Source organism: Polynucleobacter sp. AP-Latsch-80-C2 (assembly GCF_018882185.1).
Taxonomy (GTDB): domain Bacteria; phylum Pseudomonadota; class Gammaproteobacteria; order Burkholderiales; family Burkholderiaceae; genus Polynucleobacter.
The window spans coordinates 168,220-210,768 of the sequence record NZ_JACVOY010000005.1 but is presented as its reverse complement, the minus strand read 5'-3'; the positions used below and the strand labels follow the sequence as shown (position 1 = coordinate 210,768).

The 42,549-nt window shown below is 46.1% G+C and carries 36 protein-coding genes and 1 tRNA gene (1 of these 37 only partly in view); 26 read left to right on the top strand and 11 right to left on the bottom strand.

Going from position 1 to position 42,549, the window contains the following annotated elements; translation table 11 throughout:
• Positions 1-678 precede the first annotated feature (678 nt).
• On the top strand, positions 679-1,365 hold the full coding sequence (locus ICN47_RS07720) for a MarC family protein (protein ID WP_216219354.1): 687 nt from the start codon (positions 679-681) through the stop codon (positions 1,363-1,365).
• 54 nt (positions 1,366-1,419) lie between these two features.
• Positions 1,420-2,436, top strand: a complete 1,017-nt coding sequence (locus ICN47_RS07715; RefSeq protein WP_216219353.1) for a linear amide C-N hydrolase — start codon at positions 1,420-1,422, stop codon at positions 2,434-2,436.
• Positions 2,437-3,207: 771 nt separating this feature from the next.
• Here the strand turns inward: ICN47_RS07715 and ICN47_RS07710 are convergent.
• Positions 3,208-3,284, bottom strand: a tRNA-Met gene (locus tag ICN47_RS07710).
• A 156-nt stretch (positions 3,285-3,440) separates the two neighbouring features.
• On the opposite strand from ICN47_RS07710, the gene ICN47_RS07705 reads away from it, so the two are divergent.
• From ICN47_RS07705 to radA, 3 genes are read left to right on the top strand one after another with little or no spacing between them, the layout of a single operon-like run.
• A complete protein-coding gene (locus ICN47_RS07705) occupies positions 3,441-5,387 on the top strand; it encodes a potassium transporter Kup (protein ID WP_216219352.1) in 1,947 nt (648 codons plus the stop codon).
• A complete protein-coding gene (locus tag ICN47_RS07700; RefSeq protein WP_216219351.1) occupies positions 5,384-5,893 on the top strand; it encodes a hypothetical protein in 510 nt (169 codons plus the stop codon). Before ICN47_RS07705 ends, ICN47_RS07700 begins: the two co-directional genes overlap by 4 nt.
• 32 nt (positions 5,894-5,925) lie before the next feature.
• On the top strand, positions 5,926-7,290 hold the full coding sequence (radA, locus tag ICN47_RS07695) for a DNA repair protein RadA (RefSeq protein WP_216219350.1): 1,365 nt from the start codon (positions 5,926-5,928) through the stop codon (positions 7,288-7,290).
• Between the two features lie 4 nt (positions 7,291-7,294).
• On the opposite strand, the gene prmB is transcribed toward radA, so the two are convergent.
• From prmB to dapD, 3 genes are read right to left on the bottom strand one after another with little or no spacing between them, the layout of a single operon-like run.
• Positions 7,295-8,191 carry a 50S ribosomal protein L3 N(5)-glutamine methyltransferase gene (gene prmB / locus ICN47_RS07690; protein WP_216219349.1) on the bottom strand — a complete coding sequence of 299 codons (897 nt, stop codon included), beginning with the start codon at positions 8,189-8,191 and terminating at the stop codon, positions 7,295-7,297.
• Positions 8,192-8,228: 37 nt separating this feature from the next.
• Positions 8,229-9,380 (bottom strand): succinyl-diaminopimelate desuccinylase, encoded by a 1,152-nt coding sequence (gene dapE / locus ICN47_RS07685; RefSeq protein ID WP_216219348.1) that lies wholly within the window; start codon positions 9,378-9,380, stop codon positions 8,229-8,231.
• 18 nt (positions 9,381-9,398) lie between these two features.
• On the bottom strand, positions 9,399-10,226 hold the full coding sequence (gene dapD / locus ICN47_RS07680) for a 2,3,4,5-tetrahydropyridine-2,6-dicarboxylate N-succinyltransferase (protein ID WP_216219347.1): 828 nt from the start codon (positions 10,224-10,226) through the stop codon (positions 9,399-9,401).
• A gap of 175 nt (positions 10,227-10,401) precedes the next feature.
• Here dapD and smc point away from each other — a divergent pair, with 175 nt between their 5' ends.
• The 4 genes from smc to ICN47_RS07660 are packed head-to-tail and all read left to right on the top strand — an operon-like array spanning position 10,402 to position 17,491.
• Positions 10,402-13,923 carry a chromosome segregation protein SMC gene (gene smc, locus ICN47_RS07675; RefSeq protein ID WP_216219346.1) on the top strand — a complete coding sequence of 1,174 codons (3,522 nt, stop codon included), beginning with the start codon at positions 10,402-10,404 and terminating at the stop codon, positions 13,921-13,923.
• Positions 13,924-15,000 (top strand): cell division protein ZipA C-terminal FtsZ-binding domain-containing protein, encoded by a 1,077-nt coding sequence (locus tag ICN47_RS07670; protein WP_370626286.1) that lies wholly within the window; start codon positions 13,924-13,926, stop codon positions 14,998-15,000. It abuts the gene before it with no gap.
• Between the two features lie 9 nt (positions 15,001-15,009).
• On the top strand, positions 15,010-17,025 hold the full coding sequence (ligA, locus tag ICN47_RS07665) for an NAD-dependent DNA ligase LigA (RefSeq protein ID WP_216219345.1): 2,016 nt from the start codon (positions 15,010-15,012) through the stop codon (positions 17,023-17,025).
• A gap of 55 nt (positions 17,026-17,080) precedes the next feature.
• On the top strand, positions 17,081-17,491 hold the full coding sequence (locus ICN47_RS07660; RefSeq protein WP_216219344.1) for a DoxX family protein: 411 nt from the start codon (positions 17,081-17,083) through the stop codon (positions 17,489-17,491).
• A 71-nt stretch (positions 17,492-17,562) separates the two neighbouring features.
• On the opposite strand, the gene ICN47_RS07655 is transcribed toward ICN47_RS07660, so the two are convergent.
• A complete protein-coding gene (locus tag ICN47_RS07655) occupies positions 17,563-20,160 on the bottom strand; it encodes a [protein-PII] uridylyltransferase (RefSeq protein WP_216219343.1) in 2,598 nt (865 codons plus the stop codon).
• Between the two features lie 4 nt (positions 20,161-20,164).
• A complete protein-coding gene (gene map, locus ICN47_RS07650) occupies positions 20,165-21,118 on the bottom strand; it encodes a type I methionyl aminopeptidase (RefSeq protein WP_216219368.1) in 954 nt (317 codons plus the stop codon).
• Positions 21,119-21,270: 152 nt separating this feature from the next.
• Between map and rpsB the strand changes: the two genes are divergently transcribed.
• The 16 genes from rpsB to ICN47_RS07570 all read left to right on the top strand — a co-directional run bounded on the left by rpsB (position 21,271) and on the right by ICN47_RS07570 (position 36,250).
• Positions 21,271-22,020: a 30S ribosomal protein S2 gene (gene rpsB / locus ICN47_RS07645; RefSeq protein WP_216219342.1), complete on the top strand. Its 750-nt coding sequence runs from the start codon at positions 21,271-21,273 to the stop codon at positions 22,018-22,020.
• Positions 22,020-22,904, top strand: a complete 885-nt coding sequence (tsf, locus tag ICN47_RS07640; protein WP_216219341.1) for a translation elongation factor Ts — start codon at positions 22,020-22,022, stop codon at positions 22,902-22,904. Before rpsB ends, tsf begins: the two co-directional genes overlap by 1 nt.
• A gap of 184 nt (positions 22,905-23,088) precedes the next feature.
• Positions 23,089-23,799, top strand: coding sequence for a UMP kinase (gene pyrH, locus ICN47_RS07635; protein WP_216219340.1), 711 nt, complete (start codon positions 23,089-23,091; stop codon positions 23,797-23,799).
• Positions 23,800-23,810: 11 nt separating this feature from the next.
• Positions 23,811-24,371: a ribosome recycling factor gene (gene frr / locus ICN47_RS07630; RefSeq protein ID WP_216219339.1), complete on the top strand. Its 561-nt coding sequence runs from the start codon at positions 23,811-23,813 to the stop codon at positions 24,369-24,371.
• A 24-nt stretch (positions 24,372-24,395) separates the two neighbouring features.
• Positions 24,396-25,169 carry an isoprenyl transferase gene (locus tag ICN47_RS07625; RefSeq protein WP_216219338.1) on the top strand — a complete coding sequence of 258 codons (774 nt, stop codon included), beginning with the start codon at positions 24,396-24,398 and terminating at the stop codon, positions 25,167-25,169.
• A gap of 19 nt (positions 25,170-25,188) precedes the next feature.
• Positions 25,189-26,016, top strand: coding sequence for a phosphatidate cytidylyltransferase (locus tag ICN47_RS07620; RefSeq protein ID WP_216219337.1), 828 nt, complete (start codon positions 25,189-25,191; stop codon positions 26,014-26,016).
• A 5-nt stretch (positions 26,017-26,021) separates the two neighbouring features.
• Positions 26,022-27,206 carry a 1-deoxy-D-xylulose-5-phosphate reductoisomerase gene (gene ispC, locus ICN47_RS07615; RefSeq protein WP_216219336.1) on the top strand — a complete coding sequence of 395 codons (1,185 nt, stop codon included), beginning with the start codon at positions 26,022-26,024 and terminating at the stop codon, positions 27,204-27,206.
• Between the two features lie 39 nt (positions 27,207-27,245).
• Positions 27,246-28,376, top strand: a complete 1,131-nt coding sequence (locus ICN47_RS07610) for an RIP metalloprotease (protein WP_216219335.1) — start codon at positions 27,246-27,248, stop codon at positions 28,374-28,376.
• A gap of 8 nt (positions 28,377-28,384) precedes the next feature.
• A complete protein-coding gene (gene bamA, locus ICN47_RS07605) occupies positions 28,385-30,721 on the top strand; it encodes an outer membrane protein assembly factor BamA (RefSeq protein ID WP_370626287.1) in 2,337 nt (778 codons plus the stop codon).
• A gap of 18 nt (positions 30,722-30,739) precedes the next feature.
• A complete protein-coding gene (locus ICN47_RS07600; RefSeq protein ID WP_216219333.1) occupies positions 30,740-31,267 on the top strand; it encodes an OmpH family outer membrane protein in 528 nt (175 codons plus the stop codon).
• Between the two features lie 5 nt (positions 31,268-31,272).
• Positions 31,273-32,340: a UDP-3-O-(3-hydroxymyristoyl)glucosamine N-acyltransferase gene (lpxD, locus tag ICN47_RS07595; protein WP_216219332.1), complete on the top strand. Its 1,068-nt coding sequence runs from the start codon at positions 31,273-31,275 to the stop codon at positions 32,338-32,340.
• Positions 32,341-32,379: 39 nt separating this feature from the next.
• Positions 32,380-32,829 (top strand): 3-hydroxyacyl-ACP dehydratase FabZ, encoded by a 450-nt coding sequence (gene fabZ / locus ICN47_RS07590; protein ID WP_216219331.1) that lies wholly within the window; start codon positions 32,380-32,382, stop codon positions 32,827-32,829.
• On the top strand, positions 32,829-33,626 hold the full coding sequence (gene lpxA, locus ICN47_RS07585; RefSeq protein WP_216219330.1) for an acyl-ACP--UDP-N-acetylglucosamine O-acyltransferase: 798 nt from the start codon (positions 32,829-32,831) through the stop codon (positions 33,624-33,626). The genes fabZ and lpxA overlap by 1 nt, the downstream gene beginning before the upstream one ends.
• Complete coding sequence (gene lpxB / locus ICN47_RS07580; protein WP_216219329.1) at positions 33,586-34,845, top strand: lipid-A-disaccharide synthase; 1,260 nt, start codon at positions 33,586-33,588, stop codon at positions 34,843-34,845. The genes lpxA and lpxB overlap by 41 nt, the downstream gene beginning before the upstream one ends.
• The gene (gene rnhB, locus ICN47_RS07575; protein WP_216219328.1) at positions 34,842-35,429 is read left to right on the top strand and encodes a ribonuclease HII; all 588 of its coding nucleotides are present in this window, start codon (positions 34,842-34,844) and stop codon (positions 35,427-35,429) included. The genes lpxB and rnhB overlap by 4 nt, the downstream gene beginning before the upstream one ends.
• Positions 35,426-36,250 carry an RNA methyltransferase gene (locus tag ICN47_RS07570; protein WP_216219327.1) on the top strand — a complete coding sequence of 275 codons (825 nt, stop codon included), beginning with the start codon at positions 35,426-35,428 and terminating at the stop codon, positions 36,248-36,250. The genes rnhB and ICN47_RS07570 overlap by 4 nt, the downstream gene beginning before the upstream one ends.
• Here the strand turns inward: ICN47_RS07570 and ICN47_RS07565 are convergent.
• Positions 36,247-37,074, bottom strand: coding sequence for a pyruvate, water dikinase regulatory protein (locus tag ICN47_RS07565; RefSeq protein ID WP_216219326.1), 828 nt, complete (start codon positions 37,072-37,074; stop codon positions 36,247-36,249). The genes ICN47_RS07570 and ICN47_RS07565 overlap by 4 nt on opposite strands.
• Before the next feature lie 106 nt (positions 37,075-37,180).
• Here ICN47_RS07565 and ppsA point away from each other — a divergent pair, with 106 nt between their 5' ends.
• Positions 37,181-39,577 (top strand): phosphoenolpyruvate synthase, encoded by a 2,397-nt coding sequence (gene ppsA, locus ICN47_RS07560; protein ID WP_216219325.1) that lies wholly within the window; start codon positions 37,181-37,183, stop codon positions 39,575-39,577.
• Positions 39,578-39,613: 36 nt separating this feature from the next.
• On the opposite strand, the gene ICN47_RS07555 is transcribed toward ppsA, so the two are convergent.
• The 4 genes in view from ICN47_RS07555 to ICN47_RS07540 are tightly spaced (at most 56 nt apart) and all read right to left on the bottom strand, a layout consistent with a single transcriptional unit that may run on beyond the window.
• On the bottom strand, positions 39,614-40,489 hold the full coding sequence (locus ICN47_RS07555) for a peptidase (protein WP_216219324.1): 876 nt from the start codon (positions 40,487-40,489) through the stop codon (positions 39,614-39,616).
• Between the two features lie 56 nt (positions 40,490-40,545).
• Positions 40,546-41,343: a transglutaminase family protein gene (locus tag ICN47_RS07550; protein ID WP_216219323.1), complete on the bottom strand. Its 798-nt coding sequence runs from the start codon at positions 41,341-41,343 to the stop codon at positions 40,546-40,548.
• Between the two features lie 18 nt (positions 41,344-41,361).
• Positions 41,362-42,339, bottom strand: coding sequence for an alpha-E domain-containing protein (locus ICN47_RS07545; RefSeq protein ID WP_216219322.1), 978 nt, complete (start codon positions 42,337-42,339; stop codon positions 41,362-41,364).
• A 13-nt stretch (positions 42,340-42,352) separates the two neighbouring features.
• On the bottom strand, positions 42,353-42,549 hold the 3' portion of the coding sequence (locus tag ICN47_RS07540) for a circularly permuted type 2 ATP-grasp protein (protein WP_216219321.1). It continues 1,216 nt past the right edge of the window; only the last 197 of its 1,413 coding nucleotides appear in the window; its start codon lies beyond the right edge, outside the window; it ends in the stop codon at positions 42,353-42,355.

Here is a 42,549-nt window from a genome sequence, read left to right as displayed (position 1 = left end):
ATCTTCTGGAGTCTTGAGGTCCTTGGCTAGTTCGTTGGCTAAGGCTTGTAATTTACTACGATCCATTGTGTTGTGTTCCATGTGGCTATCCTTCTATGAAGGTTAATTGACCGCAGGAACTTACACAGAAATATTTACAGGGTCAAATGAGTCTACATATCCTGGCTTACAACCTTAAACGAGTGATGAACATCATGGGTAGCAGCAATCTAATGAAGGCGATGGCGACGTAAGGCGAGAGCCTTACTCAATCTGTAATAAGCAGACCTGAGTAACGCCTCTACGAGGCGTTACTAAAAAATCACAAATTACCAAAACAGAATTGTTGGCTCAACCAGAAGCGTTTGATTTAAGGCCAAAACCCGTGTACACGCTTTAAATCTAAATCAATGGAAGTATTTTGGGTTTTTACACAGCCTCGGCCACAAGCAGCCATTCGCTGAAGGTCTAGAAAAGGAACCCTCAAGACCTATTCAAGATCTCTGTCGATTTATGAATAATATATGTGTATAGTAAAAACTGTTTTTTAAACTTTTTAATACAGAGAGTAATTTGGCCAGTAGCAAGCAGGTCTAGTCAATTCCGATTACAGTTGCCAGTCAAACTGGCGCTGTTGAATTGAACCAGTTTTATAGTTAAAGCAGTATTTATTAAGCCGCTGCTTCTTTAAGGATATTTATGTTGTCTACTGCGCTTGCCAGTTTTGTTGCTGTTTTTGCTGCCTTATTCCCAGTGATTAACCCACTGGGGGACGGCCCTATTTTTCTCAATATGGTTCAAGGGTGCTCTGAGACCGTTCGCAATAAATTAGCGAGAAGCGTGAGTATTAATTGTTTTTTCATGTTGTTAGCTTCAATGTTAATTGGCCCTCAACTGCTATTGTTTTTTGGAATATCTCTACCAGCACTCAAGCTAGCTGGGGGAGCAGTAGTTATTGCAATGGGCTGGAATCTTCTGAATCAGAAAAGTGGATCCGATAAGGGCGCCAGTGGATCGGCGGGTATTACAGATGACACATCTGCAGGGAGCGCCTTTTTCCCGCTAACAATGCCTCTAACAGTTGGCCCCGGCTCTATTGCAACCGCAATTGCCTTAGTAGCTGCGTATCAAGACGGTAAAAGCCTTAATCTTATCAATGAACTACCTGCTGTCGTAGGTACGGTAGCGGCACTTTTTGCACTGTCCCTTACTATTTATTTTATCTACCGTGAGTCTTCTGGCATTCAGCGAGTCTTTGGGGTCAATGGCACTAATGTATTAATGCGTCTTTTCGCCTTTATTTTGCTTGCGATTGGAGTACAGATTTTTTTAGGTGGGATTAGTGGTTTTTCAGTAGATTTAAATAAAGTGATTTCGGCACATTAATACTTTATCTTTTTATTCCATAATTTTTTTGTAATTAACTTTTCGGAGATAGCTATGTGTACAAGAGTCGTTTACCTAGGTGAAAACAATACTGTTTTAACTGGGCGCTCAATGGATTGGGGTCAAGACATGCAAAGTGATCTTTGGCTTTTTCCTAAAGGGATGTCTCGTAATGGGGCCGGTGGCGCAGGTACACCAGAGTGGATTTCTAAATATGGTAGCGTGATTGTTGCTGGATACAACATGGGAAGCGCAGATGGCATGAATGAAAAAGGATTAGTTGCAAACATGCTATACCTAGCGGAGTCGGATTACGGAACTACTGAAGGCAAGCCTCCGCTTTGTATTTCAACTTGGATCCAATACACATTAGATAACTATGCAACCGTAGCTGAAGCAGTGGCAGCCCTTCAATCTGAGCCTTTTAGAATTTTGGCTCCAATACTGCCCAATGGGCGCCCATGCAGTCAACATATGTCTATATCTGATGCGAGTGGTGACTCTGCTATTTGCGAATATATCGATGGTAAATTAGTAATTCATCACAGTAAAGCATTTCAGGTGATGACCAATTCCCCGACTTACGACCAACAGCTAGCTTTGAATGCTTACTGGGAGCAAATTGGTGGCGCCACCTTCTTACCTGGAACCATTAGCGCAGCAGACCGTTTTGTGAGGACATCCTATTTTATTGGAGCCATTCCTACGGCGGTTGATAAAAATTATATTACTTCAGTGCCTGAGGAGAAGTTTCAGTATCAGGCTGTAGCTTCTTTAATGGGAGTATTGAGATCAATAGGAGTTCCCTTGGGGATTACTACTCCCGATAAGCCTAATATTTCTTCTAGTATCTGGCGAACAATCTCAGATCAAAGCAACATGATTTATTACTTTGATTCTGCTACTACGCCAAATACTTTTTGGGTTGATTTTAAGGATGTTGATTTTTCAAATGGTGCCCCAGTTAAAAAATTAGCAGTGGCGGGCGGCAAGTACTATGCAGGTAATGCCGCTAGTCAATTTGTTGCTGCAGAGCCATTTACCTTCCTAGCAGATTCTGTAACACAATAACTTGGTGCCTTGATGGAAGTATGGTACACGCACTTCCATCAAGCTAAATCTTGGCGTGAAATTTGTAAAAGCGTCTTTCTCTTCTGTCCTAAGAGTCTGCTTTGGGTCGGACTCTGCCGATTGGGCTTAGGCAGTGTGATTGTCTGCTTTGAATTTAAAAGCCGCCTGATGTATTCCTTGCGTGTCTAACGCCGAGTGTGAGTCTGAAGGAAAGGGCTAATTCTTATTGCCAATTTAAATGCACTAAAGCAGAGGGAAGGCTTGCATAAAAAGTGCTCTAAATCTGCATAATAGAACAAGTAGCAAACCAATAGAAACAAGGGGTTACGAGCCCCTGAGCGCCAATTCTATTATGCAAATTACTACTTGTTAGTCATTGATTAATATAGATAAAGTGTCACTCAAGTACATTGGCTACGAACCAAGGGGTCGTAAGTTCAAATCCTGATAGCCGCGCCAAATATGAGAACCTCCTGTCCGCATACTTAATATCTTTTCCTTATTAACTATCGTGCTTATAGCGCCCGGTGGTTCAGTAAATCAAATGCCCCACAGCAAAGAAAAACCAGTCTTACGCCAAGTTATTACAACCTCGAACGGGGCCTTAAGGGTTAAGCTAAGTCCTGAGGGTCCGAATTTAGTAGTCTTTACCTTGGGGTTGATGTGACAGGAGAGGTTGGGACGGCTGGTTAATCTCTTACTTTCGGCTTACTTAAGCCCAGAAAAGTAAAAAGGCTTTCAAGCCGATTGACCTGAAAGCCTTATACATACTGGTTGCGGGGGCAGGATTTGAACCTACGACCTTCGGGTTATGAGCCCGACGAGCTGCCAGACTGCTCCACCCCGCGTCTGAAGCTGTGATTCTACCATTTTTTGGACCCTCTTGTCGAGGGAACCCTCTAAAAGAAGCATAAATAAGGGCATTTTTAAGGGTTTTGAGAGCTATAAAGAGCCTCTTTTAAGGAGTAACATATTGCCACGCAACAACACCCAAGGGCTTATTAATGTCAGTTAGCAATCCTGAGTTTTCAGAATCATCCTTATTGAGGCCTGTGGAAGTCTCGCGAGAGAATAATCCGCATAAAAAAGGCGCCTCTATATCTCTGATGTTTGCTGCCATTGGTATTGTTTTCGGTGACATCGGCACGAGCCCTTTGTATGCTCTTAAGGAATGTTTTAGTACTGAGCATGGCATTCCTTTTTCCCCGGATGCTGTTTATGGGGTGATCTCCATGGTGTTCTGGGCATTTGCAATTGTTGTGTCTCTTAAATATGTGATGTTTGTGATGCGTGCAAACAATCATGGGGAGGGCGGAATTTTGGCCCTCATGGCTTTGGCACTGAGAACTGCACCTTCAGGATCTAAGCGTGCCAGTATGATCATCATGGCTGGTGTATTTGGTGCCTGCATGTTCTATGGCGATGCCATTATTACTCCAGCAATTTCTGTCTTATCCGCCGTTGAAGGTCTAGAGGTGATATCGAGCGATCTCACCCGTTTTGTTTTGCCAATCACCATCTTTATTTTGGCCGCACTCTTTTTTATTCAAAAGACCGGTACCGATGTTGTTGGTAAGCTATTTGGTCCAATCATGATGATCTGGTTTATTACGATTGGATTGATGGGTGTTCATCAAGTTATTCAGAACCCCGCTATTTTCGCTGCAATTAATCCCCTCCACGCTGTCGGATTTCTGATTGAGCATTCCTTGCAGGGCTTTATTGTTCTTGGGGCAGTGTTCTTAGTGTTAACTGGAGCCGAAGCCTTATATGCGGATATGGGCCACTTTGGAGTGAAGCCAATACGCATGGGCTGGTTTTATATTGTGATGCCATGTTTGCTATTGAACTATTTTGGTCAAGGAGCAATGTTTCTAAACAATCCTGAGACTATCTCTAACCCATTTTTCTTGATGGTGCCTGAGGCTTTTGTATTTCCATTAGTCATTTTGGCAACCTTGGCAACAGTGATCGCATCTCAGGCGGTGATCTCAGGCGCCTTCTCGATGACCAGTCAGGCGATCTTGTTGGGATTTGTACCGCGCATGAAAGTACGTCATACCTCTGATCGCGAAATCGGTCAAATCTATATGCCTTTTGTCAATTGGTCGCTGTTGGTTTTGGTGATTATTGTTGTCTTAGCATTTAAAAAATCTGAAAACTTAGCAGCCGCATACGGTATTGCTGTTACCACCACCATGATTGTGACAACATTTTTAGCGGCCATTGTGATGCGTATTGTTTGGCGTTGGAATACATTCCTTGTCGCTTTGGTGATTGGTGCTTTCTTGATCGTCGATTTAGCGTTTTTAACAGCAAACCTTCTAAAAATATTAGAAGGCGGTTGGTTCCCACTTCTGTTGGGTGCCGTTTGTTTCTTGTTCTTAATGACTTGGTATCAAGGCCGTAAAATCCTGCGCCATAATGCTGTTAATAATGGCATTGAACTAAAAAGCTTTATTGATGGCTTAATGCAACATCCTCCTCATCGGGTGGAGGGTACGGCAGTTTTTCTTACAGCCCACGTAGATTATTTACCGGTTTCTTTCTTGCACAATCTCAAGCATAACCACGTTATGCATGAACGAGTCTTTTTCTTAAAGGTTAGCATTTGGGATGTGCCCTATGTCAAAGATGAGGAGCGTATTACCTTGCGTGATTTGGGTAATGGAATTTATGTGGTTCGTGCAGTCTATGGATTTAATGAAACCCCTGACATGGGCCACATCATTGAGTTGATCGAGACATCCTCTGGACTTAAATTTGATTTGATGAATACGTCCTTCTTCTTATCACGCGATACGATTATTGCCTCTCCAGAGATTCCTGGAATGGCTGTTTGGCGTGAGCGCCTGTTCTGCTGGATGTATCAAAATGCTGGTCGTCAATCTGACTTCTTTAAGATCCCTGCCAATCGCTTAGTTGAACTTGGCGCCAAGGTGGAAATTTGAGAAGAGATCTACCGGCGCGCTCAAAAATATTGCTTGGGGCTTTATTGGTTGTTTGCTCTATGAGCGGTGTTGTTCTAGCTACTCCTGCTGAAGAGGCAGAGTTGGAGCAGCTCAACAAGATTGAACAAGAGCTTGAGTTGCAACGTGAGTGGGCCAAGTATCGCTGGAGTAATGAATCGTCCGCTTGCTATCTCAACTTTTGGGTGAACTACTGTTTAGGTGATGCTAGGGCAGAGTACCGTAAGGAGTTAGACCCTATTAGGGCGCAGGAAGTAGCTGTTCATGAGGCTCAGCGCAAGTTGCGCGAGAACATTAAAAATCAAGATGATATTAAGCGAGCCGCTGATCGTGCTGCTCCTGAGAAGGCTGCCGAACGTGCTGCCAATCAACGTGAGTACGAAGAGAAGCAAAAAGATGCTGCTGCTAGAGCGGCTGATTTAGAGCAGCGTCGTAAAGATGCCCCTAAGCGCGCCCAAGAAAATAAAGCTGGCACTCAACTCGACTAATTTAGTCGTTCTAAATTTCATTAGGTAAGCACTTGGCAAAAGTTAAAACGGTCTATATCTGTCAGTCATGCGGTGGCACATCTGCTAAGTGGCAAGGACAGTGCCCTTCCTGTCAGGCATGGAACACTTTGGAGGAGGGTCTTCCTGAGGTCAGTTCAAATACGCGGTTTCAGGGGTTAGCGCAGTCACTGCCTAGACAAAAACTTTCGGCAATCAGTGCCGAAGACTTGCCCAGATTTAGCACGGGAGTAGAAGAGTTTGATCGTGTACTTGGTGGTGGTTTAGTTCCTGGAGGTGTAGTGCTTTTGGGTGGCGATCCAGGTATCGGTAAATCCACATTGCTTTTGCAAGCACTGGCAGAAATGAGTTCTGCTGGTATGAATGTCCTCTATAGTAGTGGCGAAGAATCTGCTGCGCAGATTGCCTTGCGCGCTAAAAGAATTGCTTTGGATGCACCTCAGTTAGAAGTTCTCGCAGAGATTCAGCTCGAGAAATTACTTTCCATTATGGATACCGTAAAACCTCAGGTATTGGTGGTGGATTCGATTCAGACCTTGTATTCAGACTTACTCAGCTCGGCTCCTGGATCAGTTGCTCAGGTTAGGGAATGCGCAGCGCAATTAACAAGGGCTGCTAAGTCAAGTGGCATCTGTGTGTTGATGGTGGGTCACGTAACCAAAGATGGTCATTTAGCTGGCCCGCGAGTCTTAGAGCATATTGTCGATACCGTACTGTATTTTGAAGGCGACACTCACTCCTCATTCCGTTTGGTGCGCTCGATCAAGAATCGTTTTGGCGCTGTAAATGAGTTGGGCGTGTTTGCTATGACTGAAAAGGGATTGCGCGGCGTTACTAATCCTTCAGCAATCTTTTTATCGCAGCATGAGCAAATGGTTCCTGGTGCTTGTGTCTTGGTGACTCAAGAGGGTAGTCGCCCACTGTTGGTAGAGATTCAGGCTCTGGTAGATACAGCGCACGTTCCTAATCCGCGCCGCCTTGCAGTTGGGCTAGAGCAGGCGCGCTTAGCGATGCTCTTGGCCGTATTGCACCGCCATGCTGGTGTGGCTTGCTTTGATCAAGATGTTTTTCTAAATGCAGTTGGTGGTGTCAAAATTTCTGAGCCAGCAGCTGACTTAGCGGTTCTTCTGGCAATTCAATCTTCGATTCGCAATCGCGCTTTACCAAAAGAGTTAATTGTTTTTGGTGAGGTGGGTTTAGCTGGAGAAATTCGTCCCTGTCCGCGTGGGCAGGAGCGTTTAAAAGAGGCCGCTAAATTGGGCTTCACAGTGGCCATCATTCCTAAGGCAAATATGCCGAAGACCAAAATACCGGGATTAAGAGTGATCCCAGTGGAGCGCATTGATCAGGCGATTGCTGCAGCTGCGGAATTGAATTAGGGTCTTAGCGCAGGTCTTCTGCTTGAATCAGCAATACCTGTTCTTCACCTGCAGAAACTTCCATCCAGATTGCGGGTACCTGTGGAAATGCCTTTTTAAAGTGTTCATATTCATTGCCAATCTCAATCAAGATTGCGCCGCGCTCTGAGAGGTAATCGGGAGCAGCGGCAATGATGCGCCTGATTAAATCCATGCCATCGTCACCCCCTGCTAAGGCAAGTGCAGGTTCAGCGTGATACTCCGCCGGTAAGGCATCCATCGAGTGAGCATTGACATAAGGTGGGTTGCAAATAATGAGATCAAAAAGATTGTCATCATTAGGCTCGGGTAGTGCATCCCATAGATCGCCATTCAGCAATTCAATTTGAGAGTCAAGATTGTGGCGATCCACATTTCGAGCTGCTAGAGAAAGCGCAGGCATGCTGATGTCGCAAGCACTGACGTGAATATCAGGACAGGATAGCGCCAGAAGGATGGCAAGCGAACCATTGCCAGTGCAAAGGTCAAGCACCTTACCGTCAGCAGGCAACCATGGCTCTAACATTCCTTCAACGATGAGTTCAGCAATCCAAGAGCGGGGTACGATGCTTTGCTCGCTACAGTAGAACGGTATACCCATTAACCAGGCTTCACCCAAGATGTAAGCCAAAGGTTTGCGCGTCAGAATTCTTTCATCGGCGATGAGTAATGCCTTTTGTAACTGCTCTGACGTCAGAATGTGACCTGGCTGATCGAGTGCCTCTACAGGACTTAGATCTAGTTGTTTGCTAGCAATCCACAAGGCTTCACTTTGCGCATCTAAAGCACCATGGCCGTAGTGCAAGTTAGCAGAATCTAATTTTTGTGCAATTTTCTCAATGCACTCTTTTAGAGAAAGATTTTGTGAAGGCTCAGGATCCATATTGGATAAATGTTGGGTGATAAAGCGCTAGTAGAAATTAAGCAACCAGTTGCTCAAGGGTTCTGCGATAGATATTTTTAAGAGGCTCTACGTTATCGACAATGACACACTCGTTAATCTTATGGCTGGTGGCATTGAGGGGGCCGAACTCCACCACTTCTTTGCAGACTTTGGAAATGAAGCGACCATCACTGGTGCCGCCAGTAGTCGATAGTTCGGTGGTGATCTGAGTTTCTGCTTTGATAGCTGTGCTCAAGGCATTAGCCAGAGCGCCGTTGCCGGTCAGGAAGGGGCTTGCACCCAGATGCCAGTCAATCTGAAAATCTAGGCCAGCCTCTTTGAGGATTTTCTCAACACGCTCCTGTAGTTGCTCGGGCTTGCTTTCGGTAGAGAAGCGGAAATTAAAGTCTATAGACAATTCACCAGGGATGATGTTGTTTGCACCAGTGCCAGAATGAATATTCGAAATCTGAAAACTGGTTGGTTGAAAATATTCATTCCCTTTATCCCACTCTGTTTCTGACAGAGTGGCAATAGCGGGGGCTGCCAAGTGAATTGGATTCTTACCTAGATGAGGGTAAGCAATATGCGCTTGAATACCATTCACAATCAGTTTTCCTGAGAGGGAGCCGCGACGACCGTTTTTAATCATGTCGCCAAGGCGATCTACTGATGTGGGTTCGCCAATGACGCAATAGTCTAGACGCTGACCTTGTTTCTGGAGGCGCTCACACATGATGACGGTGCCATCGTGAGCGGGACCTTCTTCATCGCTCGTGATCAAAAAGGCGATAGAGCCCTCATGATTAGGATGGGTGATGATAAATTCTTCTGTTGCAACTACAAAGCCAGCTAAAGAGGTTTTCATATCTGCAGCGCCGCGCCCATAGAGCATGCCATCTCGAATGGTTGGAGTAAACGGATCGCTCTCCCATTTCTCCAGAGGGCCAGTTGGCACCACATCGGTATGACCGGCAAATACGAATACTTTGCCTTGATCGCCCGCAGTACCTTTTTTAATAGCCCATAAATTGGTGACCTGAAAGTTTTCAGGACCACTAACGATGCTTTCTGTTTGAAAGCCAATAGCTTGCAGTCTTTTGGCGATGAGATCTTGGCAGCCACCATCAGCGGGAGTGACTGATCGACAAGCGATCAGCGCTTTAGTAAGCTCGAGTGCGGCGCTCATAAGATCTTTTTATTCCAATTAGTCGCGAAGTAATTCGTTAATGGCTGTTTTTGCTCTGGTCTGGGCATCTACTTTCTTCACGATCACAGCAGCATACAGACTGTACTTACCGCAAGCTGAGGGTAGGGATCCTGGAACCACAACCGATCCAGCAGGAACGCGACCATAGTGCACTTCGCCAGTTTCACGGTCATAAATCTTGGTGCTTTGACCAATATAGACACCCATGGAAAGAACAGCGTTTTCTTCGATAATGACGCCTTCAACAACCTCTGAACGCGCGCCAATGAAGCAGTTGTCCTCAATGATGACTGGACCAGCTTGAATTGGCTCCAAAACCCCACCAATACCAACGCCACCAGAAAGATGAACGTTTTTACCAATTTGCGCGCATGAACCAACGGTAGCCCAGGTGTCTACCATACTGCCTTCACCCACATAAGCGCCAATATTGACGTAGGAAGGCATTAAAACAGCATTTTTACCGATAAATGAGCCGCGGCGGGCCATTGCAGGGGGTACAACCCTAAAACCGCCTGCCGCAAAGTCTGCCGCAGTGTAGTTCTCAAATTTGCTAGGGACCTTGTCATAGAACTGGGTGTAACCACCGGCTGCCATGGGTTTGTTGTCTTCTAGGCGGAAAGAGAGCAAAACAGCCTTCTTAACCCATTGATTTACTTCCCACTGCCCTACGCTACGGCGCTCAGCAACGCGAATACTGCCGTCATTTAGACCCTCTAAGACAGCGTTAACAGCACTGCGGATGTCTGCTGGGGCGCTTTCAGGGGAGAGGTTAGCGCGGTTTTCCCAGGCTTGTTCGATGATGCTTTGTGGTGATTGGCTCATGCTTTTTAGTTAACTATCAGATTGTTAAGGGATTTTGGCCCGGAATGTAGATTTATCATTATATCGATGGGGAAAAAACGCGTGTAAGGAGCTCCAAGCTTGCTATCATCTTCCCACTTTAGCTTTAGTTTTTATCCCCTTTATTTGAACCTCTTTTTTCCCTGCAAAGTACGCCGTGCAACTGAAATCCATCAAACTTTCCGGCTTTAAGTCTTTCGTTGACCCAACCCATTTTGAATTGCCTGGCCAATTAATTGGCGTCGTTGGCCCCAATGGTTGCGGAAAGTCAAACATCATTGACGCCGTACGTTGGGTTTTAGGCGAATCTCGCGCTAGTGAGCTGCGCGGTGAATCTATGCAGGACGTTATTTTTAACGGCTCTGGATTGCGTAAACCGTCTGGCCGTGCCAGCGTGGAACTTATTTTTGATAATTCAGAAGGGCGTGCTCAAGGTCAGTGGAGTGCATTTACCGAGCTAGGGATTAAACGCGTTTTAACGCGTGACGGTAATTCTAGTTATTACGTCAATAACCAAGTAGTGCGTCGTAAAGATATTCAAGATATTTTCTTGGGTACTGGTATGGGGCCAAGAGGCTACGCCATTATTGGTCAAGGCACTATCAATCGTATTTTGGAAGCGAAGCCAGAAGAGTTGCGTGTTTTCTTGGAAGAAGCAGCTGGTGTTTCTAAATATAAGGAGCGTCGCAAAGAAACTGCATCACGCTTAGAAGACACTGTAGAGAATTTAACGCGTGTTGAAGATATTTTGCGCGAGTTGGATCAACAGCTCACCCGTTTAGAAAAACAAGCAACAGTAGCTGAGCGTCATGCTGAGTTATCTGCTCAGATGAAGTCACAGCAACAATTGTTGTGGTTTGTTCGCCAAACCGAAGCTGGCAAAGAACAAGAGCGTCATGCCAACGGTATTCGCGATACGCAAGTAGGGCTTGAAGAGCAGACCGCTAAGTTGCGTCATGCTGAAGCTGAGCTAGAAACAATGCGTACCCAGCAGTACGCATTGCAAGACAAGGTCTCTCAAGCACAAGGCGATCTGTACCAAACCAATTCTGATGTCAGTCAGGTTGAGTCGCAGATTCATTATGTGCAAGAAGCGCGTCAACGTTTACAGCAGCAAGTACAAGATTTACAAGCCCAGCTGCAACGCTGGACGGTGCAAGAAGCAGATGCAGCACAAGCGCAGCGTACAGCCGAACACGAATTAAGTTTGGCTTCAGAAAAAGAGCAAACGCTATTGGCGGATCTAGGTAGCTTGATGGATCAAATGCCAGGTCGTGACGATGAGTATCAACAATCCGCCAGCGCATTGAATGCGGCGCGTGATAGTTTGGCTAGTATTGAGCAGCGCTTAGCCAGTTTGGGCGAGCGGATGCGTGCAATGAGTTCACAGTCTGATGAGTTAAAAGGGCGCGAAGCGCGTTTAACGAGTGAGTTAGATGGAATGCGTAGGCCGGATGCAGAAGCATTGCAAATGGCGATAGATCGTCATGCAATGGCGCAGCGTAAAGTTGAAGAATCTAGACAGCGGGCACAAGAGACACAACAACGTGTGCCTGCAGCCGACGAAGCCAGAAATACTGCCCAACAAAATATTCAAAGCGCCAATCAAGATCTGGCTCAAACGGAGGCGAAGTTAACTGCCCTTACGGCCTTGCAGGCTAGCGTTCAGGCACAGGGAAAAATTGGGCCTTGGCTTGAGAGCAAGGGCCTCAAAGAGAGTAAGCGTCTTTGGCAAGAAATCAAAGTTGAAAGTGGCTGGGAGGCTGCTTTGGAATCTGTATTGCGCGAGCGTTTGGCAGCGGTTACTGCAAAGAGCGTGCAAGAGACTTTGGTCTTAGCGAACGATGCACCCCCAAGCCGTTTAGCGATTTTGTTAACTGAAGACATTACTCCGGCGCATACCACTGTACCTGCTGATTTTGTTCCATTGTTAACACGTGTGCAAAGTGCTGGCGCACCACGACTGACTTCAGTATTGCAAGAGTGGTTAGACAATATTTATATTGCCAATAGCCTTGAGGATGCATTGCATCGCCGTGAAAAATTACCAGCAGGTGGCGCGTTTGTAACTCAAGAAGGCCATCTGGTTAGCAGAGTTAGTGTGCAACTTTATGCTGCCGATTCTGAGCAAGCCGGTATGTTGGCTCGTGCGCAAGAGATGGAAAGTCTTGAAAAGCAATTGCGCGCCCAACAGCTCATGCAAAGCGAACTCAAAGGCGAATTAGACCAATGTGTTTCCAATTACCAGGCTGCTCATCAAGCGGCTGAGCAAGCGCGTATCAATGCAGAGCATGCTGTTCAAGAAGCGCATGGCTTTGAAGTTGAAAGAATGCAACTGACTCAAGCTGAAGAGCAGTACAGTACTCGTGCCGCACAAATTGAGAATGAAATGAGTGAACTGCGCCAACAAATGGAGCAGTTAAATATTACTCAGGAGCAATCTGCTGCTGAGCTATTGGAATCTGAAGGTTCCAAGCAGGGATTGCAAGAGGCATTAAGCGTTGCCCAAGAAAAGCTAGAGCTTTCTACTCAAGAGCGCGATCGTTTGCGCGAGTCATTGCGTGCTGCCGAGATGGCTGCGCAAGAAGCTGCATTTGCAACTCGCTCATTACAACAACGGATTGCTGATTTGCAACGTGACCAAAGTACCGCGCGTACTCAAATCATGGAAATTCAAGATAAACATGATGCAGCGACTCAAGAATTAGAAGTCTTGAGCGATGAAGAAGCGCAGGATAAGTTGCAGGGGTTGCTGTTGGCACGCAGTGCGCGTGAAGCAGCGCTAGCTAATGCTCGTACTGAGCAAGATGCCTTATTGCATCAATTGCGTGAGGCTGATGAAGCACGCATGCAAGTAGAGCGTAGTTTGCAACCAATGCGTGACAAGGTGGTGGACTTGCAGTTGCGCGAACAAGCCGCTCGTCTTAATTTTGAACAATTTGCGACCTTGTTATCAGATGCCGAAGCTGACTTAACAGCTTTGGAAGCTAATTTCAGTCCTGATCTGAAGGTCGGCGCTTTACAAACTGAGGTGAATCGCCTAAATACCGAGATTCAATCACTTGGCCCTGTAAACATGGCTGCCCTCGATGAGTTATCAAGCTCTCGTGAGCGTAAACAATTCTTGGATGCCCAATCTGCTGACTTGAATGAAGCAATGCAAACCCTAACAGATGCGATTGCCAAAATTGATGCAGAGACCCGTGATCTATTACAAGGTACATTCGATCAAGTAAATACCCACTTTGGCAAACTCTTCCCAGAACTCTTTGGTGGTGGTCATGCTGAGCTGGTGATGACTGGAGAAGAAATCTTGGATGCAGGTGTACAGGTAATGGCTCAGCCTCCTGGCAAGAAAAACAGCAGTATTTACTTGTTATCTGGCGGTGAAAAAGCCCTGACTGCTATTGCTTTAGTGTTCTCACTCTTCCTCTTGAATCCTGCGCCTTTCTGTTTACTCGATGAGGTGGATGCACCATTGGATGATGCAAATACCTTGCGCTATGCCAAGATGGTTGCCAAAATGTCAGATAAGACCCAGTTTGTCTTTATTTCACATAACAAGATCACTATGGAAATCGCCCATCAGTTAATTGGTGTCACCATGCAAGAGCAGGGTGTATCTCGCATTGTTGCGGTAGATATCTCCTCAGCAGTGTCGATGGTGGAGGCTGCTTAAGTGGATGTAGAACAAATCATGACGACGTTGGGTTTGTCTGATTTGCAGTTTGCTTTGGCTGTTATTGGCGTGCTGATATTGATATCAGTCGCCATCCTCAATATTAAACATGCCTACACTCGTAAAAAAGCACGTGAGCAGCGCGACTTTTCAGGTGAAGATCGATTTTCTCGAGAACCTAGTTTTGGACAGGGTTTTGCAGAGTCAGAATCTGCTCAGCGTTCTGAGCCAAACTTTGGCGAAGTACTTTCACAAGCTAATGCCACTCCAGAAAAATTTTCCATTGATCCTCGTATCGATTGTGTAATCACCTTGAGGTTTGATCAAGCAATTAGTGGCGCCGAAATATTAGAAGAGATCGATACGTGGACTGATTTAGGTGCTCAAGCGAGTGCGCGCTGGATGTGCGAAGGTCTCAATGCAGATGTAGATGCTGCTGAATCTTGGGAAGTCTTGGTTCCGGAAGCCGATTATTCAGAATTGCAGTTGGCTATTCAGTTGGCTAGCCGTCGAGGCGCAATTGGCGTATTGGAGCTGTCTGATTTTTGCTCCCGAGCCCAAGCATTGGCTGAGACGCTTGGTTCGCAAATTGACATGCCTAGCGTCAGCACTATGTTGGAAAGCGCCAAAGAGTTAGATGCCATGGCAGCAGAGAGTGATATTCAGTTGAGTATCAATGTGTTGTTAGATGAACCTTGCCCATGGGGAAATTTTGATGCGCTAATGCGTCAACGAGGATTTAAGTTAGCACGCAATGGTAGGCAATATGAGTACTACAGTAATGGATCACTCATTTTTAATAGCGCAGAACTTGATCCCAATAGATCGGTTACTCAATTAACTTTGTTACTTGAGGTGCCTTTGGTTGCTCAAGATGAGCGTGCCTTTGAAAGAATGCTTGGTGAAGGCGTAGAAATTGCTCAGGCAGTCCATGGTCGCTTGGTAGATGACAGCGGTATTAATTTGTCTGAAGCTGCCGTGATTAGCATTCGACAACATCTCGATGCGCTCTATGCCAATCTGGAGAAGAGTGGCATCAGCTCTGGCTCTTCTACTGCCAGTAGACTCTTTAGCTAGGAAATTCCCTTGTCGTCTAATAGTCCGTCAAATTTAGCGGAACGTTACGCATTCTTGCAAGCAGAACTTGCTCGTCTTGAACATGCCTATTACGTATTAGATGCTCCTTTATTGCCTGATATAGAGTACGACCGCCTCTATCGAGAATTGATAGAGATCGAGACTGCTCATCCAGACTGGATTACTACTGATTCGCTATCGCAACGGGTTGGCGGTGCTGCTTTAAAAGAATTTGACTCTGTCCAGCATGCGGTTCCCATGCTTTCCTTAAATAATGCATTTGAGGATGCCGAGCTCGTAGCCTTTGATCGCCGTTGCCGTGAAGCGCTGCATACCAATCAGGTTGACTATGCGGGGGAGCTAAAGTTCGATGGCTTAGCCATTTCTTTGCGCTATGAGAATGGTGCTTTGGTAACAGCAGCAACCCGAGGTGATGGAGCCACAGGCGAGGATGTCACTGCCAACATCAAGACCGTGCGCGCCATTCCTTTAAAACTTATCGGAAAAAATATTCCCCAAGTCTTGGAAGTTCGTGGTGAGGTATTTATGTACCTCAAAGATTTCGAGAAAATGAATCAACAAGCAGCAGCCTTGGGAGAAAAAGAATTTGCTAATCCCAGAAATGCAGCAGCAGGAAGTTTGCGTCAATTAGATTCAAAAGTTACCGCAAAAAGACCACTTTCATTTTTTGCTTATGGCTTAGGCGCGCTTGAGCCGCAGTCATGGCTGCCAAAAACTCACGAAGAGTTGCTTAATACTTATGCAAACTTAGGTCTCCCTGTCTGCGCAGAGCGTCGGGTCTTGCACTCAGTAGAAGAGATACTGGCTTTTTATAACGAAATTGGCGCGAAAAGGGATTCATTGCCCTATGACATTGATGGCGTTGTCTACAAAGTCAATTCGTTTGCTGAGCAGGCTAAGCTAGGTTTTGTATCCAGAGCTCCTAGATTCGCATTGGCACACAAATACCCAGCGCAAGAAGCATTGACGTCCGTTTTAGGGATTGATGTCCAAGTGGGTCGTACCGGCGCCATTACTCCGGTAGCTAGGTTAGCGCCCGTTGAAGTCGGTGGCGTGACCGTCACCAATGCAACTCTGCACAACGAAGATGAAGTGAAGCGTAAAGATGTACGCATTGGCGACACCGTATCAGTACGCAGAGCGGGTGATGTGATACCTGAAGTGGTGTCTGTTATTCAAGATCGTCGTCCTGTTGATGCAAAACAATTTGTCATGCCAATACGTTGCCCAGTTTGCGACTCGCATATCGAGCGTTTAGCGGATGAGGCTGTAGCTCGCTGTAGCGGTGGATTATTTTGTGGGGCGCAGCGTAAACAGGCGCTCATTCATTTTGCCCACAGAAGGGCCTTGGATATTGAAGGTCTAGGAGAGAAGATTGTTGATCAATTGGTGGATCACAATCTGGTGAGAACTCCTGCTGATCTCTACCGCCTGGGATTTTCTGCGCTTGCAAACCTTGAGCGCATGGGTGATAAGTCGGCAGATAACCTCATTCAGGCCATTAATCAATCTAGAAATACCACGTTAGCCAGATTTATCTTTGCCTTGGGTATTCGGCATGTAGGCGAAACCACGGCTAAAGATTTGGCTAATCATTACCAATCAATGCATGCCTTGATGGATGCTGGCCCTGAAGATCTACTGACGGTTAAAGACGTGGGCCCAGTAGTAGCGGATTCGATCGTTAGTTTTATGGAAGAAGCCCACAACCGTGAAGTGATTGAGCAGCTCCTTGCTTCCGGTATGCAGCTTGCCGTTGAGGAAAAAGTCATTAGCGCAGCCGTGGCCGGAAAGACCTTTGTTCTCACGGGAACTTTCCCGACGATGACGCGCTATGAGGCTAAAGATCTCCTGGAAAAAGCAGGGGCAAAAGTAGCGGGTTCTGTCTCCAAGAAAACAGACTATGTTGTTGCCGGTAGCGATGCTGGTAGCAAGCTTACTAAAGCTGAAGAGATAGGTGTGCCGGTCATTGATGAAGCGGCCATGCTTGATTTGTTGAAGTAAGATGTAGAAACGATATACAAAATATAAATATCTCCACAACCTTATAAGGAAAAAAATGACCAAGTATCAAAGCACACTAAATTTAATTGGCCGAATTGCGATAGCCGCTTTATTTTTGCCAGCAGGCATCCAAAAGTTAATGGAAATCGAGGGTACTACGGGATATTTTCGGTCACTAGGCCTTCCAGCATTCACGCTGTTGGTTTGGGTTGTAATCGCAATTGAAATTTTTGGTAGTGTTGCTTTAATTCTCGGCTATAAAACCCGTTTTGTTGCTGTTGGTTTGGCAATCTTTACCTTGGGTGCAAGCATAGTTGGTCACCCATTCTGGGCAGCTCCTCAAGATGCCGTATTTATTGCACAACTGCTATTCGTGAAGAATATTGCTATATTGGGCGGCTTGTTAGTATTGGCTTCATCTGGCTCCGGCGCATTCAGCTTGGATGCTCGTAATAGCAAATCGTAATCAGAACCCAACTTTAGCTGTATTAAAAAACCACCCTTGGGTGGTTTTTTATTTGGGTGATTTTAAAAGTCTCAAGCCCCCAAAACCTCAAGCAGTTCGGTCTCCAGCTGAATCTGTAACTTTGGATTCTTGCTCAAGTTCATAGCATCCAATAAAAGGACGTCTTCCACTCTTTCGCCTAAAGTATTGATTCTGGCTGTGTGAATAGAAACTTGATGCTTTGCTAGCACTCTGGAGATGGTGTAAAGCAAACCTGTGCGGTCACTGGCAGATAAGGCCAGTGTGTAATATCTGCCCCGATCATCTGGAACCATATGAACACGGGGCTGAATCGGGAATGTACGCGACTGTCTAGATAAGCGCCCCATGCTTGGATTGGGAAGGGGTTCGGTGTTAGTCAAGGCTGCTGTTAATTCAAACTCGACCAATTGAATAATATCGCGATAGCTTCCACCTTCATCTACGAGATTGCTTCCTGAGATTTGGAAGGTATCCAAAGCGTAGCCATGACGAGTGGTGTGAATACGCGCATCCCAAATTGAGAAGCCATGTCTTTCGAAGTAGGCGCAGATTCGGGCAAAGAGATCTTCTTGGTCTTTTACATATACGGCAACTTGTAGACCTTCGCCAATAGGCGATAGTCTTGCTCTAACGATGGGTTGATCGCTATCAACCTTGTTATAGAGGTGGCGTGTAAGCCAGGCAATGTCTGATGAATCCTGCCTTAAGAAGAAGGCTACATCGAGTTGTTTCCAGAGCTCCTCATAGGACTCATCGTTGATGCCGTAGAGACGTAATTTTGTACGAGATTCTTCTTGATGTTGAGCTAACTCTGAAGAGGCATCTGGTTTAGCGCCACCCAAGACTCTCAGGGTTGCACGGTATAAGTCCTCTAAAAGCTTTCCTTTCCAGGCATTCCACACTTTAGGGCTGGTGCCTCGAACATCGGCAACTGTTAATAAGTAGAGGGCAGTTAAGTGACGTTCATCACCCACTTTTTTGGCAAATGCTCTGACAACATCAGGGTCGGTGATATCTTGTTTTTGTGCTACCTGACTCATATAGAGATGCTCAGCCACTAACCAGACTAATAATTCGGTGTCTTTCTTATCGAGACCATGCTCTTTAGCAAACTTGCGCATGTCTGCTCTGCCCAGTTGCGAATGATCGCCGCCACGGCCTTTGGCAATGTCATGAAAGAGCGCCGCAATCACAAGTAACCAAGGTTTTTCAAAGTGGGCGATTAAGCGGCTACAGAAAGGGAACTCATGTGTATGTTCAACCACCATAAAGCGACGTACGTTTCTCAGGACCATCAAGATATGTTGATCAACCGTGTATACATGGAATAAGTCATGCTGCATTTGCCCAACAATTTTTCTGAAAGCAGGAAGGTAGCGACCTAGAACGCTGCTGCGGTTCATGAGCTGAAATGCGCGGCTGACGCCTTCGGGTTGTTTCAGTATCTCGATAAAGAGTGAGCGATTGATGGGGTTGGCGCGCCACTTGCTATCCATTTTTTGACGAGCGTTATATAGCGCTCTAAAAATAGTTGCAGAGAGGCTTTTAACGTTTGAAGTTTGAGCGAATACTAAAAAGGTTCGCAGAATTTTTTCAGGATGCTTTTGATAGAGTTGAGGATCCGTGATATCTAAAACGCCCTGTCTTTCGATAAAGCATTCATTACCTTCCCCAGGAATAGGGTGAGTTGTCTTAGATTCTTGTGGAAAGAGCAGGGCTTCAATATTTTGAAGTAGAACATCGTTTAGCTGGGTCACTGCTTTAGCAGCCCAGTAATAGCGACGCATGATGGCTTCGCTGGCTTCGCGGGAATTTTCTTCCTTAACGCCCATCGACGCTGCTAGTGCTGCCTGTAGATCGAATGCAAGAACATCCTGTCTGCGTCCAGCTAGTAAATGTAAATTAGCGCGCAGTGTTTCTAAAAAACGCTGGTTCCGATTGAGTTCAGTTAACTCACGCTGGGTTACTAAGCCAGCTTGGTTTAAATCTTTGAATGTTTTGCCAAGTAGAGCGGCCTTACTTACCCAAGAAATAACCTGTAAATCGCGTAGGCCACCTGGACTTTCTTTGCAGTTTGGCTCAAGTGAGTAGGGAGTGTCTTGATATTTGTAATGACGCTGGATTTGCTCAGCTTGCTTTGCTTGAAAAAAGCTTCTTGGATCCAGTGAGGATTCAAACGCTTTTGCAAAATCTTTAAAGAGTTGTTTCTTGCCGCAAATGAGGCGCGACTCCAAAAGGGAGGTGCGAACAGTAATGTCTTGATCGGCTTCAGAAATACATTCAGCCACTGTTCTTACTGAAGAGCCAATTTCTAAGCCAGTATCCCAACAACTAGCAACAAATTGTTCAACTTTTTTGGATAAGGACTCAATGAGTTTGTCATCTGCAGGTAGCAATATCAGGATATCGATATCAGAGTATGGAAATAAAGCGCCTCTGCCAAATCCACCGACAGCCACTAAGGTTGCTTCACTATTTAATCCGTAGTGATTACATAAATTACTGAGTAGCTCATCGCTTAATTTGCTCAGTTGCTTGGTGAGTTTGCCAACGCCTTGGGTTTTTCGAAACTCAGCGTAGGCAATCTCTCGGGCTGCACGCAGTCCCGCGGCATCAGTGATTTTATTTTCTGCCTGAGACTTGCTCATGAATTTAAGCGCTTGCTAGTGTTGGTCTGAAGGAGAGGCCTTTAACGCACTCGGGCGGAGGATTACTGCCCTCAGACCAAGTGAGTACTTCAACACCAGTAGCTGTAACTAGTAGGGTGTGTTCCCATTGCGCAGATAGGCTGCGGTCTTTTGTTTTAACAGTCCACTGATCTGGCATTGTGCGAATTTCACGGCGCCCAGCATTGATCATCGGTTCAATCGTGAATGTCATACCTGCTACTAATTTTTCTCCGGTGCCAGGGCGACCGTAATGCAGAATTTGGGGGTCTTGATGAAACACCTTGCCGATGCCATGTCCGCAATATTCACGAACAATGGAGTAGCCAGCATTTTCAGCATGGGTTTGGATGACATGACCAATATCACCAAGTGAGGCACCTGGCTTTACTTGGGCAATGCCAAGCCACAAGCATTCAAAAGTAATTTGAGTAAGACGTTTAGCCAACACAGATACATCACCCACCATAAACATCCGGCTGGTATCTCCGTAATAGCCATCTGGTGTGATGACGGTGATATCTAAATTCACCACATCACCAGTTTTTAAAATCTTTTGACCAGGAATGCCATGACAGATCACATCATTGACTGAGGTGCAGATTGAAGCAGGAAAGGGTGGATAGCCTGGAGGTTGATAGTTCAATGGGGCAGGGATGGTCTTTTGGACATCGCGCATGTATTCATGGCAGATGCGATCTAGCTCGCTAGTGCTCACTCCAGCTTTAACAAATGGAGTGACATGGTCTAAAACTTCACTGGCTAGGCGACCAGCTTCTCGCATCCCAAGGATGTCTTTTTCGGCAGTAAATACACTATTCATGCCTTGATTATCAACGACTTGGGGAGTTTTAGCTTGCCTAATCTGCTTAAAATTTAGGCAATAAGTGCATTTCTGATGCTTATAACGGTGATTTAGGGGTCCAGAGCTCCAGTCCAGATGGGGGTAGAGCTAGCTAGACCCTTGATATTTAAGCTATAATTTTGGTCTCGGGTCTATTTTGGACTTGAAATCGCGGGTTGAGCCTTCCAGGGTGGCGTTTTTTAGCGCAGCTAGGACTCAATCTTAGAACTAAACCCTTAGGAGAAGTTATGTCAGTAACGATGCGTCAAATGCTGGAAGCCGGTTGCCATTTTGGTCACCAAACGCGCTTCTGGTCGCCAAAGATGGCCCCATATATTTTCGGTCATCGCAATAAGATCCACATCATCAACTTGGAAAAAACATTGCCAATGTTTCAGGATTCTCTGAAATTTGCAAAGCAAGTTGCTGCTAATCGTGGCACGATTTTATTTGTAGGAACTAAGCGTCAATCACGCGAGATCATTGCTGAAGAAGCAGCCCGCGCTGGTATGCCTTATATCGACAGCCGTTGGTTGGGTGGCACACTCACCAACTTCAAAACTGTTAAAGGTTCCCTCAAGCGTTTGAAAGACATGGCAGTTGCTAAAGAAGCTGGCGACTGGGACAAGCTTTCTAAGAAAGAAGCTTTGACTAATGATCGTGATCTCGACAAGTTGCAAAAAGCACTTGGCGGCATTCAAGATTTGAATGGTGTTCCTGATGCGATTTTCGTAGTGGACGTTGGCTATCACAAGATTGCTATTACTGAAGCTAACAAGCTTGGTATTCCAGTAATCGCTGTTGTAGATACCAACCACTCACCAGAAGGTGTTGATTACATCATTCCTGGTAACGATGACTCAAGCAAAGCTGTATTGCTCTACGCCCGTGGAATTGCTGATGCAATCCTCGAAGGTAAAGCAAACTCTGTTCAAGAAATCCTGACAGCAGTTAAAGAAGGTGAAGAAGAGTTTGTTGAAGAAGGGAAAGCTGAATAATGGCCGCTATTACCGCTGCAATGGTTGGCGAGTTACGCGCCAAAACTGATGCTCCGATGATGGAGTGCAAAAAGGCTTTAACTGAAGCTGATGGTGATATGGCTCGTGCAGAAGAAATTCTGCGTGTAAAGCTTGGTAGCAAAGCTGGTAAAGCTGCTTCACGTGTGACTGCTGAAGGTATTGTTGTTTCATTTATCAATGGCGCTACTGGTGCTTTGTTGGAAGTGAACTGCGAGACTGACTTCGTTTCTAAAAATGATGATTTCTTGGCATTCACAAACGAATGCGTCAAGTTGGTTGCTGAAAAGAACCCAGCTGACGTAGCGGCTTTGTTGGCATTGCCGATGGGTGATTCCACGGTTGATGCTGTTCGTAGCGCATTGATCGGTAAGATCGGCGAAAACATCATGCCGCGTCGCTTCAAGCGTTTTGCTGATAGCAGCAAATTGGTTTCTTACCTACACGGTACTCGTATTGGCGTGATGGTTGAGTTTGAAGGTGATGAGACTGCAGCTAAAGACGTAGCAATGCACATTGCCGCTATGAAGCCAGTTGCTCTGTCGATGGCTGACGTTCCTGCTGAATCCATTGCGATTGAGCGAAGCGTTGCTGTTCAAAAAGCTGCTGAATCTGGAAAACCACCAGAAATCGTTGAAAAGATGGTTGAAGGTTCGATTCAGAAGTACCTCAAAGAAGTTTCTTTGTTGAACCAAACTTTCGTTAAAAACGACAAGCAAACCGTTGAGCAAATGCTCAAAGCTGCAAATACAACAATCAAGGGTTTCACCATGTTTGTTGTAGGTGAGGGCATTGAGAAGCGTCAAGACGACTTTGCGGCTGAAGTTGCTGCTCAAGTAGCTGCTGCCTCTAAGGCAACTGCCTAACTAGTCATTGGGGCTTGCCCCGGATGGTCAGTAATACCCAAAAGGGCATAGAAACTAAGGTTTCTATGCCCTTTTCTTTGATCTATCCCAAGCCCTTTATAATTTGGCGGAGATATTAAAAAGCGCTTAAAGATCAATAAGCTAAGTAAGTAAATTACTTGGCAAATTACGGAAAATAAAAAACATGCCAGCCTACAAACGAGTCCTCCTAAAACTATCTGGTGAAGCCCTTATGGGTGATGATGCATTCGGCATCAATCCAATCACTATTGACGCCATGGTTTCTGAAATAGCGCAGGTGGTCAATAGTGGAGTTGAACTTGCTATCGTGATCGGCGGCGGTAATATTTTCCGAGGTGTTGCAGGTGGAGCCGCAGGTATGGATCGCGCTACTGCCGATTACATGGGTATGTTGGCAACCATGATGAATTCTTTGGCATTGCAAGACGCACTTCGTCAAAAAGGTGTTGAGGCTCGAGTACAGTCCGCCATTCGTATGGATCAGGTGGTTGAGCCTTATATTCGTCCGCGTGCTATTCGGGCAATGAGCGAAGGCAAGGTGGTTATTTTTGCTGCGGGTACAGGTAATCCATTCTTCACTACCGATACTGCAGCCGCCTTACGCGGTGCAGAGATGGGTGTTGAAATCATGCTTAAAGCAACCAAGGTCGATGGGATCTATAGCGCGGATCCAGTAAAAGATCCCACAGCAACCTTATATAAGACCATTACATTTGATGAAGCACTAATCAAAAATTTACAGGTGATGGATGCGACTGCGTTTGCGTTGTGTCGTGACCGTAAGCTACCAATCAAAGTATTTTCAATCCTCAAGCCAGGCGCTCTCATGCGTGTGGTGCAGGGTGAACCCGAAGGTACTTTAGTACACGTTTAATAGGAGGCCTGATGTCTGCAGCAGAAATTAAAACCAATACTGATCAAAAGATGCAAAAGTCTCTTGAGGCTTTGAAAACCAATTTAGCAAAAATTCGTTCAGGCCGTGCTAACCCAGGAATTCTGGAGCACATTCAGGTGGATTACTACGGTAACCCAACCCCTTTGAGTCAGGTGGCTAGCTTAGGTTTAGCCGATGCGCGCACAATTAATGTTCAGCCATTTGAAAAGACGATGGTTGCGGTGGTGGAGAAGGCGATTCGTGATTCAGACTTAGGTTTAAATCCAGCTTCGCAAGGTACTGTGATTCGTGTGCCAATGCCTGCATTGACTGAAGAGCGCCGCCGCGAATTAACGAAAGTAGTCAAGAGCGAAGGTGAAGAAACCAAGATTGCGGTGCGTAACTTGCGTCGTGATGCCAACGAGCATCTCAAGCGTCTTACAAAAGACAAAGAAATTTCTGAGGACGAAGAGCGTCGCGCTACTGATGAAATTCAGAAGATGACTGATAAAGCAGTCGTTGAGGTCGATAAGATTATTGTGGAAAAAGAAAAAGAGATCATGACGGTTTAGTACCTGTCAGAATCTTTACCTTTTATGACCAAGCACTCCAGTTCAACTTTAGCCGTTCCAGAGTCGAGCGCCATACCGCGCCACGTTGCCATCATCATGGATGGTAATGGTCGCTGGGCAAGCAAGCGCTTAATGCCGCGTGTCGCTGGGCATTCAGAGGGTTTGGGTGCGGTCCGCAAAATTGTTCAAGAGTGTCGTCGGATGGGTGTTGAATACCTAACTGTCTTTGCCTTTAGCTCGGAGAATTGGCGTCGCCCACCCGAAGAGGTAGGCTTTTTAATGAAGCTCTTTTTAAAGTCTCTTAAGGGTGAGGTTTCACGTCTTGCTGAAAACGATATTGCTTTGCGTTTAATTGGTGACTTGAGTCGCTTTGATTCTGCTATTCAAGAGATGGTGCAGTTTTCTGAACAAAAGACAGCAGGTTGCAAAGGTTTAACTTTTACGATTGCTGCTAACTATGGCGGTCGTTGGGATGTTTTGCAAGCGATGCGTCAATGTATTGCAGCTAACCCCAATCTTCAGCCAGAGCAGGTCACGGAAGAGTTGCTGCAGCCTCATCTCTCCATGGCTTATGCCCCGGAACCAGATTTATTTATTCGTACTGGTGGTGAGCAGCGCATCAGCAACTTCTTGTTATGGCAATTAGCCTATACCGAGTTGTACTTCACAGATGTTCTATGGCCTGATTTTGACGAGGCAGAGTTGCATAAAGCCTTTGATTGGTACAGTCAACGAGAGCGTCGCTTTGGGCGCACGAGTGCCCAGCTTGCATCGCAAGCGATGAGTGACGCAGTTTGATTTTTCTTTTAGTTACCCCATGTTAAAAACGCGAATCATCACTGCCATTGTTCTGTTGGCGGTTTTATTGCCGATTCTGTTTTTATTGCCTCCTGTATACATTGGCGCTTTTTTCTTAGTGGCGCTATTAGCGGCCGCCTGGGAGTGGAGTCGCTTACTCAGTCCTGAAGCTGCTCGTGCTGCGTGGTTGTACGCCTTATTTTGTTTAGCAATTATTTTGTTTTTGCTGGGAATGCAAAACGTAGCCTGGCAATTTGCTTTGTTACTCATGGCAGTGATCTTTTGGTTTTTCTTGGCCCCTTTTATTTTGGCAAAGGGGATGAACATTACTTTGCAAAAATTACGACCTTTTTATGTCGTACTTGGTTTGATTTTGTTGCCAGCTACATGGTTTGCGCTGGTATTCCTACGAGAGCTTGGACTGATATTTCTTTTAAGTACCATGGCCTTGGTTTGGGTAGCTGATATTGGTGCCTATTTTGTTGGTAAAGCCTTCGGTAAACGGAAGCTCGCTGCGCAAATCAGTCCTGGTAAATCGATTGAGGGTGCTTTAGGTGGGTTACTGCTTTGCTATGGGTATGCGCTGCTTTGCATTTTCTATCTACCGTTTGAATCTACCTTATTTGGTGCCTGGGCGATTCGATTTGGCTGGGTACCTACACTATTGATGGTGACAGTTTTAACCGTATTCAGTATTTTTGGTGACCTGTTTGAATCCCAGTTAAAACGAATGGCTGGCGTGAAAGACAGTAGTTTTTTATTGCCGGGGCATGGCGGCGTCTTAGATCGTGTTGACGCACTGATTCCCACTATGCCGATTGCAGCATTGTTAGCAGGTCTGGTGTAAAGCCGATGCGACATATTGCGGTTTTAGGCTCTACCGGATCGATTGGCGTTAATACCTTAGATGTCATTCGTAAACATCCCGATCGATTTAAGTTAGTTGCCTTAACTGCTAATACCCAGGTTGAGCTTTTGGCAGCACAGTGCGAGGAGTTTGCTCCAGCAATTGCTGTGATTGCCGATGCTCAGGGCGCTGCGCGTTTAAGTGCATTGCTCCTAGAGAAAAATATTCGTACTCAAGTTTTGTATGGCCCTGAGGCACTCGTTTCTGCCGTGACGGAGTCTGGTTGCGATACGGTCATGGCTGCCATTGTTGGGGCGGCCGGCTTAGTGCCTACCCTTGCAGCTGCCAAGGCTGGTAAGAGGGTATTGCTAGCCAACAAAGAGGCGCTGGTGATGTCCGGTAATTTATTTATGCAGGCCATGAAATCCGGAGGAGGAGAGCTTCTTCCAATTGATAGTGAGCATAACGCCATATTTCAATGCCTTCCCACTAAATTTGCCCAAGATCCTCATTCAGGATTAGGTGTTGAGGAGTTGTGGTTAACGGCCTCCGGCGGGCCATTTAGAAATACCCCATTAGATCAATTGGCGGCAATTACTCCAGAGCAGGCATGCGCTCATCCTAATTGGGTGATGGGTAGAAAGATATCCGTTGATTCAGCAACGATGATGAATAAAGGGCTAGAGTTGATTGAGGCCTTTTGGTTGTTTGGTTTGCCTTTAGAAAAGATCAAGGTATTGATACATCCTCAGAGCGTGGTGCATTCGATGGTGCGCTATGTAGATGGATCGGTCATGGCGCAGTTGGGGCAGCCTGATATGCGGACTCCCATTGCCTATGGATTGGCGTGGCCTGAGCGCATCGAGGCTGGTGTTGCACCACTCAATTTAGCTCAGCTTGCAGCATTAAGTTTTAGCGAGCCAGACCTTAAACGTTTCCCCTGCTTAGCATTAGCCTTTGCGGCTGCTCAGTCAGGTGGCGTAGCGCCTACAGTTCTGAATGCAGCCAATGAAATTGCAGTGGGTGCCTTTTTGGATGACGGTCTGCCGTATTTGCAAATTCCCGTGATAGTAGAAAAAACCTTAAGCGCTATTCAGAATGGCCCGGTTGATTCTCTGGAGCTCATCTTGGATGTGGATGCCCGTGCAAGAAGAGTGGCAAAAGACTTTATTGGCACACTCCAACAGTAATTTTTCTCAGCGCCTTAAAAAATCAACTAAGGACTTTATTTGCAAGCGTTCATCACACTAGCTGCTTTTTTGCTTACCCTGGGTGTATTGGTGAGCTTTCATGAGTTTGGCCATTTCTTCGCTGCTCGTTGTTGTGGTGTTCGCGTACTGCGTTTTGCTATTGGTTTTGGTAAACCACTTTTTACTTATCGAGCAAAGAATCAGACTGAGTGGGTGTTGGCAGCTATTCCCTTAGGTGGCTATGTCAAACTTTTAGATGGGAGAGATCGGGAGCAGGTGATTACTCTGGAGGATCAAGCAAGTGCCTTTGATGGCAAAAAACTTTGGCAAAGATCTCTCATTGTTGCTGCAGGACCGTTTGCCAATTTTTTCTTAGCTATCATTTTGTTTGCCGTGATTTATATCTCTGGCGTTCCGCAGTTACCAGCCGTTTTAGATACTCCTCCAGAGCACTCCTTGGCTGCCAAGTTAGATCTCATGCAAGGTGATCGAGTAGTGGGGTGGCAAGACTTGAATGGTGATGATGCAAGCAGTGTTTTAGGTGAATTTGAAGTGGTTCGAAGCTGGAATGCTTTGCGCTGGGATTTGCTCGATGCGCTTACGGCGGAAAACGGTTTTGCTTTAGAGCTACAGAGTCCTTCTGGAGGTCGATTTATAAAGGCCTTTCCGGCACCAGAATTGCCTAAAATTTCACCAAATTCTGACCCTATGCAAGCGCTCGGGATTAAGCCAACTATCATCCCGACATCTAACTGGCAGGAGCTGCAGTTAGGGCCTTTGGATGCGCTTCTTTACGCCTCCCATAGGGTCTGGCTCGTGACCAAAGTTTCTGTAAGGCTAATGGCCGGAATGTTCACTGGCAAAACATCTATCAAGCAGCTTGGTGGACCCTTGAGTATTGCTGATATGGCTGGGAAGTTAGCCCAGGTTGGCTGGCAAGCATTTTTTGCCTTTTTAGCCCTGATTAGCATCAGCATAGGGCTGCTCAATTTGCTCCCTTTTCCCATGCTTGACGGGGGTCAGCTCCTGTATGATGCATGGGAGTTGGTTGCTGGTAAGCGGATTTCGATTTCCATGCAAGAGCGGTTCCAGAAGCTGGGCTTTCTTTTGCTGATTTCCCTCTCGCTCCTAGCCTTGTTTAATGATTTACAACGCTATTTTTCGCCTTGAATTTTTTGATCTCTACTCCTTCTGTTTTTGCCCGTTTTGTTGCTCAACTGCTATTGGTGGTTGTCGCTGCTTTCAGCTTGAATGTCCAAGCCGCAGATTCTTTCGTCATTAAAGATATTCGCATTGAAGGTTTGCAGCGCGTAGAGCCAGGAACCGTCTTTAGTTATTTGCCTGTTCAAGTGGGCGACACCTTTACCGATGAGAAGGGTGCCGAATCGATTAAAGCTTTGTATAGCACTGGCTTTTTTAGAGACGTACAGATTCAAGCTCAAGGCAATGTATTGATCGTGATTGTTGAAGAGCGTCCAACGATTTCTCGTATTGAATTTACGGGGATGAAAGAGTTTGATCAAGAGATGGTTCGTAAATCCTTGAGAGCGGTTGGTGTGGCTGAGGCCCGTTTCTATGACAAGGCTTTAATTGATAAAGCTGAGCAAGAATTAAAACGCCAATATATTGGCAAGGGAATGTACGCCGCAGAGGTGGTAGCAACAGTGACTCCAGTGGAGCGCAATCAAGTAGCAATCTACTTCAACGTTGATGAGGGTCCTGTAGCAAAAATTCAGGAAATCAACTTTATTGGAAATAATGTTTTTAGCGAAAGCACGCTCAGAAGCGAGATGCAGTTAAAAACAGGTGGTTGGCTTTCTTGGTACAGTAAAGACAATCTGTACTCTAAGCAAAAGTTAACGGCTGACTTAGAAAACATTCGCTCTTACTATTTGAATCGTGGTTATCTTGAGTTTGTGATTGACTCTACTCAGGTTTCAATTACTCCCGACAAGAAGGGCATCTACTTAACGATCAGTGTGCGTGAAGGCACCCAATTTACCGTTAAAAACGTCCGCCTTGCTGGCGAGTTGTTGGGCAAGGAAGATGAGTTGATGCAGTTGGTAACGTTAAAAGCTGGAGATATCTTCTCCTCAGCCAAACTTACAGAGAGTACTAAGGCAATTGCAGAGGTACTGGGCTCCTACGGTTATGCCTTTGCCACCATCAATCCGCAGCCCGATATTCGTCGTGACCAAAGCGAGGTAGACATTACGTTGGTGATTGATCCGGGTCGTCGTATTTATGTACGTCAGGTCAATGTCACAGGAAATTCTAAGACTCGCGATATGGTGATTCGTCGAGAGGTGCGTCAGTTTGAAAGCTCCTGGTTTGACGGCGAAAAGATTGACTTATCGAAAAAACGTTTAGGACGCCTTGGCTACTTTACTGAAACAGATATCACCACCGAGGATGTCCCGGGATCTCCTGACCAGGTGGATGTCAACGTCAAAGTTTCAGAAAAGCCCACTGGCTCTGTGACTGTCGGTGCAGGTTTTTCTTCAACAGAGAAGGTCATTCTTTCTGCTGGTATTAATCAAGACAATGCTTTCGGTACAGGTACGGCGATTGGCTTGAATGCCGCACTGGGTAAGATCAATCAAAACATTGCCCTATCGCAATACGATCCTTACTTCACCGAAGATGGCATTAGTCGCTATACCGATTTGTACTATCGCTCATCCAAGCCTTTGTATTACACGGGTGATCCAAGCTACCAAATCAAGTCCGTTGGCTCGAATATTAAGTTTGGCGTTCCTTACAGTGAAATAGATCGGGTATTTTTTGGTTCCGGCTTAGAGTTTTATCGCATCACTACATCCTCGAGCACGCCTCAGCCTTATCTGACTTATGCGGAAAGCTACGGCATTGCGCCTCCTGGATACCCCGCGACTTTAACTACCTACAACATTCCGGTTACTGTAGGTTGGTCACGCGATGGTCGAGATAGCTCTTTGATTCCATCTGCTGGTTCGCTTCAGCAATTGTCTGCTGAGGTAGGCACTCCAGCAGGAAACATGACCTTTTACCGGATGTATGGCCAGTATCAGAAATACCACTCATTCTCAAAGGGCAACATCCTGTCCTTCAACGGTGAGGTTGGTTACAGCCAAGCCTACGGAAATAACCCCTTCCCAATTGTCAAAAACTACTATGTTGGTGGTATCGGATCGGTTCGAGGCTATGCCCCTGGCTCCCTAGGACCAACCTTCTACAACACCAATACGGGTACAAATCAGCCTACCGGCGGGCAGTCCAAGATTGTGACAAACCTCGAATATACGGTGCCCGTGCCGGGTTCTGGTGCCGATAAGACCTTGCGGGTATTTACCTTCGTGGACGGCGGTAACGTTTATGGCCAAAATATCAATCTCGTTTTACGCTATTCTTATGGCTTAGGTTTATCATGGATATCACCGCTGGGGCCGCTTAAATTCAGCTACGGTATCCCGATTAAGTCCTTACCAACGGATAACGTCCAGCGATTGCAGTTCCAGGTAGGTACAGCGTTTTAATTGTTTAAGGAAAGTTTTATGAAGCTTCATCATTCTTCAAAATGGATTCAAGCCGGCTTGGTTGCTGTGATTGCCACATTTTCTGCATCGCATGTATATGCCCAAGATGCTGGAACCCGTGTGGCGGTTGTGAACTCTGAAAAAGTATTTAACGAGTCCAACTTAGCCAAATCAATGCAAACGCGTTTGCAGAACGAATTTACAAAGCGCCAGAATGATCTTCGTGATAGCGCGCAAAAAATTAAATCAGCTGCTGAAAAGCTTGACCGTGATGCTGCCGTCATGAATGAAGCCGAACGTATTCGTCGTCAACGTGAGTTGGCTGACCAAGATCGCGAGTTGCAACGTAAGCAACGTGAATTTACAGAAGACTTAAATCAACGTACCTTTGAAGAGCGTGCAAAGATTGCTGAAAAAGCAAATCAAGTGCTCAAGTCAATTGCAGAACAAAGAAAGTTGGATGTGATTGTTCAAGAAGCAGCCTATGTCAGCCCGAAGGCCGACATCACCGATGATGTGATCAAGGCTCTGAACAGTCTCAAGTAAGCTTTATGCCTACCGCCATCGAGCTGGCCAAACAGTTTCAAGCAAGCTTGGTGGGGGAGGCCTCCCTCGCATTGAATGGCCTCGCTCCTTTGGAGCGCGCGCAGTCGGATCAAATATCCTTCTTATCAAATCCCTTGTATCGACAGCAGGCTAGCGATAGTGCAGCAGGCGCCCTGATTGTCAGTCAAGCAGACCTCGATTTTTTACAAGCTAACCCTAGCGCGTATTCTGCAAGGCGGGTGTATTTCGTTTCAAAGAACCCCTACGCTACCTTTGCAAGAATGGCTCAGCATTTTGCGCAATCTACTATGCCGCAGTATCAGTCTGGAGTACATCCCAGTGCTTCGATAGATCCGAGCGCCAGTATTCCGGCCTCTTGTCATATCGGCGCCTTTGTGCAAATTGGCGCTGGTGTGAAATTAGGTGAACGCGTAGCGATTTTAGGTAACACCACTATCGCAAGCGATAGCATCATTGGCAATGATTCAGTTATTCATCCTTCGGCGTCGATTTATTACGGCACTCAGATTGGCGAGCGTTGCATTATTCATAGCGGCGCAGTGATTGGAGCTGATGGCTTCGGTTTTGCGCCTGACTTTTCAGCCAGTGGCGGTGAGTGGGTAAAAATTCCTCAAACCGGAAGAGTAGTGATTGGCAATGATGTAGAGGTAGGAGCCTCGACGACGATAGACCGTGGCGCGATGAGTGATACGGTCATTGGAGCAGGCAGCAAAATCGATAATCAAGTGCAAATAGCCCACAATGTTTCGGTTGGTAGTTGCTGCGTTATTGCTGGATGTGCGGCTATCTCCGGCAGTACCAAGATAGGAAACTTCTGCATCATCGGAGGCGCTGCCAACTTCGCTGGACACCTCACGATTGCTGATAGAACTACCGTGTCTGGTAATACTTCGATTATTCGCTCCATTACCGAGCCTGGACAGCATTTCACCGGGGTTTATCCCTCAATGCTCCATAGCGCTTGGGAGAAAAATGCCGCTATCTTGCGCGGTCTAGATAAAATACGTCAACGCTTGCGTTTATTGGATAAAAACCAAAATAGGGAGTCTTAGGACTTCCGTAACCAGATTTATTAATTAAGTAGGTAATTTATGAGCAAAGCTATTGCAATCGATATCAATCAGATTCTAAAGTTGTTGCCGCATCGCTATCCGTTTTTATTGGTAGATCGCGTGTTGGAAATTACTCCGCGCGAGAGTATTACTGCTTTAAAAAACGTCACCATGAATGAGCCTTTTTTTCAGGGTCATTTCCCAGATTTTCCAGTGATGCCTGGTGTATTGATTATTGAAGCCCTTGCTCAAACTGCTGCGCTGCTGACTTTTTCGGAAGAGCGAGCAGAGAATGCGGTGTATTACTTTGCTGGAATTGATGGCGCACGTTTTAAAAAGCCAGTGTTACCTGGCGACCAACTCATCATGACGGCTAAGTTGGAGCGTGAGCGTGCAGGCATCTACAAATTCCAAGTACAGGCTACTGTTGATGGTGAATTAGCTGCAGAGGCCAACATTACTTGTGCGGTTCGTACGAAAGGCGCGTAATGACTCGCATTCATACAACTGCTGTAGTTGATAGCAAGGCTGAGTTAGCCAGTGATGTCGAGGTTGGACCTTTTTCAGTGATTGGACCTAATGTCAAAATCGGGTCCGGCACCAAGATTGGCTCTCATAGTGTGATTGAGGGTTACACCACTATTGGTCAGCAAAATATCTTTGCCCACTTTGCAGCAATTGGTGGGCCTCCTCAGGATATGAAATATCGCGGCGAGCCAACGCAATTAATTATTGGTGATCGCAATACGATTCGGGAATTCACTACGATCCATACCGGCACATCTCAAGATGAGGGTATTACGCGTATCGGTAATGACAATTGGATCATGGCCTACGTGCATATCGCTCACGATTGCCAAATTGGAAACCACACCATTTTTTCTAGTAACGCACAAATTGCAGGCCACGTTCATGTCAATGATTGGGCCATCATGGGTGGTATGTCTGGCGTGCATCAATTTGTTCGCATTGGGCAGCATGCGATGTTGGGCGGCGCCTCTGCTTTGGTGCAAGATATTCCGCCTTTTGTGATTGCTGCTGGAGATAAGGCATCTCCTCACGGCATTAATGTGGAAGGCTTAAAACGCCGCGGATTCTCAAGCGAGACGATTTCAGCTCTACGCCAGGCTTATAAGGTGCTTTATAAAGATGGCCTGAGCTTTGAAGATGCCAAGGTTGAGCTTCAGAAGATGGTGATAGCTAGTGCTGGTGATGCTGCTACTGCAGAAAAGCTAGCGCAGTTCCATGACTTTATTGCCGCATCTACGCGCGGCATCATTCGGTAACGATAGGTTAACTTTGCCTAAGTTAGCTTGTGTAGCTGGCGAACCCTCTGGTGATTTACTTGCAGCTCCAGTATTGAGTGCGCTAAATCAAATACCAGATATGTCCGACTTGGAGATCTACGGCATCGGTGGTCCTCGTATGCAGGCCGAAGGTATGCGTTCAGATTGGTCGATGGAGACCTTGAGTGTTCGGGGTTATGTAGAAGCCATTAAGCAATTGCCTGCAATCTTGAAGTTACGCAAAGAGCTCATTGCCAACCTCCTTGGCGAGGGTCGTCCAGATGTCTACTTGGGTATCGATGCGCCGGATTTCAATTTGGGCGTTGAGTTGCAATTGCATAAGGCTGGCATTCCGACTTTGCATTTAGTCTCTCCCTCGATTTGGGCTTGGAGAGCGGGGCGTATCAAAAAAATTGCACACGCGGTTGAGCGCATGTTGTGTATCTTCCCTTTTGAAACAGAGATCTATGATCGCGCTGGCGTCGCATCTACTTATGTGGGACATCCTTTAGCGAGTGATATACCGCTTGAGCCAAATACCCAGGCCGCCAGAGAAAAAATTGCTAAGACTTTACATATTGCTAGTAACACATTCGATGGCATTGTGGTTGCCGTTCTGCCTGGCAGTCGTGGTTCTGAGATTGAACTCATCGCCCCGGTCTTTTTTGAAACAATGCACCTTTTAATGGAGCGATTAAAAGGGCAGAAGCTCCACTTTTTAATTCCGGTAGCAACGCCTCGATTGCGTGAGCCTCTTGAGCAGTTATTACTCAAGACAAAAAATACTCATCCTGATATTCAGATTCATTTGCTCGATGGTATGGCAGATGAAGTGCTAGAGGCATCGGACGTTGTCCTCATTGCTAGTGGTACGGCAACCCTTCAAGCAGCTTTATGGAAGAAACCGATGGTGATTTCTTATAAGGTGCCTTGGTTAACGGCTCAGATTATGAAGCGCCAAGGATATTTGCCGTATGTTGGTTTGCCCAATATCCTGTGTGGGGCATTTGTAGTGCCTGAACTATTGCAAGATGATGCAATACCTGAAAAATTAGCCAGCGCATTACAAGATTGGTTGGATCATCCAAATAAAGTTGCCAAGCTGAAAGAACGATTTGCCCAGATGCATGAAACACTTCGTCGTCCTACGGGGCTCTTGGTTGCGCAGGCAGTAGCTCAAACGATTGCAAGCTCACGTAAACAGCGAGTGACGCAATGAGCGTCATTTGGGTCTGCGGCGTGGATGAAGCAGGACGTGGTCCATTGGTGGGGGCGGTAGTGGCGGGAGCAGTAGTGCTCGATCCAGGAAACCCCATCGCAGGATTAAAAGACTCCAAAAAACTGAGCCCTGCACGCCGCGAATATTTGTATGAACAGATTATGCAAAAGTCGAAAGCTTGGGGAATCGGCGAAGCCTCACCTGCTGAAATCGATGAGATCAACATTTTGCAAGCTACCATGTTGGCTATGCGCCGTGCTATAGAGGATTTAACGACCCGTTTAGGTGCTTGGCCCGATAAGGCACTCATTGATGGTAATCGTTGCCCAGAGTTGCCTATTACAGCTGAGGCCATTGTGAAGGGCGACACTAAGGAGCCGGCGATTTCTGCCGCCTCCGTCCTGGCTAAAGTCACTCGTGATCGTCAAATGCAAGAATTACACGAACGTCATCCGCAGTATGGATTTGCCCAGCACATGGGATATCCCACGGAGGCGCATTTCGCAGCCCTTCAGAACTTTGGGGTTTGTGCAGAGCATCGCCGCAGTTTTGCGCCAGTGCGCAGAATATTGGAGGCCTTATGAGTTTTGATCTCATTACCTCTAAAGAGAATCCCTTGTTTAAAGAGATTCGCGTACTTCAAGCTACGGGTTCTAAAGGTCAAAAGGCCAGGATTTCAAGTGGTAAAGCACTTTTAGAGGGTATTCATCTCGTTCAGACCTGGGTTGGTGATCCGGCATTAAGTGTTTTGCTGACCTCCGAGCTGGGGCTTCAAAATAATGAGATTGCCCATGCGGTGTATTCCCATCTAGAGAGCTGTCCTGATACCCGAGTTTCCCAATGGGACAGCGCGCTATGGGATCTGCTCAGTGATTTAGTGAATGCACCCCATATAGCGGGACTGCTGGACTTACCGAAGTCTTCTCTGACACTACCCCAATCGATTGGAACGTTGGCAGGAGATGTGTTGATCCTAGATCGCATTCAAGATGCTGGCAATGTTGGCTCAATACTCCGTAGTGCTGCGGCAGCTGGCTTTACTCAGGTGATTGCGATTACTGGTTGCGCGCATCTTTGGTCAAGCAAAGTATTGCGGGCAGGTATGGGTGCGCACCATTTATTAGATCTTTATGAAGGTTGGTCCAATCAACAAGTATTAAGTGCGGTCACAGCGCCATTGTTAGCCGCTACCGCAGACGCAGATTGCGAGCTATTTTCTCTTCAGGATGATTTATTGCATCCCGTTGCTTGGGTCATGGGAAGCGAAGGCCAGGGCGTTTCAGAAGATCTGTTGGCGCAGTCAAAAGGAATTTCTATTCCGATTGATCCACGTGTGGAATCTTTGAATGTTTCTACTGCGGCAGCCGTCTGTTTATTTGAGACGATGCGCGTTAGACGCAGTTAACCTAAGATTGTTTTATCCGATTTAATTGCCTGCAAAACGGTGGTCGCAATTTCTTCGATTGATTTGCTGGTAGTAACTACCCAAGGAATCGATTCCTTTTTCATCATCGCAGTCGCCTCGTTAATTTCATAACGACAGTTCTCAAGTTTGGCGTAATTACTTCCAGGGCGACGTTCATTGCGGATCTCCGAAAGTCTTTCGGCATCGATCATGAGGCCAAAGATCTTGCTTCTAAATGGTACTAAATCCGTTGGAAGGCGGCCACGTTCAAAATCCTCCGGAATCAAAGGATAGTTAGCGGCTTTGAGCCCATATTGCATCGCCAAATAAAGACTTGTCGGTGTTTTGCCAACTCGAGAGATGCCAACCAAGATCACATCAGCATCAGCCAGGTTTTGATTGGATTGACCATCGTCGTGGGCAAGGGAGTAATTTATGGCTTCGATGCGGTTTTTATAAGCATCCGTATCCGCATTGTGGTGAAGGCGGTTCATTGCATGGGTGGATTTAATACCCAGCGCCTCCTCCAAGGGGGCCACAAAGGTCTGGAACATATCTAATATCAAGCCATTGGCTTTGGCAACAATGGCATTGAGTTCTGAATTCACCAAAGTGGTGAAAACGATAGGCTGAACTCCATATTTGCTGGCCGCTTGGTTGATGCTGCTGACCGCATCATGCGCTTTATCAACGCTGTCCACAAAAGGGACGCGAATATGCTTAAAAGTGGCCTCAAATTGCGCCAAAATGGACTGACTGAAGTTCTCGGCGGTAATGCCGGTGCCGTCAGAAACAATAAAAACAATACGGGTTTGAGTAGACATGGATTTGGCTTAAAAGTCAGGGTCAGCACTACAATAGAATCATATTAAAGCATGCCCCATTTAGGGTGGCCGCTATACCAGTTTCCTTATCTTTAGAGAGTATTTTATGTCCAACCAACAGCAACAAAATAGCAGTATGGCAGATGCCTATGTTTTGCCTTTTGAGCAACTCCGGATGACTGATGTTGAGTCCGTCGGCGGTAAAAATGCTTCCTTAGGCGAGATGATCTCTCAGTTGGCTTCCACCGGTGTTCGGGTGCCGACTGGTTTTGCGACCACCGCATTGGCATTTCGGGATTTTCTCAATCACAATAATTTGACTGAGCGCATTCAGAAGCGTTTAGAAAATCTCAATATTGACGATGTTCGTGCTTTAGCAGAAGCTGGTGCTGAAATTCGTCAATGGATTGAAACAGCGCCTTTTCAGCCAAAGCTGGATGAAGAAATTCGTAAAGCATTTGCTGTATTAGATGACTCTGGCAAAGGTTCTTTTGCTGTTCGTTCCTCTGCTACTGCAGAAGATTTACCGGACGCCTCTTTTGCTGGACAACAAGAAACTTTCTTGAACGTTGAGGGCATTGATGATGTTCTCAAAAAGATTCGTGAAGTATTTGCCTCTTTGTATAACGATCGTGCCATTTCCTATCGCGTTCACAAAGGCTTTGCTCATGCTGAAGTTGCCCTATCTGCTGGTATTCAGCGTATGGTGCGTTCAGATCTGGGCGCAGCTGGCGTGATGTTTACTTTGGATACAGAATCCGGCTTTGAAGATGTGGTCTTTATTACCTCAAGCTATGGCTTAGGTGAGACGGTGGTTCAGGGTGCAGTGAACCCGGATGAGTTTTATGTATTCAAGACCATGCTAGCCCAGGATAAAAAAGCGATTATTCGTCGTTCCTTGGGTTCTAAGTTAATTCAGATGCAATTTGTGCCAAAGGGCTCTGCTGAAAAAGTGCAGACAGTGGACGTCACTCCTGAGAAGCGTAATCGTTTCTCATTAGAAGATAGTGACATTACTGAATTGGCCAAATATGCTGTCATCATTGAAAAGCACTACGGTCGTCCAATGGACATCGAGTGGGGCAAAGATGGTCAAGATGGCCGTATCTATATTCTTCAAGCGCGTCCTGAGACAGTGAAGAGTCAGGCGGCTGGTCAAGTCGAAATGCGCTACAAGCTGAAGGGTAGTTCCAAAGTATTGGCTAAAGGTCGTGCGATTGGTCAGAAGATTGGTGCAGGCCCTGTGCGCATCATCCGTGATCCAAGTGAGATGGATCGTGTGCAGCCAGGCGATGTATTGGTGGCTGATATGACTGATCCGAATTGGGAGCCGGTAATGAAGCGCGCTTCCGCGATTGTCACCAATCGTGGTGGACGCACTTGCCATGCAGCGATTATTGCTCGTGAGTTAGGTGTTCCCGCGGTGGTGGGTTGTGGCGATGCCACTGATCTACTGCAAGATGGCATGATTGTGACAGTTTCTTGTGCTGAAGGCGATGAGGGTCATATTTACGATGGCTTGATTGAGACTGAAGTGACCGAAGTTTCTCGCGGTGTTTTGCCAGAAATTCCAGTGAAGATCACCATGAATATCGGTAATCCTCAGTTGGCTTTTGATTTCTGCCAAATTCCGAATGCAGGTGTTGGCTTGGCGCGTTTAGAGTTCATTATCAATAACTATATTGGTGTTCATCCACGCGCTGTTTTGGAATATCCGAATATTGATCCTGATTTGAAACGTGCAGTTGAAAGCGTTGCCCGTGGTTATGCGAGTCCACGTCAGTTCTATGAAGATAAATTGGTTGAAGGTGTTGCAACCATTGCCGCTGCTTTTTATCCAAAGCCAGTGATCGTGCGCCTATCAGACTTTAAGTCCAACGAGTACAAGAAGTTGATTGGCGGATCACGTTACGAGCCGGATGAAGAGAATCCAATGTTGGGATTCCGTGGCGCTTCACGTTATGTTTCGGCAGATTTTGGTGAAGCATTTGCATTAGAGTGCGCTGCAATGAAGCGTGTTCGTGAAGATATGGGTCTTGATAACGTAGAGATCATGGTGCCGTTTGTTCGCACCATTAATCAGGCTAAACGCGTGATCGAGATGATGGAAAAGCTCGGACTAAAGCGTGGTGTTAATGGCTTGCGACTCATCATGATGTGCGAGGTTCCATCGAATGCGATCCTTGCCGATCAATTTTTGGAGTATTTTGATGGCTTCTCCATTGGATCTAACGATATGACTCAGCTCACGCTGGGATTAGATCGTGACTCTGGCATGGAGTTGTTGGCAATTGATTTTGATGAACGTGATCCTGCAGTGGAGTTCATGATTGCGCGTTCAATTGATGCCTGCCGTAAGCAAAATAAATACGTTGGTATCTGTGGTCAAGGACCTTCAGATCATCCAGATTTTGCACGCTGGTTGGTAGAGAAGGGGATTACTTCTATCTCATTGAATCCGGATAGCGTTGTTGCTACCTGGGAGATGTTGGGTAAGAAATAAACCTTACCGCTTGCAATATTAAAAAGGCCTAGTTCTCTAGGCCTTTTTCTTGGCCACCACTTTTTTAGCAGGCTTGCTAGTTTTGACTGCCGCCTTAGTTTTAACTGCTTTTACTTTAGGCGGCTGATGATGAATCGGTACAGGACTCATGCGCTTCGCAGGTGCTGAGATAGCGCTCGATTTATGAACGCCACTCCAGCTAGGCTCAGCAATAGAATTAAAGGCAGAGCGAAGTTTCTCCCCCCAAAGCTGATGAATCATCTGAAAGTAAGGGTTGGTTTCATCAAGGGTAACGAGCTTGCTGGGTTTTAAGGAATTCTTTTCGTAAACCAGTAAATCCAAAGGTAGGCCGACCGAGATATTACTGTTAAGGGTTGAATCCATTGAGATCAAAGCGCATTTAGTCGCAAGATTGAGCGGGGTAGAGAAGCTCACCACTCTATCCAAAATAGGTTTGCCGTATTTGGATTCACCAATTTGGAAATAACAAGTCTCAGGGGTTGCTTCAATAAAATTGCCAGCAGAATAAATATTGAAAAGGCGAGGGCGCTCACCTTTAATTTGGCCGCCGAAAATGAGATTGCAGTTAAAGTCGATGCCGGCCTTTTCAAGCGCTAGATGATCTCGCTCATAAACTTGTTTGATAGCATCTCCCACCACCACCGCAGCATCATGGCTATTCTCGGCATTCCAGAGATTCACGCCATTGAGTAACTGACCTTGCAGTAGGATTTCTTTTACTGCTTGGGTAATTGCTAGGTTGCCGGCACTCATCAGGGTAAAGAAACGACTTTTATCCTGAAACAGGGTCATCTTTCTGAAAGTACCAATTTGATCCACGCCAGCATTCGTGCGGGTATCGGATAAAAATACCAAACCATCTTTTAAGCAAAGCCCAACGCAATACGTCATACCAATACCCTTTTAATCATGTCAGGGGATTATCTCTTAAATACTCAAGAGCATCCTTAGGGTATCTGAGAAATGGAGATATTGGCGCTCAATTCTTCGCCACCACCGCCAGAGCGGACCCCTTTAACCGGCGCTGCTGAGTAGTAGTCTCGACCAACTGCAAGTCTAATATGGCGCGCGTCAATCAAGCAGGCATGGGTAATGTCAACACTGGTCCAGATACCCTTATCAATATCACTACAAAAGTCTATCCACGCATGGCTTGCTAGGTTGGGGGATTCTTCCGCAAAGAAATAACCGCTAACGTAGCGTGCAGGTATGCCAGAGGCGCGGCAAAGTCCAAGCATGATGTGGGCGTGATCCTGACACACTCCAGATTTCATAGCAAATGATTGTGCTGCAGTGGTTGCAAAATTGGTTTGGCCTGGCGTGTACACAATCAGCCCTTGAACGGCTTCTGCCATTTTGAGTACTTGGTCAACTGAATTTTTCTTGGGAATACTGTAAGAAAAATAATCTAGCATCTCTTCGGTAGGCTCAGTCAGATGGGTTTGTTGCAGAAGGTAGTACGGAGAAACCGCCTTAGCATCATCCATAAATTCAAAAGCATCTTCGGTATGCACTTCACCTTCCGCCTCAATCATCATTGAGGTGTACGGACTTTCTTGTACAAAGACGCTACATAGATTGCAAAAGCTATCGATTGAGCTTGAGGCCTTAATAGGAGTGCTAATTTTCCATTTATCTACTTGTTGGCCGGCAGTACTGGGAGGCGTCAGGCGCAACTCCTGAATAGAATAGCGCACTGGTGTTTCATAGCGGTACTCAGTGCGGTGACGGATTTTCAGGTGCATAGGATTTCTGTATTTTTCTTAGGCAACAGCCAGTGGGATGAGGTAAGCATTACTAAACTCATCAGCAATATGGTTAATACGTTCTAAGAAGGCTTCAATAAATTCTTCAAGACCTTGTTCAAAGACTTCATCAATATCGGAATAATCTAGGCTAGCTTTTAACTTTCCAAGTAAGCGCTCAATTTCTTTTGATTGCTGGTTTTTCATTTCTGAAATCAGTGGAATGAGTTCATTAACACAGCACACTAATGAACGCGGCATTTGCTTATTGAAGATCAATAACTGAGCAACTTGTTTAGGGGTCACTTGGTCGGAATATATTTGGCGATATATTTCAAAGGCGGAAACAGAGCGCAATAAAGCAGCCCAGTGATAAAAATCAAAGAACTCTCCAGCGGTACCTTCCTCAGCTCCTTTTTTGGAGCTCAAAACCTTTAGCGCATCCTGAACTTCATATTTGGTTTCTAAAATTCGCGCAGTGTTATCGGCTCTCTCTAGCAGGGTGCCGACGTTAATAAAGTAGAAAGCTTCATTTTTCAGCATCGTGCCAAGCAACACCCCTCTAAAGAGATGGCAGCGATGCTTTACCCATTCGAGTAATCGACTGGGGTCGGTTTGATTACGGGCTTCAAGGATGCGTTGTAACTCAAGCCAGGTCGTATTTTGGGTTTCCCAAGCTTCAGAGGTAATCTTGCCGCGAATAACACGCGCATTTTCGCGGGCAGCAAATAAACAAGAAACGATGCTAGAGGGGTTGCTGGTTTCATAAATCATGAAGTCCAATACATTCTCACGGTTGACGACATCGTACTTACTTAAGAATGCCTCTTCCAATTTGGAGATGGTAAGTAATTTTTTCCAACTCTGCTCTAAGAACTCTGCGGGCTGGGGGAGTAGTGAAGTTTGGTGATTTACATCGAGCATGCGAGCAGTATTTTCTGCACGCTCGGTATAACGAGCCATCCAATAAAGACAATCAGCGGTGCGACTTAACATGTTTACTCTTCCCTTATTCTTCTAACACCCAGGTATCTTTAGTGCCACCACCTTGTGATGAGTTCACCACTAAAGATCCCTCTTTAAGGGCCACCCTCGTTAATCCGCCTGGCACCATCTTGATGGTTTTGCCAGAGAGGACAAAGGGCCTAAGGTCAATATGTCTTGGAGCAACGCCTGACTCCACAAATGTTGGGCAGGTGGAAAGAG

Coding starts and splice junctions, on each gene's coding strand:
- ICN47_RS07720 (WP_216219354.1), top strand. CDS start 679: ATGTTGTCTACTGCGCTTGCCAGTTTTGTTGCTGTTTTTGCTGCCTTA.
- ICN47_RS07715 (WP_216219353.1), top strand. CDS start 1,420: ATGTGTACAAGAGTCGTTTACCTAGGTGAAAACAATACTGTTTTAACT.
- ICN47_RS07705 (WP_216219352.1), top strand. CDS start 3,441: ATGTCAGTTAGCAATCCTGAGTTTTCAGAATCATCCTTATTGAGGCCT.
- prmB (WP_216219349.1), bottom strand. CDS start 8,191: ATGGATCCTGAGCCTTCACAAAATCTTTCTCTAAAAGAGTGCATTGAG.
- dapE (WP_216219348.1), bottom strand. CDS start 9,380: ATGAGCGCCGCACTCGAGCTTACTAAAGCGCTGATCGCTTGTCGATCA.
- dapD (WP_216219347.1), bottom strand. CDS start 10,226: ATGAGCCAATCACCACAAAGCATCATCGAACAAGCCTGGGAAAACCGC.
- ICN47_RS07660 (WP_216219344.1), top strand. CDS start 17,081: ATGACCAAGTATCAAAGCACACTAAATTTAATTGGCCGAATTGCGATA.
- ICN47_RS07655 (WP_216219343.1), bottom strand. CDS start 20,160: ATGAGCAAGTCTCAGGCAGAAAATAAAATCACTGATGCCGCGGGACTG.
- rpsB (WP_216219342.1), top strand. CDS start 21,271: ATGTCAGTAACGATGCGTCAAATGCTGGAAGCCGGTTGCCATTTTGGT.
- tsf (WP_216219341.1), top strand. CDS start 22,020: ATGGCCGCTATTACCGCTGCAATGGTTGGCGAGTTACGCGCCAAAACT.
- pyrH (WP_216219340.1), top strand. CDS start 23,089: ATGCCAGCCTACAAACGAGTCCTCCTAAAACTATCTGGTGAAGCCCTT.
- frr (WP_216219339.1), top strand. CDS start 23,811: ATGTCTGCAGCAGAAATTAAAACCAATACTGATCAAAAGATGCAAAAG.
- ICN47_RS07625 (WP_216219338.1), top strand. CDS start 24,396: ATGACCAAGCACTCCAGTTCAACTTTAGCCGTTCCAGAGTCGAGCGCC.
- ICN47_RS07620 (WP_216219337.1), top strand. CDS start 25,189: ATGTTAAAAACGCGAATCATCACTGCCATTGTTCTGTTGGCGGTTTTA.
- ispC (WP_216219336.1), top strand. CDS start 26,022: ATGCGACATATTGCGGTTTTAGGCTCTACCGGATCGATTGGCGTTAAT.
- ICN47_RS07600 (WP_216219333.1), top strand. CDS start 30,740: ATGAAGCTTCATCATTCTTCAAAATGGATTCAAGCCGGCTTGGTTGCT.
- lpxD (WP_216219332.1), top strand. CDS start 31,273: ATGCCTACCGCCATCGAGCTGGCCAAACAGTTTCAAGCAAGCTTGGTG.
- fabZ (WP_216219331.1), top strand. CDS start 32,380: ATGAGCAAAGCTATTGCAATCGATATCAATCAGATTCTAAAGTTGTTG.
- lpxA (WP_216219330.1), top strand. CDS start 32,829: ATGACTCGCATTCATACAACTGCTGTAGTTGATAGCAAGGCTGAGTTA.
- lpxB (WP_216219329.1), top strand. CDS start 33,586: ATGACTTTATTGCCGCATCTACGCGCGGCATCATTCGGTAACGATAGG.
- rnhB (WP_216219328.1), top strand. CDS start 34,842: ATGAGCGTCATTTGGGTCTGCGGCGTGGATGAAGCAGGACGTGGTCCA.
- ICN47_RS07570 (WP_216219327.1), top strand. CDS start 35,426: ATGAGTTTTGATCTCATTACCTCTAAAGAGAATCCCTTGTTTAAAGAG.
- ICN47_RS07565 (WP_216219326.1), bottom strand. CDS start 37,074: ATGTCTACTCAAACCCGTATTGTTTTTATTGTTTCTGACGGCACCGGC.
- ppsA (WP_216219325.1), top strand. CDS start 37,181: ATGTCCAACCAACAGCAACAAAATAGCAGTATGGCAGATGCCTATGTT.
- ICN47_RS07555 (WP_216219324.1), bottom strand. CDS start 40,489: ATGACGTATTGCGTTGGGCTTTGCTTAAAAGATGGTTTGGTATTTTTA.
- ICN47_RS07550 (WP_216219323.1), bottom strand. CDS start 41,343: ATGCACCTGAAAATCCGTCACCGCACTGAGTACCGCTATGAAACACCA.
- ICN47_RS07545 (WP_216219322.1), bottom strand. CDS start 42,339: ATGTTAAGTCGCACCGCTGATTGTCTTTATTGGATGGCTCGTTATACC.